This is a genomic window from Microcoleus sp. B4-C1 (assembly GCF_036705285.1).
Taxonomy (GTDB): Bacteria; Cyanobacteriota; Cyanobacteriia; order Cyanobacteriales; family Microcoleaceae; genus Microcoleus.
The window spans coordinates 1-57,671 of record NZ_JAUBUC010000012.1 but is presented as its reverse complement, the minus strand read 5'-3'; the positions used below and the strand labels follow the sequence as shown (position 1 = coordinate 57,671).

53 protein-coding genes and 1 tRNA gene (1 of these 54 running past the window's edge) are annotated in these 57,671 nt (G+C 46.6%); 34 read left to right on the top strand and 20 right to left on the bottom strand.

Translation table 11 applies throughout. From position 1 onward, the window contains the following. Positions 1-774, top strand: the 3' portion of a protein-coding gene (locus QUB26_RS07200) for a tetratricopeptide repeat-containing serine protease family protein (protein WP_333317294.1). 729 nt of this gene lie to the left of the window's left edge; the window shows 774 of its 1,503 coding nt (coding positions 730-1,503); its start codon lies off the left edge, out of view; it ends in the stop codon at positions 772-774. Between the two features lie 275 nt (positions 775-1,049). Here the strand turns inward: QUB26_RS07200 and QUB26_RS07195 are convergent, their stop codons facing one another. Then, positions 1,050-1,832 carry a Tat pathway signal protein gene (locus QUB26_RS07195; protein ID WP_333317292.1) on the bottom strand — a complete coding sequence of 261 codons (783 nt, stop codon included), beginning with the start codon at positions 1,830-1,832 and terminating at the stop codon, positions 1,050-1,052. 3 nt (positions 1,833-1,835) lie between these two features. Then, complete coding sequence (locus QUB26_RS07190; protein WP_333237416.1) at positions 1,836-2,345, bottom strand: hypothetical protein; 510 nt, start codon at positions 2,343-2,345, stop codon at positions 1,836-1,838. A gap of 155 nt (positions 2,346-2,500) precedes the next feature. On the opposite strand from QUB26_RS07190, the gene QUB26_RS07185 reads away from it, so the two are divergent. Further along, positions 2,501-3,940: an NB-ARC domain-containing protein gene (locus tag QUB26_RS07185; protein ID WP_333317289.1), complete on the top strand. Its 1,440-nt coding sequence runs from the start codon at positions 2,501-2,503 to the stop codon at positions 3,938-3,940. Between the two features lie 87 nt (positions 3,941-4,027). Here QUB26_RS07185 and QUB26_RS07180 read toward each other — a convergent pair whose 3' ends face one another. Together QUB26_RS07180 and QUB26_RS07175 are read right to left on the bottom strand one after the other, a co-directional pair. Further along, entirely contained in the window at positions 4,028-4,255 is a 228-nt protein-coding gene (locus QUB26_RS07180; protein WP_190739090.1) for a type II toxin-antitoxin system HicB family antitoxin, read from the bottom strand. Next, on the bottom strand, positions 4,252-4,476 hold the full coding sequence (locus tag QUB26_RS07175; protein WP_333208346.1) for a type II toxin-antitoxin system HicA family toxin: 225 nt from the start codon (positions 4,474-4,476) through the stop codon (positions 4,252-4,254). Before QUB26_RS07175 ends, QUB26_RS07180 begins: the two co-directional genes overlap by 4 nt. 307 nt (positions 4,477-4,783) lie before the next feature. Here QUB26_RS07175 and ffh point away from each other — a divergent pair, with 307 nt between their 5' ends. Next, complete coding sequence (gene ffh / locus QUB26_RS07170; RefSeq protein WP_333035131.1) at positions 4,784-6,232, top strand: signal recognition particle protein; 1,449 nt, start codon at positions 4,784-4,786, stop codon at positions 6,230-6,232. Between the two features lie 163 nt (positions 6,233-6,395). Next, positions 6,396-6,599, top strand: coding sequence for a hypothetical protein (locus QUB26_RS07165; RefSeq protein WP_333247091.1), 204 nt, complete (start codon positions 6,396-6,398; stop codon positions 6,597-6,599). Here QUB26_RS07165 and QUB26_RS07160 read toward each other — a convergent pair. Beyond that, positions 6,576-7,826, bottom strand: coding sequence for a transposase (locus QUB26_RS07160; protein WP_333317287.1), 1,251 nt, complete (start codon positions 7,824-7,826; stop codon positions 6,576-6,578). The genes QUB26_RS07165 and QUB26_RS07160 overlap by 24 nt on opposite strands. A 219-nt stretch (positions 7,827-8,045) precedes the next feature. Between QUB26_RS07160 and QUB26_RS07155 the strand changes: the two genes are divergently transcribed. Further along, on the top strand, positions 8,046-8,534 hold the full coding sequence (locus QUB26_RS07155; protein ID WP_333302738.1) for a Uma2 family endonuclease: 489 nt from the start codon (positions 8,046-8,048) through the stop codon (positions 8,532-8,534). A gap of 58 nt (positions 8,535-8,592) precedes the next feature. Here the strand turns inward: QUB26_RS07155 and lptC are convergent, their stop codons facing one another. From lptC to QUB26_RS07115, 8 genes are all read right to left on the bottom strand, one after another. Next, positions 8,593-9,789 carry an LPS export ABC transporter periplasmic protein LptC gene (gene lptC, locus QUB26_RS07150; RefSeq protein ID WP_333236176.1) on the bottom strand — a complete coding sequence of 399 codons (1,197 nt, stop codon included), beginning with the start codon at positions 9,787-9,789 and terminating at the stop codon, positions 8,593-8,595. Between the two features lie 196 nt (positions 9,790-9,985). Then, the gene (locus tag QUB26_RS07145; RefSeq protein WP_006631885.1) at positions 9,986-10,591 is read right to left on the bottom strand and encodes a LabA-like NYN domain-containing protein; all 606 of its coding nucleotides are present in this window, start codon (positions 10,589-10,591) and stop codon (positions 9,986-9,988) included. 105 nt (positions 10,592-10,696) lie between these two features. Further along, the gene (metG, locus tag QUB26_RS07140) at positions 10,697-12,289 is read right to left on the bottom strand and encodes a methionine--tRNA ligase (protein ID WP_333236178.1); all 1,593 of its coding nucleotides are present in this window, start codon (positions 12,287-12,289) and stop codon (positions 10,697-10,699) included. A 291-nt stretch (positions 12,290-12,580) separates the two neighbouring features. Further along, complete coding sequence (locus QUB26_RS07135; RefSeq protein ID WP_333236181.1) at positions 12,581-12,757, bottom strand: hypothetical protein; 177 nt, start codon at positions 12,755-12,757, stop codon at positions 12,581-12,583. A 175-nt stretch (positions 12,758-12,932) separates the two neighbouring features. Beyond that, complete coding sequence (gene hrcA, locus QUB26_RS07130) at positions 12,933-14,075, bottom strand: heat-inducible transcriptional repressor HrcA (protein ID WP_445299590.1); 1,143 nt, start codon at positions 14,073-14,075, stop codon at positions 12,933-12,935. Positions 14,076-14,294: 219 nt separating this feature from the next. Further along, positions 14,295-15,164 (bottom strand): alpha/beta hydrolase, encoded by an 870-nt coding sequence (locus QUB26_RS07125; protein WP_333236185.1) that lies wholly within the window; start codon positions 15,162-15,164, stop codon positions 14,295-14,297. Positions 15,165-15,266: 102 nt separating this feature from the next. After that, positions 15,267-15,482, bottom strand: coding sequence for a hypothetical protein (locus QUB26_RS07120; RefSeq protein ID WP_333053293.1), 216 nt, complete (start codon positions 15,480-15,482; stop codon positions 15,267-15,269). 681 nt (positions 15,483-16,163) lie between these two features. Beyond that, the gene (locus tag QUB26_RS07115; protein ID WP_006631881.1) at positions 16,164-16,889 is read right to left on the bottom strand and encodes a hypothetical protein; all 726 of its coding nucleotides are present in this window, start codon (positions 16,887-16,889) and stop codon (positions 16,164-16,166) included. Between the two features lie 289 nt (positions 16,890-17,178). Here QUB26_RS07115 and QUB26_RS07110 point away from each other — a divergent pair, with 289 nt between their 5' ends. The 7 genes from QUB26_RS07110 (at position 17,179) to QUB26_RS07080 (ending at position 22,191) form a co-directional block, all read left to right on the top strand. After that, entirely contained in the window at positions 17,179-17,331 is a 153-nt protein-coding gene (locus QUB26_RS07110) for a hypothetical protein (RefSeq protein ID WP_333236187.1), read from the top strand. A 205-nt stretch (positions 17,332-17,536) separates the two neighbouring features. Beyond that, positions 17,537-18,088 carry a GNAT family N-acetyltransferase gene (locus tag QUB26_RS07105; RefSeq protein WP_242725747.1) on the top strand — a complete coding sequence of 184 codons (552 nt, stop codon included), beginning with the start codon at positions 17,537-17,539 and terminating at the stop codon, positions 18,086-18,088. 326 nt (positions 18,089-18,414) lie between these two features. Continuing rightward, a tRNA-Pro gene (locus QUB26_RS07100) sits at positions 18,415-18,488 on the top strand. Positions 18,489-18,640: 152 nt separating this feature from the next. Continuing rightward, complete coding sequence (locus QUB26_RS07095) at positions 18,641-19,468, top strand: Tic22 family protein (RefSeq protein ID WP_333236189.1); 828 nt, start codon at positions 18,641-18,643, stop codon at positions 19,466-19,468. A 127-nt stretch (positions 19,469-19,595) separates the two neighbouring features. Then, on the top strand, positions 19,596-20,576 hold the full coding sequence (locus tag QUB26_RS07090) for a HemK/PrmC family methyltransferase (protein ID WP_333236191.1): 981 nt from the start codon (positions 19,596-19,598) through the stop codon (positions 20,574-20,576). Positions 20,577-20,636: 60 nt separating this feature from the next. Further along, the gene (locus QUB26_RS07085) at positions 20,637-21,230 is read left to right on the top strand and encodes an L-threonylcarbamoyladenylate synthase (protein WP_333236192.1); all 594 of its coding nucleotides are present in this window, start codon (positions 20,637-20,639) and stop codon (positions 21,228-21,230) included. 25 nt (positions 21,231-21,255) lie between these two features. After that, on the top strand, positions 21,256-22,191 hold the full coding sequence (locus tag QUB26_RS07080) for a HAMP domain-containing sensor histidine kinase (protein ID WP_333236194.1): 936 nt from the start codon (positions 21,256-21,258) through the stop codon (positions 22,189-22,191). A gap of 274 nt (positions 22,192-22,465) precedes the next feature. Here QUB26_RS07080 and QUB26_RS07075 read toward each other — a convergent pair whose 3' ends face one another. Further along, a complete protein-coding gene (locus tag QUB26_RS07075; protein ID WP_333053288.1) occupies positions 22,466-22,954 on the bottom strand; it encodes a GNAT family N-acetyltransferase in 489 nt (162 codons plus the stop codon). Positions 22,955-23,590: 636 nt separating this feature from the next. Next, the gene (gene hemB / locus QUB26_RS07070; protein ID WP_333317283.1) at positions 23,591-24,574 is read right to left on the bottom strand and encodes a porphobilinogen synthase; all 984 of its coding nucleotides are present in this window, start codon (positions 24,572-24,574) and stop codon (positions 23,591-23,593) included. A gap of 303 nt (positions 24,575-24,877) precedes the next feature. Here hemB and QUB26_RS07065 point away from each other — a divergent pair, with 303 nt between their 5' ends. Next, positions 24,878-25,861, top strand: a complete 984-nt coding sequence (locus tag QUB26_RS07065) for a DUF1517 domain-containing protein (RefSeq protein WP_333317281.1) — start codon at positions 24,878-24,880, stop codon at positions 25,859-25,861. Between the two features lie 329 nt (positions 25,862-26,190). Next, positions 26,191-26,745: a cyclic nucleotide-binding domain-containing protein gene (locus tag QUB26_RS07060; RefSeq protein ID WP_333053285.1), complete on the top strand. Its 555-nt coding sequence runs from the start codon at positions 26,191-26,193 to the stop codon at positions 26,743-26,745. A 362-nt stretch (positions 26,746-27,107) separates the two neighbouring features. On the opposite strand, the gene QUB26_RS07055 is transcribed toward QUB26_RS07060, so the two are convergent. Both QUB26_RS07055 and QUB26_RS07050 read right to left on the bottom strand, forming a co-directional pair. Then, positions 27,108-27,554, bottom strand: a complete 447-nt coding sequence (locus QUB26_RS07055) for a hypothetical protein (RefSeq protein WP_333317279.1) — start codon at positions 27,552-27,554, stop codon at positions 27,108-27,110. Between the two features lie 339 nt (positions 27,555-27,893). Beyond that, positions 27,894-28,664 (bottom strand): hypothetical protein, encoded by a 771-nt coding sequence (locus tag QUB26_RS07050; RefSeq protein WP_333317277.1) that lies wholly within the window; start codon positions 28,662-28,664, stop codon positions 27,894-27,896. Between the two features lie 1,417 nt (positions 28,665-30,081). Between QUB26_RS07050 and QUB26_RS07045 the strand changes: the two genes are divergently transcribed. The 14 genes from QUB26_RS07045 to QUB26_RS06980 all read left to right on the top strand — a co-directional run bounded on the left by QUB26_RS07045 (position 30,082) and on the right by QUB26_RS06980 (position 44,740). Then, the gene (locus QUB26_RS07045; RefSeq protein WP_333236206.1) at positions 30,082-30,780 is read left to right on the top strand and encodes a class I SAM-dependent methyltransferase; all 699 of its coding nucleotides are present in this window, start codon (positions 30,082-30,084) and stop codon (positions 30,778-30,780) included. Positions 30,781-30,992: 212 nt separating this feature from the next. Further along, positions 30,993-31,619: a 7-carboxy-7-deazaguanine synthase QueE gene (locus QUB26_RS07040; RefSeq protein ID WP_333317275.1), complete on the top strand. Its 627-nt coding sequence runs from the start codon at positions 30,993-30,995 to the stop codon at positions 31,617-31,619. A 122-nt stretch (positions 31,620-31,741) separates the two neighbouring features. Next, positions 31,742-32,185, top strand: coding sequence for a retroviral-like aspartic protease family protein (locus tag QUB26_RS07035; RefSeq protein ID WP_333214113.1), 444 nt, complete (start codon positions 31,742-31,744; stop codon positions 32,183-32,185). Positions 32,186-32,258: 73 nt separating this feature from the next. Next, entirely contained in the window at positions 32,259-35,219 is a 2,961-nt protein-coding gene (uvrA, locus tag QUB26_RS07030) for an excinuclease ABC subunit UvrA (RefSeq protein WP_333317273.1), read from the top strand. Between the two features lie 196 nt (positions 35,220-35,415). Continuing rightward, positions 35,416-38,217 carry a DNA methyltransferase gene (locus QUB26_RS07025; RefSeq protein WP_333317271.1) on the top strand — a complete coding sequence of 934 codons (2,802 nt, stop codon included), beginning with the start codon at positions 35,416-35,418 and terminating at the stop codon, positions 38,215-38,217. Further along, the gene (locus QUB26_RS07020; RefSeq protein WP_333317269.1) at positions 38,214-39,233 is read left to right on the top strand and encodes a DNA-binding protein; all 1,020 of its coding nucleotides are present in this window, start codon (positions 38,214-38,216) and stop codon (positions 39,231-39,233) included. Before QUB26_RS07025 ends, QUB26_RS07020 begins: the two co-directional genes overlap by 4 nt. 3 nt (positions 39,234-39,236) lie before the next feature. Next, positions 39,237-39,692: a type II toxin-antitoxin system death-on-curing family toxin gene (locus QUB26_RS07015; RefSeq protein ID WP_333317267.1), complete on the top strand. Its 456-nt coding sequence runs from the start codon at positions 39,237-39,239 to the stop codon at positions 39,690-39,692. 92 nt (positions 39,693-39,784) lie between these two features. Further along, entirely contained in the window at positions 39,785-39,964 is a 180-nt protein-coding gene (locus tag QUB26_RS07010) for a hypothetical protein (RefSeq protein ID WP_333317265.1), read from the top strand. A 101-nt stretch (positions 39,965-40,065) separates the two neighbouring features. After that, on the top strand, positions 40,066-40,299 hold the full coding sequence (locus tag QUB26_RS07005; protein WP_333236222.1) for a DUF2281 domain-containing protein: 234 nt from the start codon (positions 40,066-40,068) through the stop codon (positions 40,297-40,299). 8 nt (positions 40,300-40,307) lie between these two features. Beyond that, a complete protein-coding gene (locus QUB26_RS07000) occupies positions 40,308-40,715 on the top strand; it encodes a PIN domain-containing protein (protein WP_333236224.1) in 408 nt (135 codons plus the stop codon). Between the two features lie 25 nt (positions 40,716-40,740). Beyond that, positions 40,741-42,789: a DEAD/DEAH box helicase gene (locus QUB26_RS06995; protein WP_333317263.1), complete on the top strand. Its 2,049-nt coding sequence runs from the start codon at positions 40,741-40,743 to the stop codon at positions 42,787-42,789. Further along, positions 42,782-43,972 carry a GIY-YIG nuclease family protein gene (locus QUB26_RS06990; protein ID WP_333317261.1) on the top strand — a complete coding sequence of 397 codons (1,191 nt, stop codon included), beginning with the start codon at positions 42,782-42,784 and terminating at the stop codon, positions 43,970-43,972. Before QUB26_RS06995 ends, QUB26_RS06990 begins: the two co-directional genes overlap by 8 nt. A 43-nt stretch (positions 43,973-44,015) precedes the next feature. After that, the gene (locus QUB26_RS06985) at positions 44,016-44,432 is read left to right on the top strand and encodes a XisH family protein (RefSeq protein WP_333236231.1); all 417 of its coding nucleotides are present in this window, start codon (positions 44,016-44,018) and stop codon (positions 44,430-44,432) included. After that, a complete protein-coding gene (locus QUB26_RS06980) occupies positions 44,420-44,740 on the top strand; it encodes a XisI protein (RefSeq protein ID WP_333236233.1) in 321 nt (106 codons plus the stop codon). Before QUB26_RS06985 ends, QUB26_RS06980 begins: the two co-directional genes overlap by 13 nt. Positions 44,741-44,929: 189 nt before the next feature. On the opposite strand, the gene QUB26_RS06975 is transcribed toward QUB26_RS06980, so the two are convergent. Beyond that, positions 44,930-45,424 carry a GAF domain-containing protein gene (locus QUB26_RS06975; protein WP_333236235.1) on the bottom strand — a complete coding sequence of 165 codons (495 nt, stop codon included), beginning with the start codon at positions 45,422-45,424 and terminating at the stop codon, positions 44,930-44,932. A gap of 163 nt (positions 45,425-45,587) precedes the next feature. Between QUB26_RS06975 and QUB26_RS06970 the strand changes: the two genes are divergently transcribed. Both QUB26_RS06970 and QUB26_RS06965 read left to right on the top strand, forming a co-directional pair. Beyond that, on the top strand, positions 45,588-45,785 hold the full coding sequence (locus QUB26_RS06970; protein WP_333317259.1) for a hypothetical protein: 198 nt from the start codon (positions 45,588-45,590) through the stop codon (positions 45,783-45,785). A 21-nt stretch (positions 45,786-45,806) separates the two neighbouring features. Continuing rightward, positions 45,807-46,679 (top strand): alpha/beta hydrolase, encoded by an 873-nt coding sequence (locus QUB26_RS06965; protein ID WP_333236237.1) that lies wholly within the window; start codon positions 45,807-45,809, stop codon positions 46,677-46,679. 153 nt (positions 46,680-46,832) lie between these two features. Here the strand turns inward: QUB26_RS06965 and QUB26_RS06960 are convergent, their stop codons facing one another. Beyond that, positions 46,833-47,282 carry a pyridoxamine 5'-phosphate oxidase family protein gene (locus QUB26_RS06960; protein WP_333253669.1) on the bottom strand — a complete coding sequence of 150 codons (450 nt, stop codon included), beginning with the start codon at positions 47,280-47,282 and terminating at the stop codon, positions 46,833-46,835. A gap of 542 nt (positions 47,283-47,824) precedes the next feature. Between QUB26_RS06960 and QUB26_RS06955 the strand changes: the two genes are divergently transcribed. The 3 genes from QUB26_RS06955 (at position 47,825) to QUB26_RS06945 (ending at position 55,628) form a co-directional block, all read left to right on the top strand. After that, positions 47,825-47,953, top strand: coding sequence for a hypothetical protein (locus QUB26_RS06955; protein WP_333302744.1), 129 nt, complete (start codon positions 47,825-47,827; stop codon positions 47,951-47,953). 194 nt (positions 47,954-48,147) lie between these two features. After that, positions 48,148-49,590, top strand: coding sequence for a hypothetical protein (locus QUB26_RS06950; RefSeq protein ID WP_333236241.1), 1,443 nt, complete (start codon positions 48,148-48,150; stop codon positions 49,588-49,590). 548 nt (positions 49,591-50,138) lie between these two features. Further along, positions 50,139-55,628, top strand: coding sequence for a response regulator (locus QUB26_RS06945; protein ID WP_333236243.1), 5,490 nt, complete (start codon positions 50,139-50,141; stop codon positions 55,626-55,628). A 64-nt stretch (positions 55,629-55,692) separates the two neighbouring features. Here the strand turns inward: QUB26_RS06945 and QUB26_RS06940 are convergent, their stop codons facing one another. Further along, a complete protein-coding gene (locus tag QUB26_RS06940) occupies positions 55,693-56,400 on the bottom strand; it encodes an ABC transporter ATP-binding protein (RefSeq protein WP_333242369.1) in 708 nt (235 codons plus the stop codon). A gap of 317 nt (positions 56,401-56,717) precedes the next feature. Here QUB26_RS06940 and QUB26_RS06935 point away from each other — a divergent pair, with 317 nt between their 5' ends. Beyond that, positions 56,718-57,578: a PEP-CTERM sorting domain-containing protein gene (locus tag QUB26_RS06935; protein WP_333236247.1), complete on the top strand. Its 861-nt coding sequence runs from the start codon at positions 56,718-56,720 to the stop codon at positions 57,576-57,578. Positions 57,579-57,671 lie beyond the last annotated feature (93 nt).

The window sequence follows — 57,671 nt, the reverse complement described above, 5'->3', positions numbered from 1 at the left end:
TTTATAGCTAAATTATCCGAAGCAGGTTTAAATCGATCGGCACTTTTAATTAATACCTCTCCAACTGCTACTGCACCTCTGAAACTGAACAATCCGCAAGATGCTAAGACTTATTATGTTCGAGGTTTAACTCGGTTTGACAAAGGAGATTTGTCAGGGGCTGTTGCCGATTTTAACCAAGCAATTCAAACTCAATCTGATTACGCGGAAGCTTATTTCTATCGAGCCCTCGCTTATTCCGATTTGAGACAAATGCCCAAAAGTATCGCTGATTATAGCAAGGCGATCGCCCTAAATGCCGGTTATGTTGACGCTTACTACAATCGGGGGCTGGTTTTGTCGGCAATGGGAGACAAACCGGGGGCGATCGCAGATTATACTCAAGTCATCCGCTTGGATAGAAACTTTGCAGCGGCTTACAACAACCGAGGATTAGCACTTTCGGACTTGGGCGATCAAAAAGGGGCGATCGACGATTTCAATCAAGCGCTGCAAATTAATCCCGGTCGCGCTAACACTTATTTTAACAGAGGATTAGCGCTGTTTCGCATCAATAACGATCGCTCTGCCTTAGCTGATTACACTCAAGCAATTCAACTCAATCCCAATTATGCAAAGGCTTTTGCTAACCGAGGAATTACGTTAGTGAGAATGGGAGATAGACAAGGGGCGATCGCAGATTTGCAGCAAGCGGCTCGTTTATTTAGGACTCAAGGAATGAATGCAGATGCTCAAAAAGCATTAGATTTGATTGCTCAACTGCAAAGACAATAAACGTTATGATATAATCGACGATCGGATTGCAATTAATCCTGTAGGGGCGGGTTCACCAACAATATTTGACACAAACAAACAGGTAAAATAAACCCGCCCCCACCCACCATAAGGTAGGGGCGGGTTCACAAACAATATTTGACAGAAACAAACAGGCCAAATAAACCCGCCCCGGCCCTATTCGTGGGTGGGGGCGGGTTTATAAATACCCTGGATGTGAATCAGAAATCTTGGCGAACCCGCCCCAACAGGATTTTCGTAATGCTGATTTCTCCCTAAAACCTCACCGTCACCAAAATCACCCGCCGAGGCTGATCTTCCGCTTCAATAATATACTCAACACGCCCAAAACCTTTCGGCCCCGGTTCAACTAAATCATAGCGAGATGTCACCGTACCGGCGGCTGTATCGTATTGAGCAAAAACAGCACCGGGATTCCTCCCAGCAGACGCATCCGCATCTCCTCCCCAAGCTGTTGTATCATCTATTCGCGATCGCGTTGGCAATACAGAAGCCGCGATTTCTGGAGGTGTTAGTCTTTGATCGGCTAAGACTTGTTGAGCGTTATGAATAGCGCACATTGTCGGCCCAGAAATTTTGGCATCGCTGTATTGATCTTCCCACTTTTGTACAAACCCAAAACCAACATTCGGGCCGACATTCTCCTGTCTTTGCCGCCCCCACAGCCGACTTACAGATAGAGTATTATCTTCCTCGCTCTTGCCTACCTGGCCTAATTCGGTTCTTTTGCTGGTAAAATTGCGATCGACAAATTCTTTATCTGCCGTGCGAATAGCGTTGGCGGCCGCTGGTTTTATTTGACTGCTAACATTAGTATTGCCTTGTAATATTGGTGTTAGAACACCGGGGAGGGGCTGTGCTCCGCAATGTTTTTGAATGCCGTTAAAAACGCGATCGGCTGATAAAGCACTAATCGGAAATTCTAGGGAATAAGCTTCGGCAGGTTTGGGGAAGAAAATGCCGGATGTTGCGGAAGCAGCAAAAGAAGCGCCACCCCAGATGATGATACGATTAAATTGACGGCGGCTGATACTCATAATTTATCGACTCCCTGGAGATCGTGCTCCCGGCTCAATTTGAGCTTTCATAAAGTAGTAGGGAGTAAAACTCTGACAATTTGTGGCTCTAGCACAAAATACTTCTACTGCTAGACTTTTGCCATTGCTAATATCTACTATCATTGTATTTACTTGACCTCGATCGCCAGTGCGAGAAGCTACTTGATTTCCGTCAACATAAACATCTATTCGTGCTGGTGGGGAGTTTTCGGTATCAGGAATCGCAAACTCCAATCGGAGAGAAGCGGGGCCACCTGGAAGCCTACAAGTTATAGCGGTACGATTTTGAATATATAAAACAGTGGTGTAAATTTGTCTTCCGACAGAAATATCTCTTTGGCTAGCCTTCCAGCTACCCGATCGCTGAACACATTGCAGGTCAATCAAAGGAATAGGCCGCTGGGCCTGGGCCACCTGTGCCCCAACAGTTGCTAGAGTAAAAGACAACACCCCAGCCGTGAGCAAACCACTGAGCCACCGCACTCGCTTCATATAAATATCCTGCTAATACCTTAATCAATTAATATAAAGGATGAGCTGTGTAGGAAAAGTCCTGACTTTAGATAGATGACAAAATCAAAAATGTCACAATTGTAAGAAATGTCAGGTATAATTAATGGCGTACAACTCCAGCTTCTCCCTAATCTATGGATATTGCCGAAGTTTTGACACTGGCAGATGAGCTAATTTTTGCTAAGACGGGAAAGCATTTAGATTACGTGCAAGAAGCTATCCTGCGGGGAACTTTACAAGACACAACTTACACGCAAATAGCTCAAGAAGTTTACTCAAGTCCAAGTCATGTTAGAAATGTCGGATCGGAACTTTGGAAAATACTTTCTAAAGGATTAGGAAAAAATATTACTAAAGCAAATTTTAGGACTGTATTAGAGAAGGGTAAAGTTTATAATTATCAATCAGCAATTGTTGAAAATATAATAGGCGAGAGTATAACAGTTAATAATAAGCTTAACATTTGTCGTGAAAAAGTCCGATCGCCCAAAACACCCCAAAACCCCCAACCAACAGCAAAACAGCCCCGCATCGACTTAGACGACGCACCCGAAATCTCGACATTTTTCGATCGCACATCCGAACTTTCCACCCTAGAAAACTGGATTTTGGGCCGCACCCGTCTCATCAGCATCTTAGGCTTATCCGGTATTGGCAAAACCGCCCTGACACTCCAACTAATCCCACAAATTCAACAGGAATTCGATTGCATCATCTGGCGAAGCCTCCACAACACGCCACCCCTACAAACACTCCAAACCGACATAATTAAATTCCTATCGCAGCAGCAAGAAACTAACCCCCCCAACCCCCCCTTATCAAGGGGGGGCGAAGAGATCAAGCCTCCGTCTCCGTCTCCCCCCCTTAGCAAGGGGGGGTTGGGGGGGGTTATAGAATATTTGCGATCGCATCGCTGTCTCATCATCCTCGATGACGTGCAAACAATCTTCAGCAGCGGACAACTAGCAGGAAACTACAAACCAGGCTATGAAAACTATGGCGCATTCTTCAAACAAATCATAGAATCATGCCACAACAGTTGCCTAATTTTGCTCAGTTGGGAAAAACCCAGAGAAATTGCAGCATTAGAAGGCCATCAGAAAAATTGTCAAACATTGCAACTCAATGGTTTAGGCGAATCAGCGCGAGAAATATTCACAGAAAAAGGCTTAGCAGAATCAGAAAAATGGTCAGACTTGATAGACCTTTACCGAGGCAATCCCTTGTGGTTGAATACAGTAGCCGCTGCAATTCAAGACTTATTTAGCGGCAATGTTTCCGATTTTTTATCCTATGATAGCCTAGTCTTAGGAGACTTAGAATATTTATTGCACCAACATTTTCAGCGCTTGTCCGACTCCGAAAAACAAGTAATGTCCTGGTTGGCCAATCAAAACAAAGCAGTCGAAATTTCCAAAAAACCAGCCCTTCTGGAATTATCCCCTTCAGAATTCCTCAAAGCCGTCGAATCCTTGAGACGCAGGTCATTAATGGAAAAAGTCGAAAAGGGCGATCGCACCCTCTTCACAGTCCAACCGGCGATCGCAGAATACGTAAAAACCAACATCAAATAACTTCAAAACCTCCAGATATAAAAACAATCGCCCTTCTACATAAGATCGCCTGTTTTTTTGGGAAGGGCGATCGCTTCAAATCAATAATCAAGCAAACAGCAAGTTTTCTACTAGAGTTTTAGGTTCTGGGAGAGATTTACCATCTACCTGATATTCTTCAACTAAAAGCTCTAATACCTCTACTGCATTCTGCAAAGCTTCTTCGTAGGTATCTCCATGAGTGTGGAACTGCTGAGATGGAAAATCAGGTAAGTGAACTAGGTAGCAGTTATCTTCATCCGACCATTGAATAACAATTATATAAGGTAATTTCATGATTCAGGTTCCTCTTCTTCAATTGCTTTCAATATTCCAATTTTTCGATTAACTTCTCTCTCTAAATACAGTTTCGCATCATCGCCATCATTTCCAGCAATAGTAATTGGTTCATTAGGTAGTAAGGGATGAACCCATCTTGTATGGCTGCCTTTTGCCGAACGATAAGTAAACCCAGCTTTTAGCAGCAGGCTTTTGAGCTCTCGAATCTTTTTGGGCATAAGCAGACATTAAAATTGTGGCAAGGTGACGGAAATAGTTTAATCCTATTCCAGAAAGTAGGGTTTGTCAAAACGTACCCTACTACATGAATTTGAAGTAGTTTCAGCATCAATCCGCGTAAAAACTCACATCTTATAGCAGTTTTAGGAACAGGCAAGATGCCTGTTCCACAACACATGAATAATTTGCTTGTGGGTTGGGCTTCTAGCCCGCCCTGAAAGGATTATTGAAAAATTAGCAAAACATTAATCCAAACAGCCCCATTTAGCCTTAAAATTAAAAAGACTGACTAGCCAACAATGCCCTATGTTTGAAGCCCTTGCCGATCGACTCGAATCCACCTGGAAAAAACTGCGCGGACAAAATAAAATCTCCGAGTCCAACATCCAAGACGCGCTCAAAGAAGTCCGCCGCGCCCTCCTGGAAGCCGATGTCAACCTCCAAGTCGTCAAAAACTTCATCGGAGAGGTAGCCGCAAAAGCACAAGGCGCAGAAGTCGTTTCAGGCGTCCGTCCCGACCAACAATTCATTAAAATCGTCCACGACGAACTCGTGCGCGTCATGGGGGAAACCAACGTACCCCTCGCCACCGCCGAATCCGGGCCCACAGTTATCCTGATGGCAGGTTTGCAAGGAACCGGGAAAACCACAGCTACCGCCAAACTAGCGCTGCACCTCCGCAAACAAAATCGTACCGCACTGCTAGTCGCAACCGACATTTACCGACCTGCGGCGATCGACCAATTGCTCACACTTGGCAAACAAATCGACGTACCCGTATTTGAATTAGGCAAAGACATTGACCCCGTAGAAATTGCCCGCCAAGGCATCGAACACGGCAAACAAATCGGCATTGATACCATCATCGTCGATACAGCAGGCCGCCTGCAAATCGACCAAGACATGATGGCAGAATTGGGCCGCATCAAACAAACAGTACAACCCCACGAAACGCTGTTAGTTGTTGATGCCATGACCGGCCAAGAAGCAGCAAATTTAACCCGTACCTTTCACGAACAAATCGGCATTACCGGCGCAATCTTAACCAAATTAGATGGGGACAGCCGCGGGGGTGCAGCCTTATCCGTGCGGCAAATATCCGGCGCGCCGATTAAATTTGTCGGCGTCGGCGAAAAAGTGGAAGCCTTGCAACCATTTTATCCCGATCGCATGGCATCGAGAATACTCGGCATGGGCGATGTCTTGACGCTAGTAGAAAAAGCGCAAGAAGAATTCGACATCGCCGACGCCGAGAAAATGCAAGAGAAAATGCTCACGGCAAAGTTCGACTTTACCGACTTTCTCAAGCAAACCAGACTGTTAAAAAATATGGGTTCCCTCGGTGGCATCATGAAAATGATTCCGGGGATGAACAAACTCTCAGATGAACAAATGCGGCAGGGAGAAGTGCAGCTAAAACGCACCGAAGCCATGATCAATTCCATGACAGTTGAAGAACGCCGCAACCCCGAACTTTTAGCAAGTTCTCCATCCCGCCGCCGCCGCATTGGCAAAGGCGCCGGCTACGCAGAAAACGACGTAACTAAGCTGGTGAGCGATTTCCAGAAAATGCGTACAATGATGCAGCAAATGAGTCAAGGCAACTTTACAGGAATGGGAGGATTGCCCGGAATGCCCGGAATGCCCGGAATGGGCGGTCCCGGAATGCAGCCCGGTTCCCGCGGCTATATGGGTGCCCAGCAGAAGAAGAAAAAGAAAAAAGATAAGCCAAAAAAAGGTTTCGGACAGTTGTAGAAAGCGTCAAACATATTGCACGATTGTCAAAAATTTGTAGGGGCGGGTTCACCGATCATAATTGCCTAAAACACACAATCTCGTAAACCCGCCCCACCCCGTGCGAGGGCCCTTTAATTTTTTCTTGTTGCCGAGTTCAATCTAAAAAAAACTGGAATTGAAGATGGTACAAATATTTACTGAACCAGAAACAATCTCTATAGAATTGCCAAATGCGATCGCCCTTTTTGTCACAGGCGAACAATTCGATATCCTAGCATTGGCAAATCCCGACTTGAGATTAGAAAGAACCGCAGAAGGAGAATTAATATTGACACTCCTCGCGCTGAAGCGACGAGGATTCTTAAGACCACAATTTCTGTCTTAAAGGTGCTGTCAATTCACCCCTACTGATTCCGCTTAGAGCGAGTCCAAGCATCACCGCTACTTTTCTACCAATATTTCCGCAGGCATTACAATCTGCATTAATTAGCCAGCCCTGTGCAGTTCGGTACAAGCCACGCTTAATTCGTTTGCCACTTGGAAGCCACCCTTCGGGTTTCTCGCCGATTGTAGGTAGCAAATCATTATCGACAAACGAAGCCTTAGACGAATAAGACTCCTCAGTCTCAACAAATCTCAGACCGTATTGCTCGCACAGTTGAGCAATCCTATCTTTCAATCTGCCCGTAGGGATTTGCACAAACTTTTGATTAGTTTTGCGAACCATATTGGCAGAATTTTTTTGTCCTTTATTCCATCCGAATACAACCGTTCCTATTTGATTGTTTAAACAATGATTAATTACCTTCCGGGCTGCCTTGTTGACGGCATCTCTCATCTGACGATTTCGTTTCTCGGTTATACTGGCAAGTCTTTTAGACCAAAACCCGTTAGCTTTCCCATTCATCAGAAATGCAACTTGCTTGTTGTAACCTTGGTTGAGAGATTTTAAATGCTTACCATCGACAATAAAACTTGTACCAACGTTGCTCACACAAGTTAGCCAATTATCGATACCGTGGTCAATCATCAAGCATCTGGCAGGGTCTACATCTGATTGGACTTCAGTAGTTTTGTAGACAAATTCTAGGTAGAAGCAGCCGTTTCGAGGAAGAATGCGATATTCTCGAATCTCCTTGAAATCAAGATTAGAAGGCATAGGCAAGTAAAACGCATCTAAACCAAACCACGCTTTAACCTTACTGCCTAGGGGAAATCTCAACATTCCGTCTTTGAGTTTTACCGACCTACCTGTAAACGTCACCACAGCCCTTCCGCCTTGACGATATTTCGGCAGCTTAGGGCGGTCTATAATTATCCCATTTTTAAACGCTTTCATTAGTCCTAGAAAAGACTTGAAAGACTCTGCTACACCCGTCAGGATTTGTTGGGCTGTATCAGAGTAAAATGCTTGATAGTGTCGATTTCGATTTTCGGTTCCTAGAACCTTGTGCAACTGAGCGCGGTTCGGAACCTTGCCAGTTTTAAAATATAGCTGGCGGGCATAGTAAGTCCCGCAATTAGAAAGTTTTGCAGACTCTGAACACAGATATTCGAGAATCGCCTTAATCTCTGAGTCAGCTCGAATTAAGTTTTGTTGACAGCCAAACATGAGTTATCCTCCTTGTTATACAATTGTACAGCAAAACACCGGATAAAATCATGAAGAAACGTTTAGATTTTCGGATTCAAGAGTCTGAATTTAAAATTCTTGAAGAACACTGCAAAGCTGTAGGCAGGACTAAAACCGACGTACTTAGGGAGTTAATCAGGAGCCTCAAAGTCAAAGAAAAGCCGTCAAGCGAAGGACGGGGCTTCAGACCCAGTTTTTTTGGTGAATCCACCCACCGGAGGCGAATCAGGCAGCCGCAACCTCAGTATCAGTACGCAAGTAGGCAACTGGTGTGAAGCAAACGAAGATTTAGGAGAAGGCTTTGACTCTTCTACCGGATTCATCCTTCCTAACGGTGCTCGCCGTTCTCCCGACGCTTCCTGGGTGAGTCGAACTCGCTGGGAAGCACTAACTGCACAAGAACGCAAAGGCTTTGTTCCGCTGTGCCCCGACTTTGTAGTAGAATTGCGTGAAGCGAAGCTATCCCGTAGGGAATCGGCCTCCGACAGTCTCTCCACCCTGCAAACTAAAATGCGGGAATATATCGACAACGGGGCGAGATTGGGCTGGTTGATTGACCCGCAAAATCGGCGGGTAGAGATTTACCGACAGCAGGCAGAAGTAGAAATATCGATCAATCCAGCCGAGTTGTCTGGCGAAGATGTATTGCCGGGATTTGTATTGAATTTGAGGCGAGTGTGGCGATAAACAGCATTCATACAGCGTTCATGCGTCCATCTGCCAACATCTGCGGTTGCAATCCCATCTACTCTCCCAAAGTTCCCTGATACTCATCCGGTACAAATTCCGTAACCACTTGGCCGCCACCACCGTCGCCTTTAACAATCACAGTTTGATTTTTCAACTCTCCCGCCGCCCTCGGCCCAGTCAAATTAAACACCGGATTTAGCTGCCGATAAACCACATTTCCTTCTGCATCAAAAGTCTGATTAGTTAAATACCACGTTACGCGATCGGTATTTAATTGAGCTTGACGTTTTTCCCCAATTCCTACCACATTGCCCGTCAAATAAAAAACTTTTTTCTCTAAATCTCCCCGCCCCGTATCCCCAGTCATCGTCACCTTTTCCACGCGGTGAAAAACCTTCACAGGCCCGGGCGATATCACAGATTGCGCCGGAAAATTCCAACTCATCAAACTGCTTTCTATTTGCAGCGGCGGATCTGAAGGCATCAACTGAGCGTTTTTTGTCAGCGTCGCAATCTTGGTTTTTAAGTCTACATCTACTTGGTCGGCAAAACCGCTGTCTGTTACTATTTTATCTTTGTATCTGTCAATTTGAGTAGGTTTGGTGCTGTTTACCTTTTGTTGATCCATAAACCACACTAAGTGCTCGGTTCGCAATTGCAAAACCGGATCTTTAACATTCGCCACCACAGAGCCGAATAACTCCATCCTCTTAGCCCTAGTGAAAACCCGCGCTTCCTTCGCTGAAGCCGTCACCTGTTTGTTCTCTCCCGTCAAATTGTTGCGGACAACTAAAACATCCTCCTTTGGCCGCCACTCCAACTCATTTCCCCGCAATACCACTCCATTTTTAAGGTCAGTAGCGACTATGTTACCTTTGAGAAAAACTTGATTTCCTTCCTGAAATACCTGGCCAGTTTCTCCCTGAATATCGTAAATTTCTTTGCCATCTTGAAACAATTTGCCTACAGGTTTCTGAACGTTAACTATTTTTTTGTCTTTGCTGTAAACGGCATTTTGTGAGTTGACTTTCCAGAACGTCTCGCCCTTTTCGTTTGCTTGTTCTAGAGTTACTTTGTTTAAAGTTAAAGTGCTGTTTGACTGTTGAGCAGTTTGGAGATCCTCAGCTAATTTGTTCTTTTGAGTCTCTTGCGGAACTGCACAAGCACCAATCCCCAAAATCAGTGCTGCTAAAAATAGCAGCCTCAATTTTGGGGAGTTGAGATTGGGAATTTGGGATTGGAGATGAATCATTGGGAATAGGGAATTGATAATAGGTAATTGGGAATGGGAATGGGGAATTGGTAATTGATAATTGGGTCGTGAAAAACACTTAATCAAAAATTAAAAATGTGTCATGCTTTGTCTAAATTTTTAACTTCTAATTCTCAATGATTCAACCCATTAATCATCACCTATTAACCCTTACCAATTACCCATTACCAAATCCCTATCTGTCGTCGTGTTCCTCCATCAAGCTCAAACCAGACAAAGGGCGGTAAGCATAATTAGGGCGCGATGTTTTTTGGATGTCGTCCTTAATCATTTCCAAATCGATATAGCGATCGGCTACATTAATCAAACTGTCGCTCGTCATCGATCGCAAACTCACCACCTCTACCCGCACACCGCGATAGCTCACAGCGTCTACAGCATAAGCCAAATCGCCGTCACCGCTCACCAAAACCGCCGTGTCGTAAGACCCGACTAAAGCCATCATATCCACAGCGATTTCTACATCCAAATTCGCCTTCTTAGAACCATCTGGCAACTGTACCAAATCCTTAGAAATCACGCGGTAGCCGTTGCGGCGCATCCACAGCAAAAACCCCTGCTGTTTCTCGTTAGTGCGATCGACACCCGTGTAGAAGAAAGAGCGCAGCAGCCGCGATCCCGCAGTTAAACGGCACAGCAGCTTAGTGTAATCAATCTCAATTCCTAACTGCAAAGCCGCGTAAAAAAGGTTAGAACCGTCAATAAAAATTGCCACTCTACCACGATTTTCTAGTACCTGTTCCGGCGTAAAAAGGTCGTTGCTTTCTATTCTATTCAACATGATTGTTATGCCTCGATTTTTATGAAAGATTGGTAAGGAAATAACTGCTAATTCGTAGTCTGTCATCACACCCAGAGCGCTGGCTGCCAACTATGAAGGTACTGTTTACAGCAGTTCGATCCGCTTAAAAACAGGTTGGGGTTCCCCCAGAGTTTGGTTTGCCGGCAAAGCGCCCCAGGCAGCATGAGCTGCAAAATTCGCTAAACTGTTAACTGTAACCCGATCGTTAAAGTCAATTGAAAAACCTAGCTGTTGATAGATAGCGTTGCTGATATTGGGAATAATGGGCGATAAAAGGTAAGATGCTAGTCTAACAGATTCCAGAACAGAATATAGCACTTGTTCAACACTTTCGATCTGTCCCTGCTTGTACAAACTCCAAGGTGCTTGCACGTCAATAAACTTGTTCCCGGCTCGCACTAATGCAAGCACGGCTTCGCAAGCCTTGCTAAAAGCCAACTCTTCGTAAAAACCCGCTACTCGATCGCCCAAATCCAGGCTCATAGCCTTGAGAAGGTTATCGCCCTCAATGTTTTCTCCCAACACATTTGGTACGCAGGCACCGCAATATTTGCGAGCCATGTTTAGGGTACGATTAAGCAAATTCCCCAAATCATTTGCTAGCTCAGCATTCAATATATTGATAAACCGAGTTTCGTTAAAATCGCCGTCCTCTCCGAACTCAATTTCTTTAAGGAAATAGTAACGTACTGCGTCAGCGCCGTATTTGTTGACCAATTCGACAGGGTTTAAAGTATTACCCTCCGTTTTCCCCATTTTTTTGCCGTCTTTGGTCAAAAACCCGTGTGCGAAAACGCGACCCGGCACCAGTAGATTCGCTGACATCAGCATTGCCGGCCAGTAAACTGCGTGGAAGCGAAGAATATCTTTGCCGATCAAGTGCAAGTCAACCGGCCACCATTTAGATAAAGCATTCTCCAAAATCGGGTCGCTGTCAGGATCTAGCAAGGCGGTGACGTATCCCAGCAAAGCGTCAAACCACACGTAGATGCTGTGACTGGGGTCAACTGGCATTGGCAGACCCCATGCGAGATTCACTCTAGAAATGGAAAAGTCTTGCAGTCCAGAGTTGACGAAACTGAGCACTTCGTTGCGTCGGCTTTCCGGCGCGATGAAGTCGGGACGTTCTGCGTACAATGCCAGCAGTTGGTCTTGATACCGTGACAGACGGAAAAAGTAATTTTCCTCGTCGCGCCACTCAACTTCCTTGCTGGTGTGGACAGAGCACCGATTTCCCGGCAACAATTCCCGTTCATCCTTAAATTCTTCACAGGAGACGCAGTACCAGCCTTGTTGCTGGTTCAAGTAGATGTCGCCGGAGTTCCAGACGCGCTGGAAAAATTCTTTGACAATGTACTCGTGACGCCGCGAAGTTGTGCGAATGAACCGATCGTACTGGATATCGAGTTGCTCCCAAAGCGTCTCAAACGCCGGAACCACTGAATCGCAGTGAGCTTGGGGCGATCGTCCCAAACTCTCGGCTGTCCGCTGAATTTTCTGCCCGTGTTCATCCGTCCCCGTAACCAGCAAAACAGATTTTCCCCGCAGCCGCTCAAATCGCGCTAGGGCATCCGCAGCCATAGTCGTATAAGCGCTGCCAACGTGAGGTAAATCGTTTACATAATACAGAGGCGTTGTTATCGCAAAGGTATTCTTAGTTTTATCAGTCGATTTCATTGAATGCTAAAAGAAAATTCCCTAAATTTCGTTTCGATCTTAACTCAGCGGTTAAATTTTTTATGGAGTGGCAATCAAGCCAAATTCACTGCAAGTTATTTGCAATTGTCTAACCCGGGCTATTCCCAAAAGAAATATTGCTTTCCTATCCACACTAATCTTTTTTAGTTGTTTTTGACGAACTCTCTAAAATGTCTTAATATTTTGACATTCTGCTGCCTTGGGAATCGACGCTCCCAGGGTGGACGCCTCATCTATTCATTGGTCATAGCCGCTATCCCTAGAGCGGTTTTAGCAGCCCACCCGGTTGGCAACAAAACTCGTCAGTTGGGCTGCTAAACCCGCCGTTCGACTAACGATCCGCGGCCACTTTCTGCGAAGGCCCGATCGCTCACCATCGCCATCTCTTTCTCGCGATCGCTGGAAAGTCGATCGCCCGCAACTCCTGCCACTTTCCGAGCCGCTCATGGACACAGAAACCGGGTTGTTTACAAAACTCTCTTGTCAACCGCGAAGCTTTAGTTTCTTGCCTCAAAAAGAGTATAAAAGCCTAGGTTTTTTGTCACCAAACCCTGTTTTTAAAGGTTGCGAGTACATCCACAGACAATAAAACCCCAAGCCAGTTAAGCTTGGGGCTATCAAATTAGGGTGCATCTAACAAAGGATTATCCGATCGCCCTCGATCGCCATCAGGAAAACTAACTCGATTTCCGCCAATAGCTTCTGACAAATAATCGGCTGCAGCTTCCACAACCGCGATCGCATTTTCGTAAACCATCCGCGTCGGTCCCAAAACCCCAACACTACCCACCGGCACCGATCCCCGGCGGTAAGTCGAAGAAATCAGAGTACAGCCACGAATTGGTTCTAAAGAATTTTCCGAACCAATACGCACCGTTACCCGCTTGCCGGGAATGTCCAACTCAGGCGATTCAAAAATCAAAGGCCAAAGCAGTTCCTGCTCTTGTTCGAGCAATTGCACCAGGGTTTGAACTTGCTGCAACTGCGAAAACTCAGGCAAGCGCAGCGCTTCTGCCAAACCGCCGATCAGAATCCGCGTGTAGGTTGGATTGCTTTGGCGGCTGCTCAAAGCAGTCAGCATGGTTCCCATCCACTCAGCGTACAGCTCAAAGTCGCGGTCTAACTCGCTCCAGTCTACAGCCGAGATTTCCGAGAGCGATCGTCCCCGCAACTTGCTGTTCAAAAAATTCGACAAAATCTGCAACTGGCGATCGACAATTTCGGCATCAGGCGTGTTACCTTCTGCATCCCTCGGCAACTGCACCAAAACCGACTGAGTTTCGTAGGCATCCGTCACCACTATCAGCATCACCTTTCCCGGCTCTAGCTGCACCAGTTGCAAGTGGCGCAAGCAAGCCATATTGGTTTGCGGTATGGTGATCATGGCTATGTAACCGCTGATAGTTGCCAGGATTTGAGCAGCGCCGCGGAGTGCCGCGTCCATGCGACCATCCGACCAATTGAGTTGGTCTAGTACCTGTTCCACCTTGCGGGCCAGCGTATCAGACGGCTGAATCAACTGGTCTACATAAATTCGGTAGCCGGAGTCAGAGGGGACTCGTCCTGCCGAAGTGTGGGGCTGATAAAGCAGTCCAGCTTTTTCAAGAGTCCCCATCGCATTGCGAATTGTAGCTGGGCTGACGCTGAGGTTGAATTCGTCAGCCAAAGCTTTTGAGCCAACGGGTTCCGCTGTTGCTATGTAGTGGCGAACCGTTGCCCAAAGGATGTGTTGTTGCCGATCGGTGAGGTTAACGCGCACAGATATTTAAGCAGAATTAGAATTTAGAGTTGAAAGTCGCTATATTAATCGAAACGTCTGTACCAAAAGGGCGATCGGGCAGACTTACCTCTTTAAACATAACAGATTTTAGGTTAAGGAAGAAGTCAGTTGTTATTGGTTATTGGTTATTGGTTATTGGTTATTGGTTATTTGTAAGTTCTAACGCCCCATGCCCCATGCCCCATGCCCCATGCCCCATGCCATCTAATCATGTTCTTTCAGAATATTTTGCAGGTAACTAGCCACTGCATCCGGCTGTTCCACCATTGCCAAATGACCACAATCGGGAAGCTGAAGGACATTCTCGCCGCAACCTTGGAACATCCAGTGAAAGCTAGCCAAATGCAGCACGTATTTTGGTTCCATAATTTTGTCTTTAGTACCGGCAATAAAATAAACAGGCTGCTTGAGTCGGGATACTATTTGCGGCAAGAGGTGAATCTCCGCTTCTGTGGTGGAGTCCAACAAAGCCCCCAAAGCTGCCTCTGGATGAGCTCCCACGAAATCTATTAAGCGCTGCCTTCCCCAGGATCTGCCGATCGAGCGGGCTACAGAATCGCGGGCAAACACGTAATCTGCTAACGGCAACCGAGGCAGCCAGCCGGGACGCATTGTCACTAGCTGCTTGCCTACCGCTCGAAACCGCTCGAATTCTTCCTTAAGATAGATGCCGCCCCCTGCATTGATGCAGACCACGCCTTTAACGCGATCGGAGAATTTGCTGGCTCCCCAAAGGGCGATCGTACCGCCCAGAGAGTGTCCCACCAGCCAAGCAGAAGATATATCGAGTTTTTCGAGTAAAATTTCCAAATCGCGAGCGTAAGCTGCCGGAGTGTAGCAGGAATTTAGCGGTTCGGAATGCCCATGATGAAGGCCACCGTCGGATTGAGAATCGCCAAACCCCCGCAAATCGTAGGTAAGGCACTGATAGTTTGATGCCAAGCGATCGGTCAAAGGTTGCCAGTAGTGGCGGCTTAACAGCCAGCCGTGGACAAATACCAGAACCGGGGAAGTTGAAGTCGGAGCCGTCAAATCGTAAGCGTGCCGAACCCCTAGGATGTCGATTGTTGCCATACTTTTATCCTACCCGCTCCATAAGACCGATGTAAACCTATGTATAGCCTTTCTCAGAAAGAGAGAGTACGCCGAAATCCTGTGTTCTCAAGCTTTTTCAGTTCAATTGTTTACCTCATCTACCCAACAAGCGCTATAAGTTAAGTCAAAAATACTCAACTTTATCGATTTACCGCTTACTTCCTGGTGCAACGCGCGGTCGCTGACGCTACTTTTGTCCACTGCACGGGCAATCTTGGCATAGCTTGCCCTTTTATGCGATCGGCCGAGAATAAATATTCCTTCAAACCAGCGTTCTATGTTTTTTGCAGTATTCAAATTTCTCTCTGCTGTATGAGCGCAATTGCGACATAAATCAACGCGATTTTTTAAGGATATTTTGTGGCAATAATTTTCCCAAAATTGGTCGATTTGAAAGTTGTTAACTCTCGGTGTTCCAGTGTCAAATTATATTTTTTTGTAGGTTACTTACAAAAAAAAATCGTACTTCCTACCTTCAACTATTCAACCAACTAAATTTTTAGCATACAACAATTTATTTAATCTCTTAATTCTCTAGCTAGCGTTACCTATCGCTAGTTTTGGGCGAAGTGATACATAATTTTATGGAGCGCATTTTTGCGGATATTTGCGACTTTTGCCTGTAGTCCCGCGATCTTATTTAAGTAAATAGGCGCTGTAAAACTTAAAAAGATTGACAACATCGTTTCGGCGTGTCCCATGTTTATGAGAACCGCTATCTACACTCGTTTGTACGAAAAATGTTGCCGAGCTTTTTATCCTATCTCACTGGAAAACTTCTGCAAACTAATGTCTATAGCAATCCTAAATGATTCGTGTAATTCTTGTAGGGGCTCTCCCCACGCCCGGTTGCCCCGATGCAGGCTGGGGTAGGCACGGGGAGGAGGGGTAGCACTACCCCTACATATTTTTACAAATGAGGCGAGGATTGCTATATTTATAGAAATCGAGTTATTTAGGGAGCATCGGCAGCTTGCCCTAAAATCGCTCGCCTAGCAATCTTTGTCGCACCCCCTCAGCGATTTTTTGCCCCAGATATTCGGGAATTAAACTTTCATTGGGCCCCAACAAGTAGAGAATCAGGCGAGTTCGCCCCCGCCAAACTAGCAAATTAGCATTTACTACCAATAAATCCTCTTGCCAGATGGCATACATAACTTTATAAAAAAGTCCAGGCTGATTATCTGCTTCAATCAGCAAAGCTGGCAAGTGGAAAACCGGATCGACGTAGAATTCAGTTGCCACATCTTCCAAACCCGCGTCTAAATTAAATTCCACCGCCAACATCTCTTCAACCTCAAAATGCCCCGCCAATGCCTCTCGAACGGCTCTACAGACGTTTTCTGCTGTTTTATCTGCCAGTACCTTGCCACCGCGAGATACGACCAATTTGATAAATACCAGCATCGGGGGGTAAATTTGACCGTACAGACTCAGACTGTGAATTGTCAGCCCGTAGGCCGCGAGCACTCCAAAAATATCGCTCAATAGAAAAGACTGGTTCCGGTAAGCAAAATGCAGGGCACTTTTGTTACCTTCGGCTCGGATTTCGATGACTGCTTGCCGAGTTTTGTAAAGCTGGTAAGCTAATTTGAGGTTTTGCAACTGGATTTCGCTGCTGACAAATTGCTCATAAAACTGCGGAAACGCTCGGTTAAAGCGCTTGAGAAGTTCTAGTGTAGATGGTTTTAAACCCGAAGCCATAATTGAGGAGAAGGTGCGGGAGATATACTAGGTATTGACTCTTCCATGCCTTATGGCAATGGGATTTTCGATTCGACGATTCGACTTAAATTGTGCCCGTCTCCTCACTAAAAGCAAAAGTCAAATCTGTCAATCGATTTTAGATTTTAGATTTTAGATTTTAGAGGCGACCCCACGGATAAATGCGGGGGCTTGAGGATTTTCGATTTTCGATTTGGGATTGATTCCACGGATAAATCCGGGGGCTTGTACCATCAAGAAATTCGTGGTCTGAGAACTTATCACGAGAATGTCACGTTGCGCCATTCCAGTGGTATTTCCCACCAAGGGTATAAGTTCCGGCGCGATCGGCGGCACTCAAAAGAAGCATTTCCCAATATACCTCTGTCCTGGTTCGGCAACAAATTTTACCTTAAAAGCGGGTTGTCTGGGCACTGGCTAGCAGAACAGTTCTACCAGACTTGACAGAATAAAAAAAGCGCAGACTCAATGTTGGACGACAAATCCCTGTTTTCGGCGTAAGATGAGTGTACCGTAAACTGTTCCTCAAGAGGCTACCGGCAATTGATCCTACGCCGATCGGAGTGGGTTTATATGTCTGGTTCTCTTTCTCGTCGTCCAACTTCTACTACCTTAACCGCGCCTGCATGGGTTTTTGGAAAAACTTATTTAGTAGTTCTGAGTCTGCCTCTGTACCCCAAACAGCGGATTTTGAGGAAGATGTGGCTGTTGGGTTAGGCGATCCGCTTTCCCCAACGTTTCGCAAGCCCGCCAGCGGAAACGCTCGCATCTTTTTCAGTTGCGATCGGGACATTGACCTCTACGAACTCGAAGAACTTTGTAATGCAGTGGGTTGGTCCCGCCGTCCCCTGCGTAAAGTCAAAAAAGCTATTGTGCACAGCTTCCTAGTCGTCTCTATGTGGGAGATGCGGGGCAGCCAGCGACGGCTGGTGGGTTTCGCCAGAGCGACTTCAGACCATGCTTTTAATGCCACGCTTTGGGATGTGGTAGTTCATCCCGACTACCAGGGCAAAGGCATGGGCAAGGCGCTGATGAAATACATCATTAAAAAACTCCGCAGTGAAGATATCAGCAACATTACCTTATTTGCTGACCCTCAAGTGGTGGATTTTTACCGCAATTTGGGCTTTATGTCCGATCCAGAGGGGATTAAAGGTATGTTTTGGTATCCTGATTAGCGAGCGAGGTGCAGGTCGGCGTTGATTTGTTGAGGATCTACAATACAATATTGACGCTGCCAACACCGACTGCACCTGTGCGCTGCCCTCACTTACGCTTGGATGTATCCCGGCATCAGGGCAGTTATAAAGCTGTGCAAGTATTGTCAGTCGATTTGAGCAGATCGCGATAGGAGTCAGGGGGTGGTATCGGTTTTTGGGTGGCGTCAAACCGCACAACCTGAAAAAAACTTCGCCTTAGCTCCATCGAGAGCTAAATATTTAATAAAGCTTGACAAGCAAGCGGTTTTGTGTGTTAATGGTTAGAGGTTAGCTAACTATAACACCGGGATGTAGCGCAGCTTGGTAGCGCGCCTGCTTTGGGAGCAGGATGTCGCAGGTTCAAATCCTGTCATCCCGATCGGACAATGTTAAATAATAGATTGAAGCAGAACTGTCTCTGATGTTTACATTTCGTCAAAATGAAAACAAATTGAGGCAGTTTTTGCCGATCGTGTGAAAGCGCGAGTCTTTGCGTTAATGTGTTTCAGGATCGCTCCTGATGGAAAAAACATGAAATCATTAGTTCGTTTGGGCGCAATATTGGGAATTGTCGGCAGCACTCTGCTGGGCCCCTCCCCAATTGGCAAGATGTCTGCACTGGCACTGCCGGAGCCGCAAATTTTGGAAAAATTGCGCTCGGTGCCGGTATTTACGATTACAGACGCTCAGGGTGCGCCCTTGATCGCTTCTGTTCCTAAGCAGGGTGAGGGTCAAACTGGTAATGCTTCCGTGGCGGGAATTTTCATCAGCCAGAAAGATGCTCAAGCTTTTGTCGATCAACTGAAAACCAGAAATCCTCAGTTGGCGGCCACGGTGCGCGTGATGCCAGTATCCCTGGGCGAAATTTATCAGCTCACTCAAGCAAATAAAGGTAAGCCGGAGGAAGTGCAATTTGCTTTCGTTCCGGCTCCACAGCAGGTGCAGTCGGCTAAAACTGTACTTCAGCAGACTGGTCAACAAGTTAATGAGTTCAACGGTGTACCTCTGTTTTTGGCAAGAGGCGGCGCAGAAAATGGTTATTTGACGATTCAGCGGGGTCAGCAAGAGGTGATTCCCTTGTTTTTTAACAAGGAGGATTTACAGGGTATGGTCGATCGTTTTAAGCAGCAGCAGCCCAACGTGACTGCCACAATTAAGATTGAGGTGGTGAACTTGGAGAGCGTTTTGGAAGCTTTGCGTACTGAAAACGACCCGTTTTTGACCCAAATGATTTTGATTCCGTCGCGGGAGTCGCTGGAATTTGTGCGATCGCTCCAACCTGCCGGTGCGGGCCAAAATCCACAGGTTGCTCCGGCTCCAGCTCGGCCGGCTCCAGCCTCTCCGGCTCCAGCTCGCTAATATTTAGTCAGTTGACAGTTGACAGTTGACAGTTGACAGTTGACAGTTAACTGTTGACTGTTGTCTGTTGTCATTAGTTACCAATTCCCGATGCCCGATGCCCGATGCCCAATTCCCAAAAAGTCTTATGTTTGTTTCTGGTTTAGAGCTTTGGCAGTGGGTGAATCAAGCTAAAACAGAGGCGATCGCCCATGACATTCCCCTAGCAGAAATCGACTGGCTGCTGCAAGAGCTGGCAGGTTTGGATAGGTTGGCTCTGCGTTTGGAGTCGTTTAAAGATTGGCCAAAAATAGAATTAAAGTTGTCTTTATCTGAACTTGCTCAATTGTGGCAGCGGCGCTTGCAGCAACGGGTGCCGGTGCAGTATTTAACGGGAGTTGCACATTGGCGGCATTTTTCGCTCAAAGTAACGCCGGCGGTGCTAATTCCGCGTCCTGAAACGGAATTGCTGATCGATTTGGCTGTAGAAGCTGTTAAAAGCCGTTTAGAAGCAGAAAATATCAATCAAAAATCTACCCCCCCCAACCCCCCCTTACTAAGGGGGGGAGAAGATTTAAACTTCTCCCAGCTTCGGGGGGGAGAATTTGCCCAATCGCATTGGGTGGATTTGGGGACAGGCAGCGGGGCGATCGCGATCGGCTTAGCTTCTGCGTTGACAAATGCTAGGGTTTATGCGGTAGATTGCAGTTCGGAAGCTTTGGCAGTGGCTCGACTGAATGCTGAGAATTTGGGTTTTGCATCGCGAATTAATTTTTATCAAGGTTCGTGGTGGGAACCGCTAGAATTTCTCAAAGGTCGCGTTAGCGGCATGGTGTCTAACCCCCCTTACATTCCCAGCAGCACGGTGCTGACTCTGCAACCGGAAGTTTTGAAGCATGAACCTCATCAGGCTTTAGACGGCGGTTTGGACGGGTTAGAGTGCATCCGGCATTTGGTCGAAACGGCTCCCGATTATTTAGAATCTGGGGGTGTTTGGTTGGTCGAGATGATGGCGGGACAAGAAGCGGCGGTAGCTGATATGCTGCAAAGTCACGGGAGTTACGATCGAGTTCAGATATTTGCTGATTTAGCAGGAATCGATCGGTTTGCCTTAGCGTACCGTCTTTAGGTTTCAAGAATATGCCGCAATTCTAAAATCTAAAATCTAAAATCTAAAATCTAAAATGGCATGACACAAGTTTCGATCGACTCCCTAGTTCAAGGGGCAATTTCTGGTAATCATATCGTCAGTTTTCCTACAGATACTGTACCCGCTTTGGCTGCGCGTCCCGATCGCTCGGAGTTGATTTTTGCAGCTAAACGCCGCAGTCAAGACAAACCGCTAATTTTGATGGCAGCATCGGCCCAGGCTTTGTGGCCTTACGTGCAGGGAAGTCCAGCAGAGTTAAAGTTGTGGCAGCAAGTGGCCGAATCCTATTGGCCGGGGGCGTTAACTTTGGTGCTGCCGGCTTCGGCAAAAGTCCCGGCGGCTCTCAATCCCATCGATCGGACTACAATCGGAGTACGAGTGCCTAACTTTCCCCTTGCCCTAAAGATTCTAGAGCAGACAGGCCCTTTGGCTACTACCAGTGCTAATTTATCCGGCCAGCCGCCTCTGGAGTCGGTGGCAGAAATTGAGGCTCAGTTTCCCGAAGTCTTGACATTAGTTCCTTCTGAATTAGCAACAGCGACAACAGCTTCGAGTTTGCCTTCGACTGTGGCTAAATGGACGGGCAGCGAGTGGGAAATATTGCGACAAGGCGCGATCGAGTTAGAATGCTAAAAGCTAAACTCCAAGGCAAAGCAATATGGCGCCGATCGGCTGGAGCAACTTTATATATTTAGGTATGGGACTGGGGCTGGGTTTGGGAAGCAGTTTGATTTGGCGCCTGCGGCAAAAAAGCTCGCAACAGCCCGAACCGGCGCCCAAAGTGGCCCCACCTCCTCAAGAAATTCACTTAGAGAAGTTTGATGCCCTTTCCGAGCAACTTAAGCAAACTCAATTGGCTTATCAGATGGCATCGGAGATGAGCCAATTTAAGGCGGGTTTTTTGGCTCGAACTTCTCACGAGTTGCGATCGCCCCTGAGCACTATGATTGGTACGCTGCAATTAATTCTCTCAGATTTGTGCGACGATCCTGCTGAGGAACGAGAGTTTGTCGAGCAAGCTCACGCCGCGGCACTCAAGCTGGTGAAATTAATAGATGAAATTATCTCTGTTGCTAAAACTGAACACGGCACTGAAAGGATGGATATTGAGCCGATTCAGTTAGCTAAGGTTTTTGACGAGGTTGATGATTTAACTTACTTGCAAGCTGCTAATCGCGGCATTCGTTTGGAGATATTGCCGCCAGATCCGGGGATTTATGTATTGGCAGATTTGCCGAGGTTTAGGCAAGTTTTAGTCAATTTGGTAGATACTGCTGTTGCTCAGATGGAGGAGGGGAGTATTTCTGTTTCGGCGCATTCTTCGCCGGAATCTGGATGCGTTCACATTTGGGTGGACGATCAGCGTTCAGTGAGTGCTTGGAGCGAGTCTTGGGATTTGCTGAAGCACAATTTGGAGTGTGATATTACCAAGAGCAGCGATAATTCTCAGGTGTCTTCTGGAATGAGGTTATTGATGAATCAGACTCTTTTAAGTTTGATGAGCGGAAAGTTGGAGGTTCTGGCTGTGCCTTCTGAGTCCGAAGAGTGCAATTTTAACCGGACTCAGTGTTCTATTCCTTTGGCAACTTTCTGATGAAGGAAGAAGGAAGAAGGAAGAAGGGAGAAGGGAGAGAACATTGTAGGGACAGGGCACTGCCGTGTCCTCCATTTAGATCGTTGCAATCCTAACGGATTTAATATAGCTATCGCTCTATTAATTGTAGGGAAACGGCACTGGTATGTCCTGATTGCCGATAATTGTAGGGAAAGGGCACTGCTGTGTCCTGATTGTGGGTAATTTATAGGGAGTAAGGTGCGCCCTGACGCACCCTACATATTATAGATTTTGGTGCCAATCTTGTGAGTATTTAACAATTAGCAGTTAGCAATTCGCCGTTGCTAATTTCTAATTCGAGATTCTCTTCTAGAAGCTGATTTTCAAGTACCATTGTGGTGCTAGCGTTTTGCTGAAAACCGATGCGCTCGTAGAAGCTTTGTTTGTAAGTTGTCATCAGGTAAACTCGCTCTACTCGGCACATCCGAGGGTGACTCAAGACGGTTTGCACTAATTTGCGGCCGAGTCCTGCACCTTGGTAATCCGGGTGAATGGCGACATCCCAGATGGTAGCTCGATAGATGCCATCTGAGGTGGCTCTGGCAAAGCCGATCGCCCGTGAGCCGTCCCACACTGTAACAACTGGTTCGCTGTTGGCGATCGCAATTTCCCAATCTTCTATCTTGCGTTCCCTCGCCCAAAAGGCGGCGGCTTTAAATAGTTCTTGGATCTGTACGATGTCGGCGCGATCGCGACCTATACAAAATTGAATGTGACTGGAATCCCTAGTCGTTGATGTCATGCTCAATCTGCCTTGAAGTTGTATCTCAACTGTGTTACTTTTACTGTTTTACACGAGTGAAAGTTAATTTTGCTTGGGAACGATCAATGGTTGAATTCCCCATTTACAAAACTATTTTTATTCATACATATTTTCTAACTAATTTCGGTGATCATTAATACTTTTTGGGGTAAATTTTGAAAAAAAGTCTTTGACTCAAAATTCCCAACTTAGAACTCATACCATTTGATATTTGAGATTAGAGATTTTAGATGGGAATGACTGATTTTTAAGGGGTTGGGAGTTTGTCTACAGAGAAACCGGGTTTTTTCATAGCAATACTTCGTTACAAGTGAAATGTTGCACCATTGTCAATAAGCTTTTTATGAACAGGCTTTCCGGCCTGTTCCACAAAGAGTGAATTTTCTTGTGGAACAGGCCGGAAAGCCTGTTCTTGAGAATGGTACAATATCTCAGTTACAGCCCACTGAAACGGTAAAAACCCGGTTTCGAGGCGTCGTTTATAGGTAAGCGATAGCTTGTGTCTTGCCTAATTGCTCAAAAATCATCTATCGAGAGAGGTGTTGACTCCACAAGAACACCCGAAGATTGTGCTGTGGAGTCAATTCTTTAATCTCTAATCTCAAATCAAATGAATCAGTTTTGCAGCCAGCGGGCGGCGTCTTTGGCGTGATAAGTCAAAATCAAATCACAACCAGCACGCTTGAATCCTGTCAAAGTTTCCATCACTACTCTTTCTTCATCTATCCAACCGTTGAGGGCGGCGGCTTTCACCATCGCATATTCCCCAGAAACGTTGTAAGCAGCAACTGGCAGGTTAGTTGCTTCCTTCACGCGCCAGATGATGTCCATATAAGCTAAAGCGGGTTTAACCATGAGCATATCTGCGCCTTCGGCAATGTCGAGAGCAATTTCTTTCAGAGCTTCGCGGCCGTTTCCGGGGTCCATTTGATAGGTGCGTCGATCGCCAAATTGCGGAGCAGAATCTGCAGCATCCCGGAACGGGCCATAATAAGCTGAGGCGTATTTTGCCGCGTAAGACATGATGGGAATATCTTCAAATCCAGCGCCGTCCAATCCTTCGCGAATTGCTCCGACAAAACCGTCCATCATTCCCGAAGGTGCGATAATATCTGCACCGGCTTTAGCTTGAGCAACGGCGGTTTTCTTCAGCAATTCTAGTGTCGGATCGTTCAAGACTCGGCCGCTTAAATCTCCGACTTCCAAATAGCCGCAGTGACCGTGACTGGTATATTCGCACAGACAAGTATCGACCATGACGATTAAATCTGGTACGGCTTTTTTAACTGCTTCCGTCGCTTTTTGGACGATGCCGCAGTCGTGCCAAGCACCTGTAGCATCTGTGTCTTTATCTGCGGGAATGCCGAATAAAATAATAGCGGGAATGCCGAGGTCGTAGACTTCTTTTGCTTCTTCTACTATTTTGTCTACCGATAGCTGGTAAACTCCCGGCATTGATGTGACTTCTTTAGCAAAAGCTTCCCCCGGTACGGCAAATAAGGGGTAAATTAAATCGCTGGTTGTCAAGATATTTTCCCGTACCATCCGGCGGAGTTGGGGATGGTTGCGGAGGCGGCGGGGGCGGTGAGTTGGAAACATAATGTTTTTTTTAGGGTAGATAAAGCCCTGTTTTTTAGGACTCGCGGCGTTTCTTTAAAAGTCTAAAGCTTATTGTTGGCCGATCGCCGTGGACTTAAGTAAACTTCTGTAAAACCCGCGATGTCCATTGTTCGCAGTCAGGAATGCCAGTCATTTCTAGCCTTTCCCGTTGCCAGACACAGCCATAACGCTGCTTCTTGGATCGGCTAGTACGGATATCTCGCTGGCTTCATACCTATAACCAGGCTGCCCATTCGCGAGGATAGACTGTAAATTATAAATGTATCGAATAGTAACGGTCTTATGTACAAGCAACTAATTTCAAAGATCAAACCGCTTTTGAAATCACTATTTGCGATCGGTCTGGTACTGACGCTAGCCCTCGGTAACGCTGACGGAGCTCTGGCGGCCCGCAGCGGAGGACGCATCGGGGGCGGATCTTTTAGAGCTCCGGCGCGCAGTTACTCGTCTCCTAGTCGCACTTACGCACCGTCGGGAGGGGGCTACTATCCGGGTGGTGGCTTTGGAGGTGGCTTCGGTTTCCCGTTCTTGCTGCCGTTTTTTGGCTTTGGGGGCGGGTTTGGCGGCCTGTTCTCGATTTTGATTTTTATCTCGATTGCTAATTTCCTTGTCCAAAGCTTCCGCCGCGCCGGGGGTGGCACTGACGAACTCGGCAACAGCGCCCCTACTACCACCGTATCTGTCGGCCGCTTGCAAGTTGGCTTGCTAGCAGAGGCCCGCGGTTTGCAAGCCGAACTCGACTCCCTAGCGCGCAAAGCGGATACCGATACAGCGGCAGGTCGTGCTCAAGTGCTGCAAGAATCTACTCTGGCGCTGTTGCGGCATCCTGAATACTGGGTTTACGCGGGCGCTGAATCTGTGCAAACTCGCTTGGAAGCAGCCGAAGCTAAGTTTAATCAATTTTCTTTGGCAGAACGCAGTAAATTTACTGAAGAAACGCTCTCGAATTATAACAATCAGCTCCGCCAAGCAGGGAGCAGCAATATCCTGCCAGGTTTGCAGCAAGATGGTGCGCTGGTTGCTTCTGATTTGAATTCAGATCCTGGAGAATTTATTGTGGTGACGGTGATTGTAGGTACTCAAGGTAAATTACAATTGCCAGCAGTGAAAAACTCTGAAGATTTGCGCCAAGCTTTGCGTGTGATTGGGGGAGTATCGAGCGAGCAGTTGCTGGCGGTTGAGGTGCTGTGGACTCCTCAAGCGAACGGAGACACTCTGACTGCTGACGATATGTTGGCCGGGTATCCTGATTTGCGATCGATTTAGTGAGCAATACTGGGCGCGGAGCATTGTCTACCGCGCCCCATTCCGCAGCAAAGCTGGGCGGGTGAACCCAATTGCTTGTGAGACGGGCATTTCGCGGGATGTTGGGCAGGTCGATCGAGTTAAAAAAGATTGTTTAACAAATGCTAGTATTGAGAGATTCTGATTTAGCGTGATTCATCTGCTATTGGCAAAGCCTGCCCGATATGGGTTTTGCGAAGAAGTTAGGCAGGATAAAAAAAATGTATTAAGCGAGGGCTGCTTCGGAAGAAGTTGCGATCGCACGCCATCTAAATTTTATATAAATAAGAAGCGATCGAGAGCTAAAACTTATGGCCGACAGCAGCAGAAAAAAAGCACTTTTTATTTTGAGCCAGTTAAATAATGACGATATCAACTGGATCGTTCAAAAAGGCAAAAAGGAAGTTCTAGATCCGGGGGGGATTTTGATCCATGAAGGGAGGCAGATAGATGCGCTCTACATTGTTTTGAAGGGGAGTTTGAGCGTTTTAATCGAGGCTGAGCGGACTAGAGAACTCGCTAAAATAGCCAGCGGAGAACTGGTGGGAGAAGTCTCTTTCATTGACGCTCGCCCTCCTTTAGCAACGGTAAAGGCGATCGAAGAAACTCACTTGCTGGCAATTCCTAGGCGGCAGTTAGTCATCAAACTTCAAAACGATATGGGCTTTGCTTCCCGGTTTTATTATGGAATTTCACTGTGTCTGGCAGACAGGATGCGCGGTACGATCCGACATATAGAATATGGTCGCAATATTGAATTAGATCAACCAGAATTTGAACGAGAGGATATCAATCCTAACGTCCTGGAAAATTTGGCGCTAGCTGAGGCTAAGTTTAATTGGCTGAGGGAAAATGTTAAAGCTTGAGGAATTTTAAGGCGTTTTTGAGCTGGGTGTGAAAACTGACCGATTGATACGGTAATTGATAGGTGTACGATGTAACTCACATCTTGCACCATTCTCAAGAACAGGCAAGATGCCTGTTCCACAAAAAATGAGTTTTCTTGTGGGGAGTAGGGGTTGGGCGTCCTGCCCGCCCAATAAAGGATTATTGATCTTGGTGCAAGATGTACGATGTAAACTCTCAACTCAAAAAACAGATGTGTAAAACAAAATAGGGGCAGGTTTTACCGGAAATATCGATCGATAATTGCCGGAACTATAAAAACCCGCCCCTGTGCTTTGCAGTAGTTGCAACCTCGCGCGCTGAAACGCAACTACCACACAATCTAGATAATGCCCGGCCCTTTGCCGCGGGTGTCTGCATCCATTGTCAGTTTTCCTTCCTCGCCTTTTTTATCTTTGATTTCTGCGAGAATTTGAGCGCGTTCTGCGGCTTCGGCTTCTTCTTTTGCTCTCAAATCGCCCGGTTCGTTGATGTACATTTCCGGTTCGATCGCGTAATTGTTAACCAGACCTTCTTGATCTACTGTATAACCATCTGTGGTGTGAATGCTTTCGTCATCGGTTTGGTCATCAGTTTTTGCACTTTTCTGCTTCCCTTCCGTGGTTGTGTGCATGAAATTAGCGCCTTCCCGTTCTTGCCGCGCTGCTGTCTCCGCAGGAGTAATGCCCCTGTCGTAGTGGGGGGCTTCCATATTGGCTTCGATTTGTTCGTCGGTCGGTGTTGATTTGCTAACTTCTTCTTTGGGGGGTATTGGTTGGCGATTAGTCATGATTTATTCCTGAGTTATCTTTTCAAAAAGGTCTTTGCGCTATATTTAAATATTATGCCAAAGCTAGCTCATTCACAAACTATCTTTGGTTATAGTTTGCGAAAAATTGCTGTTAGGGAAAATACCTTGATGGAGTCTTCCTGAAGACTGATAAAATTATGTTTTTATTTAAATTTTCACTATCTGGGACTATTTGGCATCTATCTAAAGATTGGGAATGGGGAATTGGGAATGGGGAATGGGGAATTGGGCATCGGGCATCGGGCATCGGGCATTGGTAACTAATGACAACAGTCAACTGTCAACAGACAACAGTCAACTGTCAACAGTCAACAGACTTTACGATTCTTTAAAGAAGCGGATGATTTCGCGGACGTGGTTGAGAAATTGTCCGTCATCGGTGAGTTGGGCGATCGCACTTTCTGCATCTCTTCTCAGTTTAGTGTGCTCTGCCTGATTGGTCGCTTGCAAAGATTGTAGAGATGCGGATACAGTAGTTAATTCTCTTCTGATAGCTTCCCGTTCCCGATTTTGGACAGCCACCCACGAATTCGGATTGTCTGAACTTATTTGATTGGCCAAATCTTTAACTGTCGATTCTAATTGTGCAAAGCGGCTGCGGAGTTCGACAATATCTTCACGGGGGTGCAAAAATTGGCGGCGGATACTTGTCAGCCTTTGGGCTAAATACTGATAACCTCGGATAGCTGGACGCAGTACAGTTAACAGCAGTGCCGCACCGGAACTGAGATAGCCAATAGCACTAATTCCGGCGGCGGCTAGGGCGTAAAGTGCGATCGCGCTAAACAGGTGAAGTGCGATCGCCACAAAGAGCGATCGGCTAACTAATACAGTAACGTATTTGACTTGTTCCTGATCGACAGCAATGTTTTTTTTAGTCGATTCTGCGGCTTGCGCTAAAACTTCTTTAGCTTCAAAATGGATATTCCAGGGAACTGTAACTATCAGCAACAGCCATTCAAAAATAGCAATGGCAATTACCCAATCAATAAAACTGCCGGCCGAGACGTGCAGCCATTGCAGAATGGCAAAAACTAGCAGTAAAAATATGCCTGTGGCGGCACCAAAACCTGCGAAAGTGTAATACATAGCGATGCCTTGGTGGAATGTTGTTTTGATTGTGGGTAGGTGTTTTAGGTCTGGAGTAATAAACTGTGACAGTTAAGTGAGCGTCCTATTAATCCCGGTTTATTAGTTATGAGTAACAATGCAGGGCAAGAGTGGCGAAAAACCTGTTTTTTTCCACAAATACTTGCTCTACCTCAATCGTAGAATGTTGTTTTGATTGTGGGTATGTTGTTTAGGTGTGGAGGAATAAGCTGTGACAGTTAAGAAATCGTCCTATTGAACCCAGTTTATTAGTGATTAGTAATACTCTGGGACACAAGGGTTTCCAAACGCCGGGTTTTTTTAAGAAAAATACACGGGCTTTAACCCATCAATAATAGTTAAATGAAACGGTTGGTTTGTGAGGAGTGCATAAGTTATAAATAATGAATCATTGGCGATTAGTGAGCGGGATGAAGTCACCGTCTCCCCAACTCATACCATTAGAAAGTTGAAATTTAGCAATTCTAAATGAGTCACCAAAATTTATCTTAATTAATACCAACTTCATCAGAATTGGGGAAGCCCAATGTGTTTGCAATTGATTTAGGATTTCTATTTAAGATTTGAGATTAGGAATAACTGATTATGTTTGGCTGTGCAGCTTGTCTACAGTGGCATTTTTTTGAGAAGTGGTATCACTCACGGCGTTACGCATGGGGAGGAACGCAGCAATCTGGAAACCATCCCCTCTCTCAACTTTTATTTTTCAGATCTGCTAAATCACCTGTGGCTGAGTTGACACTCCCCAGCCTAAAGGCGTGGGGATTCTTAATTCATCGACTGACCTTTAAGCACCATGTCCTTGCGGCAGTCCTTAAACCTTTCAACCGTACAATAGTACAAATTGACGAGTCTAATTCACTGTTACCCCAGAGGGTCTATCTCCAAAAGCGTACTAGGATACAAGCAAGCGAGTTTGGGTATGCCCTACCCTACTTAACAAATCAAGAAATTGTTTGTTTTTACTGGTTTAAGGATGCGTTGATCCTTTAGCTGTTTTAAGAGTTTTCGCCGCTCTGCGTCCCCCGGTTTATACCTAAAAGTGTGTCTTAACTGTTTCACGATGGTAAAGGAGTTTAACCTTGACGATTTTAGTATACTACCAATACCAGCAATTCCTGATTTTTAGGAATGGATTTAAGAAATTAAAGCCGCCCTAGAAGGCGATGTACTGAGCGTAGCCGAAGTGACGGGGTTTTAAACCCAATTTCCTGATAAACTGATTTGGAAGTAGAGCGCGCGTTTTGCAAGTTTCCTCTGTGTAACCGAGACAGTGCTACTGCAACCTGCCCTCAGCCACAGCAAAATAGGTGCCTAAATTAACTCTACATTCTCCGATTTCCATTAACAGGGCGTCTAAAATCTAAAATCAAAAGTGAGCAGCAAGGACAAACCAATGGCGAACTCAACTCTTGGCCTAGAACATCAACTTTACGATTATCTGTTATCTATTTCTCTGCGGGAGCCAGATATTCTGGCTTCACTACGGGAAGAAACTGCTAAGCATCCTATGGGGATGATGCAGATTGCTCCCGAACAAGGTCAGTTTATGGAGCTCATGGTGCAGCTTATGGGAGCCACCAAAACCTTAGAAATTGGCGTTTTTACTGGTTATAGTGCGCTGTGCGTAGCTTTAGCACTGCCTCCTAACGGTCAAATTATTGCCTGCGATGTCAGCGAGGAATATACTGCGATCGCACGACGCTATTGGGAAGCTGCGGGCGTTGCTAATAAGATTTCTTTGCAGTTGGGCCCAGCAATAAATACTCTCGACAAACTAATAGCCGAGGGACAAGCTGGAACGTTTGATTTTGCCTTCATCGACGCCGATAAAGAAAATTATGAGGCTTATTTTGAGAGATCGCTGCAACTTGTACGCAATGGCGGTTTAATTGTAATTGACAATGTTCTGTGGTCTGGACGAGTTGCCGATCCTCAAGTACAAGACGAAAGCACCCTCGCCATTCGTACTTTTAACGACAAATTGCGTAACGATCCCAGAGTTACTCTCAGTGTTGTCCCCATTGCTGACGGACTGACTTTGGCCCTAAAACGCCGTTGGGCTACTCTGATGGAACCTGAACAGCATAATTAAAGAGTTATTTGCGGTTTGTGGTGGATTTTTAAGGGACTCATACCAAAGCTATGAAGAAACCGGATTGCTTAGGATAAAACGGATAATTTTTTTTCATAAACCCCGTTTATAGGTTCAGGACTGTTTTTATTTGCTGCAAACCGCGAAGAAATAACAATTTAAGAATATTATATCTAAACAACGTAATTAATTGATTTGAGGCGTAACTTCGGGTGTCTAATTTACAACTAAAATTACCAATTCACGAAACTTTTCAGTGTACTGTTCAAGGCGAAGGTTACTGGACGGGGACTTTAGTTGATTTTATCAGATTGGCCGGTTGCCCTGTGCGGTGTCCTTGGTGTGACACAGGCTACGAAAATGGGGGCAAAGGTTTGCCGTCTGTACCGCAGTCGATCGCCCAATTGCTCGCTCAATTGCAGTCTCCGAGGGTGGTCATTACTGGTGGCGAACCTTTTATACACGGCGATTTGCCGGAGTTAGTTGAAGCTTTGTTAGAAGCTGACAAGCAGGTGAGTATTGAAACTTCGGGTGCTTGCTGGCAGGATGTTTCCCCGCAGGCTTGGATTACTCTTTCTCCTAAAGAACACGTCAATCCTCAATATCCGGTGCAAGAGCTTTTTTGGACTAGAGCTAATGAAATTAAGTTGGTGATTAGCACGGGCGAAGAAGTTGAATTTTATCACAAGCATTTGGAAAATAATGTGAATATTCCCGTTTTCTTGCAACCAGAATGGAACTCTAAAAATTCAGCAATTCCCATTATATTGGACTTGCTGAAACAGAATCCTAGTTACAGGTTATCTTTGCAAACTCATAAGTTTATTGGTGTACAATAATTTGATAAAGTAGTCAGAGATGTTCGTCAAGTTTGGCGGTGCAGAATCGGGAGTGCATCGCCTTACAATATGTGGAAATATGTGCTAAAATTAAAGCAGCAATTTATGATAATTTGAACGTAATGGAAACAACTACGGAAACCCTAATGGGAAAAGTTATCACAACCCTAGTAATTACGAATCGGCTGGATGAAGGGAAAGCAGAAGATAATCTGATTCCCATCGAGCAAGTCAGGTCTGTTACTCTAGAAAATGTTTTGGTGGATACGGGCGCGACAACTTTGTGTTTGCCTAAAGATGTCATCGCCAGACTGGGTTTGAAAATCCTCAAGCAAGTGGTTGTGGAAACAGCCACCGGTATTAGTGAGGCGAGGATTTTTCGGGATGCTTCGATTTCTCTGTGCGGGCGCGAAGGGACTTTTGAGTGTTTGGAATTGCCAGAGGGGAAAACGCCACTTTTAGGCGTGATTCCGATGGAAGCGCTGGGAATTGAAGTGGATTTGAAAAATCAAAGATTGAAGGTTTTGCCCGACGGGCCGACGGAAACTTATTTGACAATTCTTTGATATTCTTGAGTTTGGATGCCAGCTATTCGATCGGCAGCGCTAAGATGGTTAAGCACTGTTTTGCACTACTCTCATGTCCCAACGCGCCGAAACCTCAAACAGCCAGCCAAGTGCATCCCGCAACGGGCATAATGTGACGAATTCTCACTCTAACAACCAAAATACGATTCGGGTTCGCGGTGCGAGACAGCACAACCTGAAAAATATCGATCTGGAACTGCCGCGCGATCGCCTGATCGTTTTTACTGGTGTCTCCGGTTCTGGCAAGTCTTCCCTCGCTTTCGATACAATTTTTGCCGAGGGACAGCGCCGCTACGTGGAGTCTCTCAGCGCCTACGCGCGCCAGTTTTTGGGACAGTTGGACAAACCGGATGTGGACGCGATCGAGGGCTTGAGTCCGGCTATTTCGATCGACCAAAAGTCAACTTCTCATAACCCGCGATCGACTGTTGGCACTGTTACAGAAATTTACGATTATCTCAGATTGCTCTACGGCAGAGCCGGCGAACCGCACTGTCCGATTTGCGATCGCTGCATTGCGCCGCAGACAATTGATGAAATGTGCGATCGAGTCATGGCACTTCCCGACGGCACTCGCTTTCACCTTCTGGCACCAGTTGTGCGCGGAAAAAAAGGCACTCACCGCAAATTATTGTCGAGTTTAGCTGCGGAAGGATTTATTCGCGTCAAAGTTAACGGAGAAATTTTAGAACTTTCGGAAAATATCGAATTAGATAAAAATCATACGCACAATATCGAGATAGTTGTCGATCGGTTAATTAAAAAACCCGGTTTAGAAGAACGTTTAGTTGATTCTCTGGCAACTTGTTTGCGCCATTCTGAGGGGATTGCGATTATTGAAGAGTTACCGACAGAAGAAAATTCCCAACCACAGGGGCCGATCGTATTTTCCGAAAACTTTGCTTGTCCCGAACACGGCGCGGTAATGGAGGAACTTTCCCCTCGGTTATTTTCGTTTAATTCGCCCTACGGCGCGTGCCAAAACTGCCACGGTTTGGGGAGTTTGCGGACTTTTGCGCCGGAGTTGGTAGTTCCCGACGAGAAAGCCCCTCTTTATTGTGCGATCGCGCCTTGGTCAGACAAAGACAATTCCTATTATCTCTCTTTGCTTTGCAGTATTGCTGATACTTGCGGGTTTGATATCGACACTCCTTGGTATCGATTAAGACCCGAACACCAGCGGGTAATTTTGTACGGCAATGAGCAAAAGCGCAGCGCAGAAAGTAAAAAGCGCGACGGCAGCACTGATTTTAGGAGAGATTTTAATGGCGTAATTTCCATGTTGCAGCGCCAGTACGACGATACTGGTTCTGATTTGATCAAGCAGAAGTTGGAACAGTATCGGGTCGATCGCTCTTGCGAGGTTTGTCAGGGCAAACGCTTGAAACCCGAGGCGCTTTCGGTGCGGTTGGGACAGTACGGAATTGTAGATTTAACCAGTATTTCGATTCGCGAATGCCGCGAAAGAGTAAATAATTTGGGATTGAGCGATCGGCAATTCCAAATATCCGATTTAGCCCTGAGAGAAATCAAAGCAAGGCTGCAATTTTTGCTCGATGTCGGGTTAGATTACTTGACTTTAGACCGCGCAGCAATGACGCTTTCTGGCGGAGAAGCGCAGCGAATTCGGCTAGCGACTCAAATCGGTTCTGGTTTGACGGGCGTTCTCTACGTTTTGGACGAACCGAGCATCGGACTGCACCAAAGAGACAACTTTCGCCTGCTGCAAACCTTAACAAAATTGCGCGATTTAGGCAATACTTTGATTGTCGTAGAACACGATGAAGAAACCATGCGAGCGGCCGATCACATTGTCGATATCGGGCCCGGCGCTGGCGTGCACGGCGGCAAAATTATCTCGCAAGGAAGCTTAGAAAATTTGCTGGCGGCAGAGGAATCTTTGACTGGTGCTTATTTGTCGGGAAAGCGAGTAATTGAAACCCCTAATGAAAGAAGAAAAGGCAACGGCAAAGCTCTCTCAATCATAAATGCGACGCGCAACAATTTAAAAAATATCGATGTGGAAATTCCCCTCGGAAAACTCGTCTGCGTGACGGGGGTTTCCGGTTCGGGAAAATCAACTTTAATCAATGAATTGTTGTACCCGTCGCTGCAACACTATATCACCAAAAAAGTGCCTTTACCACCCGATATGGACGCCCTAAAAACTAAAGGGGAACGCTCTCTCGATGATGTGGTTGATAAGGTAATTGTCATCGATCAATCTCCCATCGGTCGTACTCCGCGCTCTAATCCCGCTACTTACACGGGAGTCTTTGATGTGATTCGGGATTTATTTGCCGAAAGCATTGAAGCGAAGGCAAGAGGTTACAAAGCGGGGCAGTTTTCTTTTAACGTGAAAGGGGGAAGGTGCGAAGCTTGCGGCGGCCAAGGCGTGAACGTGATTTCGATGAATTTTTTGCCGGATGTTTACGTACAGTGTGAGGTTTGCAAGGGTGCAAGGTACAACCGCGAAACGCTGCAAGTGAAGTACAAAGGCAAGTCGATTTCTGATGTTTTGAACATGACCGTAGAGGAATCTTTGGAGATGTTTAAAAATATTCCCAGGGCGGGCGTCAGACTGCAAACTTTGGTTGATGTTGGTTTGGGTTATATTCAGTTGGGACAGCCGGCGCCGACGCTTTCTGGAGGCGAAGCGCAGCGGGTAAAATTGGCAACGGAACTGTCGCGCCGCGCTACTGGGAAGACGCTTTATTTGATCGATGAACCGACGACTGGTTTGTCGTTTTATGATGTTCACCATTTGTTAAATGTGCTGCAAAGATTGGTGGATAAGGGGAATTCAATTTTGGTAATCGAACACAATTTAGATGTGATTCGGTGCTGCGATTGGGCGATCGATTTGGGGCCTGAAGGGGGAGATAAGGGCGGCGAAATTATTGTGGCGGGGACGCCGGAGGATGTGGCGGCAAATCAGAGGTCTTATACTGGGAAGTATTTGAAAGCTGTTTTAGAGCAGCATCCTTTGGGGGAGGCTGTAGCTGTTAGTTAATTCTCACTACAGCACCTAACCTTCGATGAAGGGAAATGCTGATGGGGAGTAAGAAAGATGTAGGCGATCGCCCTCCACCCCAAAACGCTGCGATCGCAACCCCCATAATCGAAAATCAAGGTAAAATCCAAAATTGCGTTATGAGGTGATAATGGAACCTCTGAGCTACCGCCCCTGAGCTACCTATGGTCGAAGTATGAATGCAGTCGAAATCGAAGAAGCAGTTTCCAGGCTGGCTGAAGCGCCCTTTGACTCGGAAGAGTTCCCCTTTGCCTTCCTCGAAGCCTTTGGTAACAAGCCGACGACTCTCAAGCGGCTCAAAAGCAAAAGCGGTGGCTCAAACCAATCGGATCTCGGTGGCGTGCTCCAGCGTAACAATATTCATGTGAAGGTTTGCCCGGAAGGCGAGGTGACAAACACCCTCACGGCGTTGCGGGATAGTGCGGCGACGGCTCGGTATAAGGTTAAGTTTATCCTGGCCACCGATGGCAAAAGTTTTGAGGCGGAAAACCTCGCTGATGGGGAGATAGTCGCTTGCGATTACCCGGACTTTCACAACCATTTCGGTTTTTTCCTGCCCTTGGCGGGCATTACGACAGTCAAGCAGATCCGGGAGAATGCCTTTGATATCAAGGCTACGGGGCGCCTCAACCGCCTGTATGTCGAGCTGCTGAAGGAGAACCCGGAGTGGGACAAGGCCGATCGCCGGGAAGCGTTAAATCACTTCATGGCGCGACTAATCTTCTGTTTCTTCGCCGAGGATACGAATATCTTTCACAGCAATGCCCTCTTCACTGCCACCATCGAACAAATGAGTGCGAGTGATTCGTCGAATACGCACGAGGTGCTGTCGGAGATGTTTCGGGCGATGTGTACGCCGCTTAAGGATCGGGAGGCGGCGAAGATTCGGAATTGGGCAGATAGATTCCCCTATGTGAATGGAGGGCTGTTTTCGGGTGGGGTGGCGGTGCCGCGTTTTAGCAAGATTGCCCGATCGTACTTACTTCATGTTGGCAATCTGGACTGGACAAAGATTAATCCCGATATTTTTGGGTCGATGATTCAGGCGGTGGCGGATGATGAGGAGCGGGGTGCGTTGGGGATGCACTATACGAGTGTGCCGAATATCCTCAAGGTGTTGAATCCGCTGTTTTTGGAGGATTTGCGGGAGCAATTGGAGGCGGCGGGGGAGAATGCCCGTAAGTTGCTGAATTTGCGGCAACGGATAGCGCGAATTCGGGTTTTCGATCCGGCTTGTGGATCGGGGAATTTTCTGGTGATTGCGTATAAGAAGATGAGGGAAATTGAGGCGGAGATTAATCGTCTTCGGGGTGAGGGCGATCGCAAGTCTGAGATTCCGCTGACGAATTTTCGGGGAATTGAATTGCGTCACTTTTCCTGTGAGATTGCGCGGTTGGCGTTGATTATTGCGGAGTATCAATGTGATGTGTTGTATCGGGGGCCGAAGTTGGCGCTGGCGGAGTTTTTGCCACTGAAGGATGATAACTGGATTACCTGTGGGAATGCGTTGCGGTTGGATTGGTTGAGTCTTTGTCCGCCGACGGGGACGGGGGTGAAGGTGCAGCGCGAGGATTTGGATTTGTTTGGCGAGATGCGGGAAGTGGCGGAGATTGATTTTGAGAATGAGGGCGGAGAAACCTATATTTGTGGGAATCCACCTTATTTGGGTTCTACTTGGCAATCGAAAGAGCAGAAGGATGATCTAAAGCTTGTTTTCGATGGACGTACCAAGTTGTGGAAGTCACTTGATTATGTGTCTGGCTGGTTTATGAAAGCAGCGGATTATGGGATGCAAACGACATCTGCTGCTGCTTTTGTATCCACAAATTCGATTTGTCAGGGCCAACAAGTTCCGACTCTATGGCCGCTAATTTTTGAAACAGGACACGAGATTGCTTTCGCTCACACATCTTTCAAGTGGGCGAATCTGGCGAGTCATAACGCTGGGGTAACTGTAGTTATTGTTGGGATTTCCAATCACGTTGATAAAGTTCGATATTTGATTTCCGTTGAGAATAACGGTGAGACGATCGCGAAGGAAGCTGAAAACATTAATGCTTATTTGGTAGCTGCGTCAAACGTATTTGTTGAATCGAGACGAGAACCAATTTCCCTTGTGGAGAAAATGACTTATGGGAACAAACCGGTTGATGGCGGATATCTTTTTGTGCTCCGAGATGACATACCTGTAGAAGATGCTGAGGCGATTTCCCGATACTTGCGACCCATTGCAGGTAGTCATGACTATATCAATGGAACATCTCGTCACTGCCTTTGGATCAGAGATGTGGATATTGGCGCAGCAAAGTCTATTCCGTTTATTGCTGATAGAGTACAGAAAAATAGAGCTAATCGTCTTGCAAGTTGTGATGAGAGTGCAAGAAAGCTAGCAGAACGTGCACATCAATTTCGTGATATAGAAGAAGCTAGGATATGGAGCTTCATCGTACCTAGGCATTCCTCAGAAAACCGCTCATTTCTGCCAGTAGGTATTCTTGACTCTTCATTTATTATTAACGATAGTGCCTTCGCCCTTTACGATGCCCCCCTCTGGAACATGGCGCTGATCGCCTCCCGCCTGCACCTAGTCTGGATCGCCACCGTCTGCGGCAAGCTAAAAACAGACTTTCGCTACTCCAACACCCTCGGCTGGAACACCTTCCCCGTCCCCACCCTCACCGACCAAAACAAAGCCGACCTCACCCGCTGCGCCGAAGATATCCTGCTAGCGCGAGAGCACTATTTCCCAGCCACGATCGCCGATATGTACGATCGCGATCGTATGGATACCGAATTCCCTCTGGTTAGGGAAGCGCACGATCGTAACGACGAAATCCTGGAACGAATCTACATTGGTCGCCGCTTCAAAAACGACACCGAACGCCTCGAAAAACTGTTTGAATTGTACACAAAAATGACCAGTCAACCAGCACTGCCAAAAAAGTCCGCCAAACGTAAAACCAAAGGAGAAAAATGATGATGGCAAAAGATTTAACTTCATCGCCACTCGATCGCCAAAATATCCTCAACAATCGCTATGCCCTAGAAAAAATAGAAGAATACTTAGGATTAGGAGGCACTTACTATGATGAAGAACTGCTATTTACCAAACAACAACTGATTGAAATTTTCGGTATCAGCGAAAGTACAATTGAAAAGTATCTATCCAGTCACAACGATGAGCTGAAGACTAATGGCTATAGGGTGCTACGAGGTCAGAAACTTCGAGAGTTCAAGACTTTGATGGATGCTACCGTAACTGATTACGGTACCAAAACCACAGTCCTAGGGGTTTTCACCTTCCGGGCGACTCTAAATCTAGCAATGGTGCTAGTGGAGAGCGATCGAGCCCGTGCAATTCGATCGCGCATCTTAGATATCGTCATTGACGTAATGGCAGAACGGGCAGGCGGACATACCAAATACATTAACCAGAGAGATAACAATTACTTACCAGCAGTCTATCAAGAATTTAGCTATCGTAAAACCTTTACCGATGCCCTTGATAATTACCTCGACATGGGTAAATTTAAGTATGGCATTTACACCAACAAAGTGTATCAGATTGTTTTCCGAGAGAAAGCCGAAGAATATAAGCAGATATTAAGCCTGGGTAAAAACGATTGTCCCCGTGATACCATGTATGCCGAAGTTCTCATCGCCATTGCCAGTCTAGAGAATGGTTTGGCAGCAGAATTGAAAGCCGAGTCAGAAAAGCTGGGACGAAAGCTGAAACAAAAAGAGGTTGATTCGCTATTGGAAGCGGCAGAGGAAAACCCCTATCTAAAACCCATTATTGAAGATGCCCGCATCAAAATGGCCAGTCGCGATCTAGGGTTTCGGGATGCTCTGCATCAACAATTAGAAGCCTATATCCAAAGTGTTCCAGAGAGCGACTTTGATAAATTTTTAGGAGAAACCAGCCGTTCTTTAGAAGAGCAACTTTCCGATCCGGCTCTTTTGGCTGTATTTAAGCGATTGAAGGATCGGTAAGTTATGGCAGCAGATTTTTTTTACTTTGACATTCACTATGCGATCGAGCTGCATGATTGGATTATCGAAAACTCAGGCGGCTTTCCGGGTTCTAATAATCCGAGTCTACTAGAGAGCGCATTAGAACATATTCAAAACGATCTCTATTATCCTGAGATTCACCACAAATTAACTCACCTAGTTTTTGCTGTCAACAAGTTTCATGCTTTTAATGATGGAAATAAACGCTCTAGTATTGCATTGGGAGCTTATTTTCTAAAGCTCAATGGTTACGATTTTGTGGTAATAAAGTTTGTCCTAGAAATGGAAAATATCGCCGTCTGGATAGCAGAAGGAAAAATTTCTAAAGAGTTTTTATGTGAACTGATTGAGTCTCTTATTTTCGAGGAAGATTTCAGTGAAGAACTTAAGTTTAAGTTGGCGCTTGCTGTCATGGGCGATATTGATTCTAATGGTTAGCTTAGCTAGAGCAGAGTCGTTACCTCCCTTTTTGGGCGTAAAAGTGCTTAAATGCAAATCCACATGACGAAGCTCCAAAGCTTAAAACCCTTATGAATGAAGGATTTAAGTGCTTAAAAGCAAATGGAAGTCACCCCGAAACCATGCCCCCCAACCTCCGCGCAGACCACGCTACCCCAAAGAAGTCGCTACACGATCGCATCTACATCGATCGCCACTTCAAAACGACACCGAACGCCTCGAAAATCTCTTCGAGCCATACACCAAAATGACCCCCAGCAAACGCCCCCCGAAAAAGCCTGCTAAAGGTAAAACTAAGCCCTAGACCCTTCAGCCATAATAAAAGTAAAAATTCATCCATCCCCAAAAAATCATGACAGCCGCCGAAAAACTCTACCAGCTTATCCAAACTCTCCCAGAAAGCCAAATCAACGAAGTCCTCAACTTCGCCGAATTCCTCCACCAAAAAAAACTCTCCCCCCGTCAAACTATCCCCCCCGGCACTCTCACCGGACTCCGGGGCATCGCCAAACGTCCCGGTTCAGCCCCAAACGAGGATGACATACAAGCAGAATATACCGACTATCTCACCCAAAAATACCAGTAAGCCATCCCGTGAAAATTCTCATTGATACCAACATTGTCCTAGACCTAATCCTGGAACGGGAACCCTTTGTCGAAACCGCGATCGCCCTCTTCGAGCAAATTGAACGGGGCAACTTAGAAGGCTATATCGCCGCAACCACCATCACCAATATTTTCTACATCATCCGTAAAACCGAAGGTCGTGAAGTCGCCCTTGCTGCCATTCATCGGCTACTAACTGGACTCCGATTTTGTGCTGTCGATCGCCAGACCGTCGAAACTGCTCTCAGCCTTGGTCTGAAAGACTTTGAAGACAGCATCCAACTCGCCTGCGCGACCCTCAATCGACTTGATGGAATCGTCACCCGCGATCGGAAAGACTTCATTGGTAGCAACCTCCCCATTTATTCCCCCACAGAACTCTTAAACCAGCTCTAGCAGAAAAATATCTAAAAAAATTCCGATGAGCAAACCGATCGCGATTCCCTCAGTTTCCGTCACCTACGCCCAGGATGGCACCTCAACCCGCCCCAACGCCCTCGGTATGCGCCCGATGCAAGAACGCGCCTACCAAAAGCGCGGCGAACAATACCTCCTGATCAAATCGCCCCCCGCCTCCGGCAAAAGTCGGGCATTGATGTTCATCGCCCTGGACAAACTAGAGAACCAAAACCTCAAACAAGCTATCATCGTCGTGCCAGAAAAGGCGATCGGCTCCAGCTTCCACGATGAGCCGCTGAGTCAGTTTGGCTTTTGGGCCGATTGGCAAGTTGAGCCGAAGTGGAATCTCTGCGACGCACCGGGAAACGACGGCGGCAAAGTGGGCGCGGTGCAGAAGTTTCTAGCCAGCGGTGCCAAGATTCTGGTCTGCACTCACGCCACATTCCGCTTTGCCGTGGACAAATTCGGTATCGAAATCTTAGACGATCGCCTGATCGCCATAGACGAATTTCACCATGTTTCGTCCAACCCAGACAACAAGCTGGGCGATCGTGTCCGCCAACTCATGGCCCGCGACAAAACCCACATCATAGCCATGACCGGCTCCTACTTTCGCGGCGATGCCGAAGCCGTCTTGCACCCCGAAGACGAATCCCGATTCGATACCGTCACCTACACCTACTACGAACAGCTCAACGGCTACCAATACCTGAAGCAACTCGACATCGGCTACTACTTCTACGCGGGTAGCTACACCGACGAAATCGTGCAGGTGCTAAACCCCAAAGAGAAAACCATCCTGCACATTCCCAACGTCAACTCCCGCGAAAGTACGAAGGACAAGATCCGCGAGGTGGAGCACATCATCGAGGAACTGGGCGAATGGCAAGGCACCGATCCCAAGACGGGATTTCAACTCGTCAAAACCGCCGACGGCACGATCCTCAAGATTGCCGATCTCGTAGACGACGACCCCACCAAACGGGATAAAGTCGCCACCGCCCTAAAAGACCCCACCCAGAAGAACAATCGCGATCGTGTGGACATCATCATCGCCCTCGGCATGGCGAAAGAGGGTTTTGATTGGATCTGGTGCGAGCACGCCCTGACGATCGGCTACCGCTCCAGTTTGACAGAGATTATTCAGATTATCGGTCGCGCCACCCGCGATGCACCAGGGAAAACCCGCGCTCGGTTCACCAACCTGATTGCCGAGCCGGATGCCGCCGAATCTGCCGTCACCGAGGCGGTGAACGACACGCTCAAAGCCATTGCAGCTAGCCTACTGATGGAGCAAGTGCTCGCGCCGCGCTTCGAGTTCAAACCCAAGCGCCCCGACAATCAACCAACACCCGGTTTCGACTATGGAGAAGATGGTTACAATCCTGGCAAGTGCAACGTGGGCATCAATCCAGAGAGAGGCCTGATTCAAATGGAAATTAAGGGATTAGCCGAACCCAAGAGCCCGGAAGCCGAACGCATCTGCCGCGAAGACTTGACCGAACTGGTGACGGCCTTTGTCCAAGATAAGCCAGCGATCGAGCGTGGCCTGTTTGATGAAGAATTGGTGCCGGAAGAACTAACCCAAGTTCGCATGGGCAAAATCGTCAAAGAGAAGTTCCCAAATCTAGAAGCGGAAGATCGAGAAGCCGTCCGCCAACACGCGATCGCCGCCCTCACCCTCGTCCAACAAGCTAAAAAAACCATGAACGAAAGTGGTGGGGAAGCAGCGAAAAACACCTCACTCCTCGATGGGGTGAGGAAGTTCGCCCTATCGGTAACAGACCTCGATATGGATCTGATCGATCGCATCAATCCCTTTGGCGAAGCCTATGCCATTCTGGCTAAGTCCATGAGCGAAGAACGGCTGAAGCAGGTGGCGGAAGTCATTGCGGCTAAGCGAGTAACCCTTAGCGTGGAAGAAGCGCGGGAATTAGCCAAACGGGCGCTGCGGTTCAAGCAAGAAAAGGGCAGGTTGCCCTCTCTCACAGCAGTCGATCCCTGGGAAAAACGGATGGCAGAAGGAGTTGCCTTCCTGCAACGCAAAGTAAAGGAGGAAACTAATGCCTAAGTACACCACCGATGATGATTTGGAATTGCTGGGTGAATTGGGCATGGACATGACCCCCGAACCCTCCGGCCAGCGTTCTGCCAGAGAAGAGCGGATCGTCGCAGGCTTTGAGGAGATCGAGCGGTTTGTGGAAGAATATGGCAGACTGCCCCAACATGGGGAAGATCGGGATATCTTCGAGCGGCTTTATGCAGTACGGCTCGATCGCCTGCGAGAATCGGAGGAATGTCGCGCCGTCTTGGAACCGCTAGACTCACGCAGACTGTTAGATGCTGAGACTGATGCCAGCCTGATCACAGAAAGCAATCTGACAGATGAAGCACTGCTGGCCTCCCTGGGAGTCGATGCAGCCTCAGAGAACGACGTTACCCAGCTCACCCATGTGCGATCGCGCAGCGAAATCAAAGCAGCCGAGGAAATCGCCCAACGGACTCCCTGCCAGGACTTTGATGAATTCAAACCCATCTTTGACAAAGTGCAACGGCAATTGCAGTCGGGCGAACGGCAAACCATCAAATACCAGGACTATGCGGCCGTAAAGGAAGGGGATTTGTTCATCCTTGATGGGCAGAAGGTGATGGTGGCCGATATGGGTGAGCCGTTTGTCAGCGACTATGGTCGATCGGACTGCCGGCTGAGGGTGGTTTATGACAATGCCACCGAGAGCGATTTGCTGTTGCGATCGCTCCAGCGTGCGTTAAATAAAGACAAGGCCAGCCGCCGCATCACCGACCCCGATTTCGGTCCCCTGTTTTCTGGCATTGAAGCAAAAGACGACTTAACAACTGGGTACATTTACGTGCTGAGAAGCCAATCCGATCATCCCTTCATTGCTGAGCATCGGTCTGTCATTCACAAGATTGGTGTTACCAGAGGTGATGTAAAAAGCCGAATTGCCACCGCTAAGAAAGACTCGACTTATTTGTTCGCAGAAGTGGAAATCGTCGTAACATTCAAACTGTCAAAAATCAACCCCAAGAGACTTGAGACACTACTTCAAAAGGTTTTCAGCAGTGTTCGATTGGAGTTGGAATTGCCGGATCGCTTTGGCATACCCGTGAAACCGAGGGAGTGGTTCCTTGTTCCGCTAGAGGCGATTGAAGAGGCGATCGAAAAAATCAAGGAAGGAACCCTCGATCAATTCCGGTATGATCCGAAGACAGCAAGTCTTACTCGATCGTAATGCTATCTAAGGGGAATACGTCCAATTAGAACCCAAACTAAAAATGGCAAAGGATCTCTTCCACAACCGGGTCAAAATCGCCCTACAAAAAGATGGCTGGAAGATTACCCACGATCCCTACCAGTTACGTTATGGTGTTGCTGATGTCTACATCGCTCTTGCAGCCGAAGAAGCGATCGCCGCTGAAAAAGAAGGACGTAAAATAGCTGTAGAAGTCAAAAGTTTCGCAGGTGGCTCCACCATTTCTGAATTCCACACTGCCCTCGGTCAATTCCTCAACTATCGCGTTGCCATCGAAGTCTCTAGCGAACCAGAACGTATGCTGTATCTGGCAGTACCCACCGATACCTACCAAAGTTTTCTCAGATTTGAACCCGCAAAAACTGTCATCGAACGTTATGAAATTCGACTAATTATTTACAATCCAACTCGTGAGGCGATCGACCAATGGATAGACTAAACGAATACCGCAAAATTGTTTGTGACTTTCTCGAAGACTTTTCTAAAAATGACGCAAATGCTCAGTTAATTTTCGATATCGCCCGCGATCGATATCTCGTTATGCACAACGAATGGCGCGACGAATATCGCATCTATGGGTGTGCCATGCAGCTCGATATCATTGAAAATAAAATCTGGATTCAGCACAACAGTACCGAGATATACATCGATCGAGAACTGATTCAACGTGGCGTGTCTCCTCAAGATATCATTCTTGGGTTTCGCTCCCCCAGCATCCGAAAACTCCTTGCCACCAACTATTCCTAGAGACCAAGGTTTGGAACAGTTAGATGGATAAGTAGTTAGACAGAATTAATTACACAAAATAGAATCTGAAATTCTCTTCCCCTAAGCTTTGCAACATTATATATGTGTAAATATTTCTGTCTCGGTTTTCGCATATATATTTTATGCTCGATACCCCAACTGTCACCAAGCAGAATCTGGGATTAAATATTAACTATCTTGAATTGTGGGAGACATTGCCATATTTTGTGCTTGTTGCTGCATGAATTCAATGTCCGATCGCAACCAAGTGCGGGGCCCGCTGCACTGATGAGCAATTAACAGCCCCCACAGTCCTTTGTTTGTTAAAATTGGCACGACTAAATTGGCGCGAACTTTCAGGCTAAGCAGAAAATCTCGGTGACATGGGTTAATTGGTTCTACTTCAATATCTGCAATTGCTCTAACTCTGCCGGCTTCGTACAAAGCGGCGTATTCTTCGTTAAAACATTCGTCTGGCCCTGTTGAACCCAAGATAGAGAGTTCGATCGCACTCAACATCTCGTAAGTCACTCGACCTTGCCACTGCTTGTAAAAATGATAAAGCACCGCGCGATCGCTCTGCAAAACTTCTCGAATGTCGTAGAGGGATTTTTCAACTAATACATCGCGCTTTAGACGATCTGTCAAGCGGTTAACAATGTTTTGCAGGCGATCGCCAGACATGATATTAACTCCTTTAATTCCTAGTACACTCGCCCGATCTGAATTATTTAACTTGCACCCTCACAAACCTCAAATTTTTGCGAATCGGGATTCTCGATCGCTCGAAAGTCAGTGATTTTTGCCTTAACAGTTGTGGGGATGCCAGCAACATTATACTAATATTTTGACTGAGATAGCAATCTTTTCGGGAATCCGGCTATCGGCTTTTTTTTACGAACCGCTTTCGCGAAGAACCACAGGCGGGACGCCTGTTCCACAAAGCAAGAGAAGAGAAGAGGAAGAGTTGACAGGTGCTGCGATAATTGCTAGATATGCCCAAAGTTGGTTCCTGTCAAAGAAAGCAACTGCTAGGATATCTTGATAGCTAGAGGAAGCATCAAATATGTCTGTGCTAGAAGCTGCTTGGAAACACGAATTTATCGCTACGAACGGCATTAAACTGCACTATGTCACTCAAGGTTCTGGGCCGCTGATGCTGATGCTGCACGGATTTCCTGAATTTTGGTATTCTTGGCGGCATCAAATCCCAGAATTTGCATCAGATTATAAAGTCGTCGCTGTGGATCTCAGAGGTTACAACGACAGCGACAAACCTCATGATAAATCTGCTTACGTGATGTCAGAGTTTGTGCAAGATGTCAAGGGAATTATTCAGGGTTTGGGGTATGAAAGTTGCGTCTTAGTTGGTCACGACTGGGGAGGCGCGATCGCCTGGAATTTTGCTTATGCTTATCCCCAAATGGTGGATAAATTAATTGTGATGAATCTACCGCATCCGGCCAAGTTTGCTGAAGGGTTACGCACTCCCCAACAATTGCTGAAAAGTTGGTACATCTTTTTATTTCAGTTGCCAGTTTTGCCGGAGTTGTTAATTCAGTTGGGCGACTATCAGGCAATTTCGGCCGCTTTGGAAGGTATGGCAGTTGACAAAAGCACCTTTAGTCCCTCAGATATGGAAGCTTACAAAGATGCGGCTGCCAAACGGGGCGCTCTGACTGCTACTATCAATTATTACCGCAATCTGGCTAGCGGATTTCTCGATCGCCAGAATTGGAGCGTGCTGCAAGTTCCGACGCTGATGATTTGGGGAGAAAATGATGCCGCCTTCGGCAAAGAGTTAACCTATGGAACCGCAGATTATGTGCGGGATTTTCAGATTCATTACATTCCTAATTGCAGCCACTGGGTGCAGCAGGAACAGCCGCAGTTAGTGAATCGGTACATGAGAGATTTTTTGGCAAGCAAAGCTGTTTGAGCTGATATTTGGCACTATTTTATCCGGCAGCATTTTTTAGGAATTTATAGTCTTGGAGGCGCCCTGACGATCGTCAACCGGGTTTTTTACCGAGATTGAAAATCTTAATTAAGTATTTTCGTAAAAAACCCGGTAACAAGTGAGTCTCGACGTTCACCGACTGCTGATTCCCTCCGTCGTGCGCCCGCTCATTTCCCAGGGCTGAATCCGGTAAATTGCGATCGCCTCCGCACGCCCCAGCGAGTCAATCCAAGTGCGATTGATGGCGGGCGAAAGTTTGGGATTGTGTTCTTTGACCAATTCCATCGCGCGATCGATGTCTTCCTGCTGCGTAAGGCGTTCTGCTCGCCCGTTCACGACAACGCTGCGCCAGTGTTCCATATCGCGGACTTCTTCCACTTGCAAGCAGACTTCTGGATTGCCGTCCATATACTTCGTTTTCATCCCGACTGTTGTGAAAATGTATATGTCCGAATCTTGGAGATAATAGTGCATTGGCACAACGTAGGGAAGCCCTTCAAATACACAGCCGAGGTGTCCGTGTCCTACTTGCTGCAAAAGTTCTTGTATTTCTTTTGAACTCATTTCATCAATATCTAACATTTTTATGCTCCTTTAAGACTTACTCTAGAGAAATCCATCGATGTTTTAGGTTGCTTCACGAGTGGGGCTTTGGGTCTAATTATTGCATTTTTGATGCGCCTGTTTTGTGGCTATAAACAAGTATAGAATTTCTCCTAGCGTAACCTAGGTTGGTCACCAATATCATCTACCTTTAGACCGATATATTTTTTGTGGGGAAAATTGTAGGATTTGGGAAATAAACCCTCGGCAATTGCTGAGGGTTTAATGTTTTTATTAAATGGCGATCGTCTAATTAATTAATAAAAGCGTTTTTTCCTAACGGGACTTAAACAAATTTTCAGCCCAGATCAAGCCCAAACTCGCTTTATCTGCAGCTTGGGCGTCCATGTTTTCTTGTTACCCGCGAACAAAAGGCGATCGTCCCTTGGAATGCTCTGACCTATCTTTTTTAACACAAGTCGATCAAATATGAGGCCTGGCTGGGTTTCCGGCGGCGTTGTCACCCCGCCAGATATTTAACGCAATTTATATGGTTAATTGTTATACCCAAATATTTTACTGTGGTTGTTCGAGGTGAACCTTCACTTTTGACTGCTACCTGTGCTATTTTACTTTATGTGTTAATTCGGGAAATTGGTATAGTTAATGCTTTTTTATTACAACAGGTAACAAACTCGATCGCCCGTTAAGGAATGAGAATTAAATAACTTACAATCTTTATTGTTCTTGTGGCATGGGCGTCCCGCCCGTGCATAAAGGACGGGCGGGACGCCCATCCCACTTTCAAGAGTGTAAATTATTTAATTTGCGATCCTAAGTTAGATTAGCGATGGGTATATTTACCTCGAACAGAAAATAACCTAAATTAGTAGTTAATAATCACGTGTTATCAAAAACTAGAATTCTGATTTTTTTTCTAGGTGTTTTAATTGCCATCAGCCTAGGGTTGTTCATCGGAATAACAACTTTTGCTCAAAACATCGAAACAATTAAAATTTCCGGCACTGCTGCGGGTGTCAGCACTCGCTACATCGGTGCAGTCGAGGGCAATATCAATTTCGACATCAAAGATTTGCAAGATTTGGGAATTAATACCTACCGCATTTACGGCGGGATGTCCCGGTGGGAAGCCGAAGACGACGACGGTAAATACGGTTGGCCATCTATTAACGAAATTAAGACAAATCCAAATATAATTAATTGGGCACATTGGGATCAGATTATGACTAATCCGCCCCAGGGTAGCGATTATTGGTGGTCTGGAAAACCGGGTACGGTTTGGGAAGGCAATGCCAGGACTATTTTTAATACTCTAAAACAAGCAAATATTCGCCCGGTGGTGAGTATTCGGAATGTTGATAATAACTGGAATCCCAGTTGGGCGCTGCAACTGAATCCGCCGCGCACAGGAGAAGATTGGAACGAGTGGTGGGAACACGTTTTTGCTACGGTTTATTGGCTGAATGTTCGCAATGATTACCGCGTTGATGATTGGGAAATTCACAACGAACCGGACAATCGCGATCAGGGTTGGGGCGGGACTAGGGCTGACTATTTTGAATTGGTTAAGGTGGCAAAAGATGCGATCGACTTTGTTTATAAAACTTATTTGCCTTCGCGCACTTACCGCATCCACGGCCCGAAAACCATAGGCGGCAGCAATTGGCCGGCTAGTGCTTTGCAGGAAATACCGAATTATTTCGATACAGTCAATGTCCACAACTACGATGCAGATATTTCTAACTACACCCGCAAAGTGCGCGGCTGGATGAACGGTACTGTCCGCGCTAACTCGCAGCTTTGGGTAGGAGAATGGGGAACTTACAACATGAGCTACGGTGATTTATCTTTAGCTTTAAATTTGATTAAGAATTTGATTCGAGGTTCTCAACCGGGGGATAATTATATTGACGGCAGTCACATATTTTGTTTGTACGACTGGGGCAAGCCCGCAGGGGCGGAAGGTTTGCTAGGGGACGGGGGAAAACGGCGGGCGGGCTACTATGCTTTACGGATGGGAATTAGGGCTTTGCAGGGCGGGAAAGCTACCTTTTTTCCTATCACTAACAGTTCGGATTTAAGGGCAGTTGCCACTCTTGATTCTAGCAAGAATGTTTACTTGCTGGTTGTCAATGACCGAGCAACATCTTACACTGTTAATGCTGATATTTCGGAGCTGATAAAAACTGGTAATGGCACGGTGCGGGAGTTCAGTTCTAAAACAATGGATGAGGTTGTTGGTAGCTTAAGGCTCAAGGGCGGCAATGCGAGTTTTACACTGGCAGGGAACAGCGCTATTCTCATCAAGTTCGATCGCCAGAATTGAAGCTCAAATCCTCTGGGCCATAATTGGGATAAGATAGAATTAGTTATGCTCAAAATTATTTATTTTCTGCCTGCTTGGCCTTGGAACCCTGGAACCCTCGAACCCTCGAACCCCCAATTGCACAGTTGCAATACCTAAATGTCATGTTGTGATTCCCCTCCTGTCGCTGGTAAATTGGTAGGGTGCAGGTATCTGGCCTCAAGCAGAATGTGAGCGAGAGTTCCGTTGAGGGGCAGAAAGTAGGGTGCAGTCTAGACAATCGCAGAAATTCTTGCTCGTAAACCCGCAGCAGTTAGGCTAGGCGAGGAATTACCCGCCCGCCTTCATGTCCGCCCTCTGGCAGATAGCATTGGTTCTGGAAGTCAGAAGCCGTCAATTATCAGGATATGGCACGGAATTAATTTTAAATGCCAAGATGCTGGAAGTATGGGTGAGTTGAATCGTACAGAAACTTTGAGCGCGCTTGGAAATCTCGCGGGTAAAGCCTCTCAATCAACCTGCTGCTCGCGATCGGCTTTTTCCAACAAATATCACTTTTATGCCCCCTGATGTTTATTCCCTCCCTCAGTCAGGTCATCAACCGCAATCCCCTCACCGTCACCCCTGAGACGCCCGTAGAAAAGGCGATCGAGCTGATGAGTAGCACAGGAGCCAGTTACGTCCTCGTGGTAGAACCGCGCGGGAATTATCAACTCGGAAATCCCACGAACGGGACTTCCCCACAATCGCGGGAACAGTCGGGTTTCTACAACGGTGTACCGCGTGCGCTACACGCAGGAGGCAACGGGCGGCCTCTCAACGGCTCAAAAGCTCCCTATCCTAGCAGCCAGACAGTGCTGGGGATTTTTACAGCGCGAGATATCGTACAGCTAAATTCGATCGGCGCTGCTTTGAGGGGATTTGCGATCGAGCAAATCATGATCAGAACCGTAACTGTAGCCAGAGAATCGGAAATTCCCGACTTTTTTGCCTTAGCAAATCTGCTGGATAAACATCAGATCAGCCATTTGCCCGTCGTCAGCGAGGCTGAAGAACTTGTCGGTTTAATTAGCTCTCAAAGCTTGGTGCAAATGTTGCAGGGAATTGGGGAATCGACACCAAAAGCAATAAGCAGCGCTTCGCCACCTGCGGCTTTCGCGTTCCCTCCGCCGCTGCCAATTGTGCATCAGAAATTAGAGCTGCCCGCAAGTTTAATTAAACTTTATCAAATCCCTCAAATAGCAGCTTCAAGAATAATTCACGCTCCTTCTAATTCTTCGGTTCGCTATTTGGCGCAACTGATGTTTAGACACCATGTTAGTTATGTATTAATCACTGAAACCCCCGATCAACACTCGACTGGCGCGGCTCACAATTCCAAATTTACAAATCCCAACATTCACAAACTGGTTGGGGTGGTAAGTTCGCGGGATATTGTGCAGTTACAGGCCCTGGGAAGAGACTCTAATAAAATTAAAGCGGGAGCAATTTGCAGCAGTTCGCCGCCACTGGTGCGATCGCACTCTAGCCTCGAAGCAGCCGTCGCGCTGCTGCAAAAACACTACTGCCAGTTGCCTTTATTAGTCATCAATGAAACAAATCACCCGATCGGGATTATTAATCCTAAAACTATCCTTTTACAAGCGCTGGATTCCAAATCTCTGCATTCTGGCTTGATCGCTTTGCAGCGCCAGCTAGAATCTAGCAACGCTCAATACAAAAAACTCTCAGCAGAAATACAGCGGACAGCAGCAAATAGCCACGAGATGGCTGAAATTTCTCACCACACTTTCGTAGAGCGGCAAAATCTCCCCCCTGCAGTCAACAATCAGGGGATTTGGGACTGGAATCTCGAAACAGATGAGTTTTTTTATTCGGCGCGGTGGCAAGAAATGCTGGGCTACCAAGAAGGGGAAATCTCGAATCGCCGATCGGAATGGTGGAGTCGCATCCACCGAGATGATATTGACTCGGTAAAGGCAGCTTTAGAAGAACACTTCGCCCAAAAGACACCGGATTTTGCAGCCGAATATCGGATGTACTGTAAAGACGGCAGCACTGTCTGGGTGCTGAACCGAGGTCAAGTTTTACGCAGCGCTACTGGCAAACCGCTGCGGGTAGTAGGAACTCATACAGATATTACTCTAAACAAGCAGTTTGAAGTCAAAAACCGCGAGCACGATCGAGAACAATTCCATCTATTTGACTCTTTGAAAGCAACAGTAATTTTCCACATAGATGCGGCGGGGGTTTGGAAATTCCTCAACCGCGCTTGGACGGAAATTACTAATTATGCGGTTTCCGAAAGTTTGCAAACTAATTTTTTAGAGTGGGTGCATCCAGATGAGCGCGAGCAATGTGCAAATTTATTGGAGTCTTTGCTGTCCGGGAAGTCGGAATTTGAACGGCGAGAACTGCGATTTAAGTCCAAGTCGGTTTCGGAGAAAAACTCCTTGGGAATTCACAGTAATTCCGGCTTTGTTTCCGTAGAATTATTTGCCCAAGTCCGCCGGAATTCGCAAGGCGAAATAGCGGGAATTTTCGGGACTTTGCACGATGTCTGCAACCGCCTCGAAGGAGTTGAGGAACTGCGGGAAAGCGAGCGGGCAATTCGATCGCTCTATGAGGTAATGGTGACATCGGAAGGCTCTTTTGACGATCGAACGATCCGGTTGCTGGCAATGGGCTGTAGTCAGTTTGGGATGGATATCGGGCTGTTGGGCAGGGTTTTGGGCGATCGCTACGAAGTGATTTCGGCTTATGTACCGGAAGATTTTCCCTTTGGATTTGCTAAAGGAGACGGTTTTGCTTTGAGCAGAACCTTTGAGCGAGAGGTTTTGCGATCGAGCGAACCTATTTCTGTCGAATCAGCGGGCACTACTCAGTGGCGCAACCACCCCGCTTACAGCGTCCGCAAGTTGGAGGCTTTTGTGGGGACGAGGGTAATAGTGCAAGGGCGAATTTATGGCACTTTGAGCTTTACTTCTCGCACCACTAAATCTCCTTTTAAACCGCTGAATTTTGAAATTTTAAAGTTGATGGGCAATTACATCGGCGCAGAAATTGCCCGCGAAGAGCGAGAGCGAACTTTGCAACGTCAGTACCAGCGCGTTTTACTACTCAAACAAATTACTCAAAAAGTGCGATCGACCTTAGACACTCAAGAAATTTTTCAAACTACCGCCACCCAAATCGGCCGCGTATTTGGTGTCAATCGCTGTACAATTCACACCTATCTTTCGGAACCTTATCCCCACCTTCCTTGCGTCGCGGAATACTTAGAACCCGGTCACGAATCGGCTTTAGATTTAGAGCTTTCTGTCACTTATAACCCCTACACAGAAAAACTTCTCGCTGAAGATATAGCCCTGGCATCTCCCGATGTGTTTGCCGATCCTTTGCTGGAATCTTCGGGGCCGATGTGCCGCCGCATCGGATTAAAATCTATGTTGGCTGTTCGCACTTCCTATCAAGGAGAACCGAATGGAATTATTACTTTGCACCAGTGCGATGCAACTCGCCAGTGGAATCCCGACGAAATTGAACTGTTAGAAGATGTTGCTGCTCAAGTTGGCATTACCTTAGCTCAAGCACAACTTTTAGAAACCGAAGTTCAGCGACAGCGACAGTTAGCAGAGCAAAATGAAGCTTTGGATCAAGCACGACAAGCGGCGGAAGTTGCTAATAGAGCTAAGAGCGAATTTTTAGCGACTATGAGTCACGAAATCCGCACTCCGATGAATGCGGTCATCGGGATGACGGGCTTGCTGCTGGATATGGAACTAACTCCAGAACAGCGGGATTTTGTGGAGACAATTCGTACCAGCGGCGATGCTTTGCTGACTATTATTAACGATATTCTGGACTTTTCCAAGATTGAATCGGGAAAATTGGATTTGGAACGCAGCCCCTTCGAGCTGCAAAACTGTATAGAAGAATCTCTAGAATTACTGGCTCCTAGAGCCTCAGAAAAAGGTTTAGAGTTGGCTTATTTTATTGATGATTCTGTGCCAAAAAACATTTTAGGAGATGTCACGAGACTGCGCCAAATTTTGGTAAATTTGCTGGGCAATGCAGTTAAGTTTACAGAATCTGGAGAAATTGTGGTGTGCTGTACGGCTAGGCAAATTGAACCGGTAGCTGCTAAGAGTTCGCCGGAAAAAATTAATATTCTAGAGCCACAACCGCTAGCAATTAACCAGGGAGAGTTGGCACGTAGCAAACAATACGAGATTCAATTTGCTGTCCAAGATACGGGAATTGGTATTCCGCCAGACCGGATGGATCGCCTGTTTAAAGCTTTTTCGCAGGTGGATGCTTCGACAACACGACATTACGGCGGGACGGGTTTGGGACTGGCTATCAGCCAGCGTTTGAGCGATATGATGGGCGGTACAATGTGGGTTGTCAGCCAGGTTGATCCCCGAAGTTCTAAGTCTCAACCGGGAGTTTCTGCCGGACAAAGTATCGCTGGAAGGTCGCCAGAAGAATTTACTCCGCCCTTGATATCGGGTTCGGGTTCGATTTTTTATTTCACGGTGACTGCTGAAGCGAATGACATCCGGGCTGAGGAAAAAAGACCGGAATTTGCCGCTGGTAAGCGCTTGTTAATTGTTGAGCATCATGCCATTAACCGGCAAGTTTTGATCCGGCAGGCAGAGTCTTGGGGAATGATACCCGTGGCTGTAACTTCGGGTGCTGAGGCTTTGGAAATCATCAAAGGAAACTCGCCGCTCGATTTAGCTATTTTGGCGATGAATCTACCAGATATGGACGGTGTGGCGTTGGCTGTGGAGATTCGGAAATTTGAGCTGAGCAATTTGTCTGGCGACGACGGCTTAAATCCGAATGTCATCGTTAAAAACCCTCGCAAAATAGCACTACCTTTGGTACTGTTTACTTATTTAAGTAAGGCGGAAGTTTGGAAAAAACTTGAAACTACAGAAGTACATTTTTCGGCTTTTTTAACTAAGCCTTTAAAACAGTCCCAGTTTTATAATGTGTTGCTGCAAGTTTTTGGATATGTTACTGGCAGAAGCGGCAGGGGAGAAGTTTCAAATGTGGTGACTTTGACTTCGGGATTGAAGTATTTTGAAAATTCTCAAGAACAACACCGCGCGCAGCGGACGCCTGCTGTTTTGAGGCAGGTTGCGACGAATTCTGCCGGACAGGATGGAGCTAATTCTAGTCAGATTCGGATCTTGCTGGCGGAGGACAATGTGGTGAATCAAAAAGTGGCTACGCATTTACTCGACAGGATAGGATATCGGGCTGATATTGCGGCTAATGGGTTGGAGGTTTTGGAGGCGCTGAAGCGGCAATCTTACGATGTTGTGCTGATGGATGTGCAGATGCCGAATATGGATGGGTTGGAAGCGACGCGCCGCATTTGTCAGGAATGGCCTGCTAACAAGAAGCCGAGAATTATTGCGATGACTGCTAATGCGATGCAGGGCGATCGCGAAAAGTGTCTGGAAGCAGGTATGGACGATTATATTACTAAGCCGGTACGCCGGGAAGAGTTGGCGATCGCCTTGAGCAAGTGCTCACCTCTGATTCGGGATGAATTGGATGCGGTAACAGAGGAAAACAATCAAGATATTTCTGATGACATTGACAGTGATGCTGCGGCATCTTCGAGCGTTCAACCGGGAGCCGATTCGCCGATTGATTTTCATATTTTGCAAAATCTCCGCGAGCTAGACGATGATGAAGATCCGGATTTTTTGGGGGAGCTGATCAAGATATATTTGGTAGACGCACCGCAACATTTAGAAACTATTAAGGAGGCTATTTTTCTCGGCGATGCTGATAGTTTGAAGCTGGCTTCTCACACGCTGAAGTCGAGCAGCGCCAATTTAGGAGCGGTGTCTTTTTCTGCTGTTTGCAAGGAGTTGGAATATATGGGTCGCTTGGCGGTTGAGTCGGGAGGGGAACAGGTTTTTGATGTGAGTACGGCGCGCGATCGCCTGTTGGAAGCCCAAGCGGAGTGGGAAAAGGTGCGGGCGGCTTTTGAGACGGAATTGGAAACGGGGAAGTTGCGATCGCAAATAGGGTAATTGCTAATTGGTAATTGGTAATTGCTGTTACCGATTACCCATTACCGATTACCAGAATAGTTATTTAATTTTCACCTAAATATGCTTTGCGAACAGTTTCATTTGACTGCAAATCGCTAGCAGTACCGGCGACTACAACCTCACCAGTTTGGATGACATAGCCGCGGTGGGCCACACTTAAAGCCATACGGGCGTTTTGTTCCACCAGCAAAATAGTTGTTCCTTCAGCATTAATATCGCGGACGATCGCAAAAATTTGACTGACTAACATCGGTGCCAATCCCATACTCGGCTCGTCCAATAATAACAAGCGGGGGCGCGACATCAAAGCCCGGGCGATCGCCAACATTTGCTGTTCCCCGCCGCTGAGAGTTCCCCCTTTTTGACTAATTCTTTCTCGCAAACGAGGAAATAAATTTAATGCTTTTTCCATATCTGACTTGATACCGAGAGTATCGTTGCGGAGATAAGCACCCATTTCCAGGTTTTCTTGCACCGTCATTCGCGGAAAAATCAACCGCCCTTCGGGACTTTGAGAAATCCCCAAACGGACGATCGCCTCTGTAGACAGCGATTCCAAAGGCTTTCCCTCAAATAATACAGTGCCGATTCGCGGGCGCAGCAGTCCTTGAATCGTGCGGAGAGTGGTCGTTTTGCCCGCCCCGTTGCTGCCGATTAATGTCACAACTTCTCCCTGCGAGACTGTTAGCGATACCCCTTTGAGAGCGTGGATATTTCCGTAGTAGGTGTGTATGTCTTTAATTTCCAACATGATTACTCTTTCTGCTTAGTGCTTTATTATATTATCCCGACTAATTATAAAATTTTATTGCATTTATTTAAAATCAAGCTTTTTTAGAGTAAACAGTAATTTTACTTAGATCAAGACCCGCCCTAGCTCCCATAGAATCTATTTTTAGTAGCTGTGGCGATCGACTTTACATAATTTTTACTTAAAAATACGATTTCTTGACAGTAGCTTTACAAAAATCTTTAAGTAAATAGGTAGTATTGATACGTAAGCGAAACCAACCGCTACAACTTACTAATAACAGCACTTAAAATGTTTCAAATTTAAGGAGATTTACCATGAAATTCCATCACTGTAGCGGAACGATCGCATTTTTATTAGCAACTCCTTTAGTAACCAGCTTGAGTGTAGGTATAGCGCCCAGCCGTGCTGCCACACTAGCCGGTTCTGCAGCAGCAGTAACGATTGATAACTTCAGTCACACCCCGACTGATACAGGTACATCTACTAACACTAAAACTCAGACAATAGCTAACAGCGGTGCAGCCATTAGCCAAGCAAAAGCTGAGGCATTTTTTATATCTAACTGTCACGAATTGCTGGCAACAAATCTCTCGCAAAGTGAAGTCATAGGCAGCGGGACTAACTATTTCGGTGTAGCCCAAAGTCAAGCAGCAGTGATCGGCGACTTCTCTATTAATGCGAGAGAAACTTTTTCCTTCACGGTTCAGACTATTTTACATCTTTTTACATCTGTTAGTAATCCCCAATCAGAACGGGCTAGCGCCCTAGGCAGTATATCTTTTTCATTAATTGATACTGTTTCTAACATTCTTTTAGAATCCTTTGAACTTGGGCTCGGTTTGCACTCTTTTAAAGCCCCGGAATTGAGTGTGTCATACAACCTCGCTGGAAACTTTAATCCAACACAAATTAATTTTGCTTTTTTGGCTGAAGGTAATACAAAAAGCCTGAGTTTGTATACTTCGGGAGTGTATTCGCGGACTTTTGACAGCACCACTAATTTAAGATTAGTAGAAGTTAAGAACAATATGGCAGTGGCACAATCGCAACCACTTTCCGAAGCCGAACCAGTTCCAGAACCTACTACTATATTAGGCACTGCCCTATTTTTCTGTTTCCTGGCGAAGGGGAGAAAATTTAAGAATCAATTCTCTGAAGTTAAATCAAAAGTTTAGGAATGATGCAAAACATCTAAGGATCGTCAATTAAATAATTTCCCTTTTTTCTTGTGGGATGGGCGTCCCGCCCGCCCAGAAAGGACGGGCGGG

Excerpts from the sequence above, each read along its gene's own strand:
- QUB26_RS07195 (WP_333317292.1), bottom strand. The coding sequence starts at position 1,832 with ATGAGTATCAGCCGCCGTCAATTTAATCGTATCATCATCTGGGGTGGC.
- QUB26_RS07190 (WP_333237416.1), bottom strand. The coding sequence starts at position 2,345 with ATGAAGCGAGTGCGGTGGCTCAGTGGTTTGCTCACGGCTGGGGTGTTG.
- QUB26_RS07185 (WP_333317289.1), top strand. The coding sequence starts at position 2,501 with ATGGATATTGCCGAAGTTTTGACACTGGCAGATGAGCTAATTTTTGCT.
- QUB26_RS07180 (WP_190739090.1), bottom strand. The coding sequence starts at position 4,255 with ATGAAATTACCTTATATAATTGTTATTCAATGGTCGGATGAAGATAAC.
- QUB26_RS07175 (WP_333208346.1), bottom strand. The coding sequence starts at position 4,476 with ATGCCCAAAAAGATTCGAGAGCTCAAAAGCCTGCTGCTAAAAGCTGGG.
- ffh (WP_333035131.1), top strand. The coding sequence starts at position 4,784 with ATGTTTGAAGCCCTTGCCGATCGACTCGAATCCACCTGGAAAAAACTG.
- QUB26_RS07165 (WP_333247091.1), top strand. The coding sequence starts at position 6,396 with ATGGTACAAATATTTACTGAACCAGAAACAATCTCTATAGAATTGCCA.
- QUB26_RS07160 (WP_333317287.1), bottom strand. The coding sequence starts at position 7,826 with ATGTTTGGCTGTCAACAAAACTTAATTCGAGCTGACTCAGAGATTAAG.
- lptC (WP_333236176.1), bottom strand. The coding sequence starts at position 9,789 with ATGATTCATCTCCAATCCCAAATTCCCAATCTCAACTCCCCAAAATTG.
- QUB26_RS07145 (WP_006631885.1), bottom strand. The coding sequence starts at position 10,591 with ATGTTGAATAGAATAGAAAGCAACGACCTTTTTACGCCGGAACAGGTA.
- metG (WP_333236178.1), bottom strand. The coding sequence starts at position 12,289 with ATGAAATCGACTGATAAAACTAAGAATACCTTTGCGATAACAACGCCT.
- QUB26_RS07135 (WP_333236181.1), bottom strand. The coding sequence starts at position 12,757 with ATGAGCGGCTCGGAAAGTGGCAGGAGTTGCGGGCGATCGACTTTCCAG.
- QUB26_RS07125 (WP_333236185.1), bottom strand. The coding sequence starts at position 15,164 with ATGGCAACAATCGACATCCTAGGGGTTCGGCACGCTTACGATTTGACG.
- QUB26_RS07115 (WP_006631881.1), bottom strand. The coding sequence starts at position 16,889 with ATGGCTTCGGGTTTAAAACCATCTACACTAGAACTTCTCAAGCGCTTT.
- QUB26_RS07110 (WP_333236187.1), top strand. The coding sequence starts at position 17,179 with ATGTCACGTTGCGCCATTCCAGTGGTATTTCCCACCAAGGGTATAAGT.
- QUB26_RS07105 (WP_242725747.1), top strand. The coding sequence starts at position 17,537 with ATGGGTTTTTGGAAAAACTTATTTAGTAGTTCTGAGTCTGCCTCTGTA.
- QUB26_RS07095 (WP_333236189.1), top strand. The coding sequence starts at position 18,641 with ATGAAATCATTAGTTCGTTTGGGCGCAATATTGGGAATTGTCGGCAGC.
- QUB26_RS07090 (WP_333236191.1), top strand. The coding sequence starts at position 19,596 with ATGTTTGTTTCTGGTTTAGAGCTTTGGCAGTGGGTGAATCAAGCTAAA.
- QUB26_RS07085 (WP_333236192.1), top strand. The coding sequence starts at position 20,637 with ATGACACAAGTTTCGATCGACTCCCTAGTTCAAGGGGCAATTTCTGGT.
- QUB26_RS07080 (WP_333236194.1), top strand. The coding sequence starts at position 21,256 with ATGGCGCCGATCGGCTGGAGCAACTTTATATATTTAGGTATGGGACTG.
- QUB26_RS07075 (WP_333053288.1), bottom strand. The coding sequence starts at position 22,954 with ATGACATCAACGACTAGGGATTCCAGTCACATTCAATTTTGTATAGGT.
- hemB (WP_333317283.1), bottom strand. The coding sequence starts at position 24,574 with ATGTTTCCAACTCACCGCCCCCGCCGCCTCCGCAACCATCCCCAACTC.
- QUB26_RS07065 (WP_333317281.1), top strand. The coding sequence starts at position 24,878 with ATGTACAAGCAACTAATTTCAAAGATCAAACCGCTTTTGAAATCACTA.
- QUB26_RS07060 (WP_333053285.1), top strand. The coding sequence starts at position 26,191 with ATGGCCGACAGCAGCAGAAAAAAAGCACTTTTTATTTTGAGCCAGTTA.
- QUB26_RS07055 (WP_333317279.1), bottom strand. The coding sequence starts at position 27,554 with ATGACTAATCGCCAACCAATACCCCCCAAAGAAGAAGTTAGCAAATCA.
- QUB26_RS07050 (WP_333317277.1), bottom strand. The coding sequence starts at position 28,664 with ATGTATTACACTTTCGCAGGTTTTGGTGCCGCCACAGGCATATTTTTA.
- QUB26_RS07045 (WP_333236206.1), top strand. The coding sequence starts at position 30,082 with ATGGCGAACTCAACTCTTGGCCTAGAACATCAACTTTACGATTATCTG.
- QUB26_RS07035 (WP_333214113.1), top strand. The coding sequence starts at position 31,742 with ATGGAAACAACTACGGAAACCCTAATGGGAAAAGTTATCACAACCCTA.
- uvrA (WP_333317273.1), top strand. The coding sequence starts at position 32,259 with ATGTCCCAACGCGCCGAAACCTCAAACAGCCAGCCAAGTGCATCCCGC.
- QUB26_RS07025 (WP_333317271.1), top strand. The coding sequence starts at position 35,416 with ATGAATGCAGTCGAAATCGAAGAAGCAGTTTCCAGGCTGGCTGAAGCG.
- QUB26_RS07020 (WP_333317269.1), top strand. The coding sequence starts at position 38,214 with ATGATGATGGCAAAAGATTTAACTTCATCGCCACTCGATCGCCAAAAT.
- QUB26_RS07015 (WP_333317267.1), top strand. The coding sequence starts at position 39,237 with ATGGCAGCAGATTTTTTTTACTTTGACATTCACTATGCGATCGAGCTG.
- QUB26_RS07010 (WP_333317265.1), top strand. The coding sequence starts at position 39,785 with ATGAATGAAGGATTTAAGTGCTTAAAAGCAAATGGAAGTCACCCCGAA.
- QUB26_RS07005 (WP_333236222.1), top strand. The coding sequence starts at position 40,066 with ATGACAGCCGCCGAAAAACTCTACCAGCTTATCCAAACTCTCCCAGAA.
- QUB26_RS06995 (WP_333317263.1), top strand. The coding sequence starts at position 40,741 with ATGAGCAAACCGATCGCGATTCCCTCAGTTTCCGTCACCTACGCCCAG.
- QUB26_RS06990 (WP_333317261.1), top strand. The coding sequence starts at position 42,782 with ATGCCTAAGTACACCACCGATGATGATTTGGAATTGCTGGGTGAATTG.
- QUB26_RS06985 (WP_333236231.1), top strand. The coding sequence starts at position 44,016 with ATGGCAAAGGATCTCTTCCACAACCGGGTCAAAATCGCCCTACAAAAA.
- QUB26_RS06980 (WP_333236233.1), top strand. The coding sequence starts at position 44,420 with ATGGATAGACTAAACGAATACCGCAAAATTGTTTGTGACTTTCTCGAA.
- QUB26_RS06975 (WP_333236235.1), bottom strand. The coding sequence starts at position 45,424 with ATGTCTGGCGATCGCCTGCAAAACATTGTTAACCGCTTGACAGATCGT.
- QUB26_RS06965 (WP_333236237.1), top strand. The coding sequence starts at position 45,807 with ATGTCTGTGCTAGAAGCTGCTTGGAAACACGAATTTATCGCTACGAAC.
- QUB26_RS06960 (WP_333253669.1), bottom strand. The coding sequence starts at position 47,282 with ATGTTAGATATTGATGAAATGAGTTCAAAAGAAATACAAGAACTTTTG.
- QUB26_RS06945 (WP_333236243.1), top strand. The coding sequence starts at position 50,139 with ATGTTTATTCCCTCCCTCAGTCAGGTCATCAACCGCAATCCCCTCACC.
- QUB26_RS06940 (WP_333242369.1), bottom strand. The coding sequence starts at position 56,400 with ATGTTGGAAATTAAAGACATACACACCTACTACGGAAATATCCACGCT.
- QUB26_RS06935 (WP_333236247.1), top strand. The coding sequence starts at position 56,718 with ATGAAATTCCATCACTGTAGCGGAACGATCGCATTTTTATTAGCAACT.